The organism is Microbacterium esteraromaticum (assembly GCF_028747645.1).
GTDB classification, from domain to species: Bacteria; Actinomycetota; Actinomycetes; order Actinomycetales; family Microbacteriaceae; genus Microbacterium; species Microbacterium esteraromaticum_C.
Genome location: NZ_CP118100.1, coordinates 2660637 through 2717221, shown reverse-complemented (window position 1 = coordinate 2717221; position 56585 = coordinate 2660637). Strand labels below are relative to the sequence as shown.

Below are 56585 nucleotides of genomic sequence, written 5' to 3'. Positions count from 1 at the left end.
GGTGGAAGCAGTGTCGCCACGACGCTGCACACGATCACCGCGGCGAGCACGGTGCGCGGATAGCGTCGGCGCACGAACATCAGTGCCGCGGGCGCACTCGTCGCCACGACCCAGGCGGGGCTGATCTCGCCCGGGCGGAAGGCGACGACCGCTGCGTTGAACGCCACGATCAGCGCGGATGCAACGACATCGTGCACCCAGGCGGGCACGCGCAGTCCTGGTTCGCGGGTCACACTCACCATTCCAGCATGCCGGTCCTGGCCGCGGCGCTCATGCCCCCAACGCGGCATTCCCGCCTACTGCGATCGCGGTACACCGATGCCCGCGTTCGGGCGATGTGCGCTTCGGCGGCCGCGGCGAGGGTGGAACACGTCGGCGAAACCGCCGACGCGATACCGAGGAGCAGCAATGACGACACCCGTCCTGTCCGTGCGAGACGTGCGAAAGACGTACGGCCGCGGACCCACCCGTTTCGAGGCGCTGAAGGGCGTCTCGCTCGACATCGCCGAGGGGGAGAGCATCGCCCTCGTCGGCAAGAGCGGCTCGGGCAAGTCGACGCTCACGCACATTCTCGCGCTCATGGACGCCCCCACCGAGGGAACCGTGATGCTCGACGGTGCGGATGCCGGACGCATGAGCGCGCGTCAGCTGAACCGGGCCCGCAACCGGCTCTTCGGCTTCGTGTTCCAGCAGTTCTTCCTCACGCCCAAGCAGTCCGTGCTCGACAACGTCACGATGCCGCTGAAGATCGCGGGCGTGCCGGCGCGGGAGCGCGCGCAGCGCGGCATGGAGGTGCTGCGGCAGGTGCAGCTGGCCGACAAGGCGCGCAACCGGGCCGTCGATCTTTCGGGCGGGCAGAAGCAGCGGGTGGCGATCGCCAGGGCGCTGGTCAACCGGCCGCGCATCCTGCTGGCCGACGAGCCCACCGGCAACCTCGACTCGCGTACGGGGCAGGTGGTCGAAGACATCCTGTTCGGACTCAACCGCGAGCACGGCATCACCCTCGTCGTCGTCACGCACGACGACGAACTGGCCGCACGGTGCGGCCGACAGATCCAGATCCACGACGGCGCGATCGTCACCCCGGAGGTCACCCGATGAGAATCAACGACACGATCGGCACGGCGGTCGGCAATACGTTCCGTTCGAAGACCCGCACCCTGCTCACGGTGCTCGCCATCTTCGTCGGAGCCTTCACCCTCACCCTGACGAGCGCGCTCGGCGCGGGCATCAACGGCTACATCACCGAGACGGTCGATGGGTTCGGCGTGCGCGATGTGATGAGCGCGTACAAGGAGCAGAACGCGGCCCCGTCGGACGAGCCGCAGGAGTACGAGCCCGCCGACCGGGCGGGTGCAGACGGACGTGGTGCGCAGGTCGCCGCGAGCTATCTCACGCAGGACGACCTCGACGATATCGCTGACATCGAGGGGGTCGAGTCGGTCGAGCCCACGCTCTCGACCACCGTCGACTCCATCGCGCACGATGGCGGGACGCCGTACTCGATCATGGCCGTGCAGCTCGTGCCCGGCCAGAACCTGCAGCTCGACGAGGGTGAGACCCCCGCGTACGAGTCCGGCCGCGCCGAGGTCGCCATCCCGGCCGCGTTCGTCGACGCCCTCGGCTTCGACGACGCGTCGAGTGCGGTGGGTGAGATGCTCACGCTCGGAGTGTCGGATGCCGATGGTGACCCGCATGCCTTCGACGCCCGCATCACGGGTGTCATCGGCGACGGGTTCGCGATGGGCATGCCGACCAACGTGCTCTCACTCAATCGCTCGGCGGCGGTGACGATCTCGGCGCTGAACCAGCTGGGTATGGCCGATGAACTCACCGACCTGTACACGAACGCGTTCGTGCACTTCGATGCCGCGGCGACGGATGCCGAGATCGAGGCGCTGCAGGATCGCCTGGCAGACGCGGGCTTCGCGTCGTCGACCGTGCAGCAGCAGCTGGGCATGATCACCTCGGTGGTCGACGGCATCGTGTTCGTGCTGAACGCCTTCGCCATCATCGCGCTGCTCGCCGCCGCCTTCGGCATCGTCAACACGCTGTACATGTCGGTGCAGGAGCGCACCCGTGAGATCGGTCTGATGAAGGCGATCGGGTTGGGTTCCGGTCACGTGTTCGGCCTGTTCTCGATCGAGGCGGTGTTCATCGGGCTGCTGGGCAGCACGATCGGCGTGCTGCTCGCCGTGCTCGCAGCGCTCGGCGTGAGTGCGGGAATGGCCGGGTCGTTCCTGGCCGACTTCGATGGGCTGCAGCTGTTCCGCTTCGAGCCGGTCGCCATCGCGGCGACCGTGGCGACGATCCTGCTGCTGGCGTTCCTCGCCGGAACGCTGCCCGCGGTGCGTGCCGCGCGACAGGACCCGGTGACGTCGTTGCGATACGAATGACGAACAAACGGATGCCATTAGGTTAGCCTTGCCTAATTAGAGCGTTCATGGGGTGGTGGGTGCGATGCGCCCACCACCCTTTCACCTGAGGAGACAGCTATGCGCGTCGCAGTGATCGGAGCCGGCCCGGCCGGCATCTATGCCGCCAACATCCTGACCGCCGAGTACGACGGCGCCAGCGTCGACGTCTTCGACCGGTTGCCCGCCCCCTACGGGCTCGTGCGCTACGGAGTCGCCCCCGATCACCCGCGCATCAAGGAGATCATCCGCGCGCTGTCGCTCATTCTGGCCAAACCCGGCATCCGCTTCGTCGGCAACGTCGAGTACGGGCGCGACATCACCCTGGATGAGCTGCGGATGTTCTACGACGCCGTCATCTTCGCCACGGGCGCCGCGGCCGACCGTTCGCTCGACATTCCCGGCATCCACCTGCCCGGCAGCTTCGGCGCCGCCGATTTCGTCTCGTGGTACGACGGGCATCCCGACGTGGCGCGGGACTGGCCTCTGGATGCCCGGCAGGTCGCCGTCATCGGAGCGGGGAACGTCGCGCTCGATGTGGCGCGGATGCTCGCCAAGACCGCGCACGAGCAACTCGTCACCGAGATCCCCGACAACGTCTATGCGGGGCTCGCGGCCAACCGCGGCACGGACATCCATGTCTTCGCGCGCCGTGGTCCCGCGCAGTTGAAGTTCACTCCGCTCGAACTGCGCGAGCTCGCGCACTCGCCGACCGTCGACGTCGTCGTGCACCCGGAGGGCTTCGAGATCGACGAGTCCGGCGAGCGCGCCGCCCAGCAGAACCGTCAGACCAAACAGGTGCTCAACACGCTCATGCAGTGGCTCGGCGAGCCTGCGGGCGACAAGCCGCATCGCATCCACCTGCACTTCTGCGAAGCTCCGGTGGCGGTACTCGGCGACGAGCGGGTCGAGGGGCTGCGCACGGCGCGCACCGAACTGCGCGCCGACGGCACGGCGCACCTGACCGAACAGCACACCGACTGGCCGGTGCAGGCGGTCTACCGCGCCGTCGGGTACCTGTCATCGGCAGTGCCGGAGGTGCCCTTCGACGCCGAGGCCGGGGTGATCCCGAATCGTGCGGGGCGCGTCGTCGGTGACGACGGTGCTGTCGTGCCGGCCACCTATGTCACCGGCTGGATCAAGCGCGGCCCGGTGGGGTTGATCGGTCACACCAAGTCCGACGCGGCCGAGACGATCGCCAACCTGCTCGCCGACCGTGACCGGCTCACCCCCGCGCCCTCGCCCGACCCGGATGCCGTGCTGGCCTTTCTCTCGGGCAAGGGCATCGTGCACACCGACGGCGCCGGGTGGGCCCGACTCGACGCACACGAACGCCTGCTCGGTGAGCAGGCGCAGCGCGCGCGGATCAAGGTCGTCGAACGCGACGAGATGGTGCGTATCGCGCGAGCCGAGCACAGAGCCGCTGTGACGTCCGCGCTGGTGCTGGCCGAGCCACCGGGACTCCGCTAACGTCCGAAGCATGACCGCCGTGCTCACCGTGCTGCTCGCCCTCGGCGTGTGGAGTGCGCTGTCGGGACGCCTGCAGCGTGCGGGCGTCACCGCGGCGCTGTTCCTCGCCGTCGTCGGCGTGCTCGCCGCCGTCGTGCTGCCCGAGGCGTTCGACTTCGACATCGAGCCCTCCGTCGCCGAGCGCATCGCCGAGGTGGCACTCGTGCTGCTGCTGTTCAGTGACGCGATGCGCATCGACCTGCGGGCCCTGCGTCGACAGGTGATGTGGCCCAGCCGGCTGCTGCTCATCGGCCTGCCGCTGACGATTGCGGCGGGCATCGGCGTGGGGCTGCTCGTGTTTCCCGATGTCGCCGTGATCTCGGTGATCCTGATCGCCGTGATGCTGGCGCCGACCGATGCCGCGCTCGGGCAGCGGGTCGTCGAAGACCAGGCCGTACCCCCGCGCGTGCGCCAGGCCCTCGACGTCGAGAGCGGACTGAACGACGGCATCGTGGTGCCGCTGTTCCTCGTTGCGCTGTCGATCGCGAACGCCGAGCTCGAGGCGAGCATCCCGTCTGCCGTGGCGGCGAACGTCGCCGCTCAGATCGGGTGGGGTCTCGTCGCCGGGGTGGTCGCGGGCGTCGCCGGCGGGATGCTGTTCCGCCTGGCCGAAGCGAAGGGATGGTTCGATGAGCGCTGGCGCCTGATCTTTCCACTCATCGCCGCTCTGAGCGCGCTCGCGGTCGCCGAGATTCTCGGCGGCAGCGGCTTCATCGCCGCGTTCGTCGGCGGACTCGCGTTCGGCCGTGCGGCCGGCCCATCGCGCACGCACGCCGGCGTGTTCACCGAGAGCGCCGGCGACCTGCTCGCCGCGGTGACGTGGGTGATCTTCGGCGCCGTCGCCGTCACGCTGGCGTTGCCGTTGATCACATGGCAGGTGCTGCTGTACGCCCTGCTGAGCCTGACCCTGGTGCGGATGCTGCCGGTCGCGCTGGCCTTGAGCGGCCGTCGCGTGGGAGCGCCGACGGTCGCCTTCATCGGCTGGTTCGGCCCCAGAGGGCTGGCATCGCTGGTGTTCCTGCTCATCGCGATCGGTGAGGGGGTGCCCGGCGACGACGTCGTCGTCCCCACGATCGTCACGACCGTGGCGCTCAGCATTCTGCTGCACGCGCTCACGTCGGTCCCGTTGATCGGCCGCTATCACCGGTGGGCGCAGTCGCGCGCATCCGCCGACCCGCTCGCGGCCGAGTCCGTGCCGACGGACGTACCGCGCCGACGGCACGAGTCCCGTGGTTCGATAGCGGGATGACCGTCGACGCACGCACCCTCGTCCAGCGCCTCTGTGGCCCGCACGCGCGCATCGAGCGCACCTTCGAGGGGTTCTACGCGAAGGTGCACGTCGTTGATCTGGGCGACGGTTCGCGACGGGTCGTGAAGTGCTTCCACCGCCGCGGCATCGCCGAAGGCGAGGCACGAGCGCTCGCGCGGCTCGCGGCGGCGACACCCAGCGGGGTCGCTGTGCCGCGGGTGATGCAGGTGGAACTGGGCGGTGAGCCCGAGACGATCGTGCAGACGTACGTCGACGGCACCGCCGTCGCCGACGTCGAGATCGCGGCATCGGATGCCCGTGACGCGCTCGCCGAGCAGATCGTCGACCTCGTCGATGCCTGGTCCGCTCACCGGGGAGAGGCGTTCGACGACAGGCAGGGGCGTGCGCATGAGCGGTTCGCCGACAGCTTCCGCGCCGACGTCGCCGTGCTGTCGTCGTGGCTGGGCACCGCCGAGGGGGAGGAGATCGCCACGGACGTGCGAGAGGGGCTGTACGCCACGGTGACGCTGATCGACGACCTCCTCGCCCCGCTCGAGGGCGATCCGCCCGTGTTCATCCACGACGACTGCCACGCGGGCAACTTCCTCGTCGACGACGACGGAGCGCTGTGTGGTGTCATCGACCCCGGCGCGGCGCGGTTCAGCCACCGCGAGATGGACCTGTTCCACCTCGCCGACGCGGCCCCGCAGCTCGAACTGTGGAACCGCGCGGCGGCGCGGCATCCGCTCCCCGCGGGTGGTGAGGCGCGACGACTGCTGTTCAGCCTGTGGGACGACGTCTCGCACGCACGCCTCGCCGGATGGCGCGACGACGACTGGTTCCGCCGCAAGCTCGACGCCCTCGACGGCGCGCTCAGGACTCCGACTCGTCGCGGCCTGCCCACCAGCCGATGACGTGGCCGATGTGGCGATGCATGACAGCCTCTGCCTGTTCACCGTCACCGGCTTCGAGAAGATCGAGCAGCTCGTGGTGCTCGGCGGCCGAGATCGACAGCTCTTCCGTCGCCAGCATGCCGGCCAGGCCGGGCAGACGCGTCTCTTTGCGCAGCTGCGAGATCAGGCTCGTCAGCCGCGGGTTGTCGCTGTGCGCATTGACCGCTTCGTGGAAGGCGCGATCGGCTTCGAGATAGCTCGTGAGGTCGCCCTGTGCGGCGCCGGCGACGATGGCATCGGCCGTCTCGCGCAGCTCGGCGAACGCCTGGGTGGGGATCTCGCCGGCGAGTTGACGCATCAGCGGCGGCTCGAGCAGGCGGCGCACCGCGACGATGTTGGCGACGTCCTCGTCGCGAACCGTGGTGACACGGAACCCCTTGTTGCGCACGGCCTCGACGAAGCCGAGCTTCTCGAGGTTGAGCATCGCCTCGCGCACCGGGGTCGCCGACACGTTGAACCGTGCGGCCAGCGCCGGGGCCGAGAACAGCTCACCGGCGGGCATCTCTCCCGAGCGGATGGCGGCCTCGAGGGCGACTTCCACGCGCTCTCTGAGATTCTGCACCGGCGGGAGCGGGGTGACGACGGAGAACTGCGACATGTGTTTGGCCGATCAGAGAGACGTAGGCAGTGCCATTTGGTATGGCACTGCCTACGAAACTAGCACCGGTCAGGCGCCGTAGCCCTTTGCGGCGGCCTCTTCGGTGTCGGCGATGATTCGATCGGCGACGTCCTTCGGCAGGGGCAGGCGCGGCGGACGGCTGGGGCCGCCGTACAGGCCCAGAACGTCCATCGACAGCTTGATCGACTCGACGAACTCGGTCTTCGTGTCCCAGCGCAGCAGCTTGTGCAGGTCACGGTAGATCACCTTCGCCCGCTCCAGATCGCGGACATCGCCGGACGTCGAGAGGCGGTACAGCTCGACCGTCGCGCGCGGGATGGCGTTCGGGTACCCCGCGACCCATCCCACGGCGCCGGCGATGCCGACTTCGAGCACGCTGTCGTCGGTGCCGATCAGGATGTCGATGCTGGGTGCGAGCTCCTTGATCTCGTAGATGCGGCGCGGATCACCGGTGAACTCCTTGACACCCACCATGTGGCCCGCCGCGTGAATCTCGGCGATCAGGTCGGGAACGAGGTCGACCTTGGTGTCGATCGGGTTGTTGTACCCGACGATCGGGAGCCCGGCCGCGGCCACCGTCGCGTAGTGGTGCTTGACCTGTTCACGGTTGGCCCGGTACGTGTTCGGGGGCAGCAGCATGACGCAGTCGGCGCCGGCCTCGGCCGCCTGCTCGGCCCAGTGCGCGGACTGCAGAGCGCCGTAGGCTCCGACTCCCGCCATCACCGAGAAGCCCTTCGGTGCGGCGTCGACCGCCGTGCGGATGACCTGCGCGCGCTCCTGCTCGCTCAGGTTCTGGTACTCGCCGAGAGAGCCGTTGGGAGCGATGCCGTCGCAGCCGTTGTCGGCCAGGAACCGCACGTGCTCTGCGAACCGGTCGTAGTCGACGGAGAGATCCTCGGTGAACGGGAGTGCCGACGCGACGATCACGCCGTGCCAGGGAGCCTTCTGAGACATCCTTGTTCCTTTCCGGCAGGGGCGGCACCTGCGCCGCCTATGCCATGTAACATACTACAGGACGGAATCCATCCAGTGCTCCAGCCCCGCCGCATCGATCGGCAAAGCGGCACTGAGCACCTCATGGCCCTCGGGAGTCACGACGACATCGTCCTCGATACGGACCCCGATGCCGCGAAGCTCGGGCGGTACAGTCTCATCCCAGGCGTGGAAGTACAGCCCCGGTTCGACGGTCAGTGCCATCCCCGGCCGCATCCGCGCTTCGAAGTACTGCGCGTACGACGCGGCGCCGCAATCGTGCACGTCGAGCCCGAGATGATGCCCGACCCCGCACACGATGTACCGCCGATGGTGCTGCCCCTCGGCGTGCAACGCCTCATCGACCGAGACCGGGAGCATGCCCCAGTCATGCAGTCCCTGCGCCAGTACCTCCATGCACGCCGTGTGGAAATCACGCCAGTCCCGACCCGGCGCCACGGCGGCGAGCCCAGCCCGGTGAGAGCGTTCCACGAGGTCGTGCACCTCGCGCTGCGCCGTGCTGAAGCGGCCGCTCGCGGGGATCGTGCGCGTCACATCCGCGGTGTACCCGCTGCGGTTCTCCACTCCCATATCCAGCAGCAGCAGGGCGTCCGGATCGACGTGGCCGTCCGCGCGGACCCAGTGCAGGATCGGGGCGTTCGCCCCCGACCCGACGATCGACGCGTACCCCGGCGCCTGACCCACCGTCCGCGCATGCCGGTCGAAGGTGCCCTGCAGCCAGCGCTCGCCGCCGGACTCGACGGCGCGCGGGATCTCCCGTCGCACAGCGGCGAATCCATCGATCGTGTGGGTCACCGCTGAGCGCAGTTCGGCCAGCTCCCAGGCATCCTTCTCGACGCGCAGTTCGGCCAGCGTGCGTGCGAGCAGCGGTGAGCGGTGGCGGCCGCCCAGACGCGCGCCGGTGCCGGCGCCGACGACGGCGTGACCCGCGATCAGTGCGTCGGTGGGGACGCTCAGCTCGTCGAGCGTACGCACCTTCAGATCGAGAGCGGATGCCAGCTCTGCCGCACCCGGAAGTGGGCCGACCCACAATTCGCCATGCGCAGCATCCGCGTGGAACGCCGCAGCACCCGGACGGGCCGGGGGAGTGATGTACAGCGTCGCATCGTGACCGCCCGCGGCGGGCGTCATCACCAGAACGCCATCCTCGACCGCGAATCCGGTCAGCCAGAGGAAGTCGCTGTGTGCCCGGAACTCGAAGAAGTTGTCGTGCACCCGCGCCTGGGCGCGTCCGGCCAGCACGACCAGCGACTGCCCGGGCATCGCGTGCGACAGCCGCTCGCGGTGCCGGCGGGCGGCGTCGGCCGCGCCGGGCTCGACCCGCGCCGTGCGGTCGGCGTCACCCCAGCCGGTGCGCATCCACTCGGCGAAGCCGGGAGCCTTCGCCAGTGACGGCATCCGAGGGTCGGTCGTGGCCGAGCGCGGATTGGGGATGCTCCCCTCCCAGTCCACGACATGGACGGTGTCGTCGTAGCGGGCGCCGTGAGCGTGCGTGCCGGTCAATTCATCACTCCTGATCGTCGGTCGAGCGTGTGCGCGCCGTGCCCCCGAGTCGTCGCTCGAGTGCGGTGAAGAGACGGTCGGCAACGCCGGCGCGCGTGATGCCGTCGTGTTCGTGCTCGTTGGTCACCCAGGCGTGCAGACCGCCCACGTGTGCTGCCGTGTCGAGCGAGAGTCCGGCATCGACGTACATGTCGTCGAAGTAGACGACTGCTTCGACGGGCACCTCGTTCGCACCCAGACGCGCGTGGTCGTACAGTTCGATGGGCCACTCCCGCGTCGCGAGCTCTTCGACGCCCGCGCGGAACCCGCGCAGCGCACGGATCTCGTCGAACATCCACGGAAACACCATCTCACCCGTGAACATCAGCGGGCGGGCCGTATCCGAGAACTCCTCGTGCCTCTCGCGCTCGGCCTGCGCCGCCCACCCGGTGGGGCCCGTGCCGTAGATGCTCTCCTGCAGTGCGATGAACAGCGGGTTCGTAGCGAACGCCGTCGCCGAACCGACCGTGGCGAGGAACGTGTCACTCAACCGCGTCTCGGCGCGATCGGCGAACGCTTCGTCGAAGAGCCAGTGCACCCGGTCGGGCCCCGGGGCCATGCCGAAGTCCAGCCCCAGCGTCTGCAAGCGTCGCACGGTGAGTCGGTCGCCGTCGGGCAACAGCACCTCGTCGTCGGCCAGCAGGTCGGCCACCCGCCCGATGCGCTCGACCAGGTGTGGTGCACGCTCGCGGAACAGCCGGTTCTTGACCGCCACGCGCGGGAACGTGCGACGGTAGACCTCGGCGGCGTCCGGATGCAGCGAGGGCAGCCCGCCCGCCACGGCCGAGGCGACGATCGCCTGCGGTGCCGTCGACAGGTAGTGCAGGGTGAGAAAACCGCCGTAGCTCTGCCCGATCGTCCACCATTGCCGACCCTCGTAGTGGGTAGCGCGCAGCGCCTCGAAGTCGCGCACGATGGCATCCGCCCGATGCAACGAGAGGCGTCGAGCCGCCTCGCCGGCCGGCATGCTCGCGAACTGCGCACCCGACAGTGGCGTCGAGCGCCCCGTGCCGCGCTGATCGGGCATGATGAGCCGGAATCGCGAGAGCGCAGCATCCATCCAGGCATCGCGGCCCAGCGGGCGCGTGCCTTTGCCGCCCGGCCCGCCCTGCAGATGCAGCAGCAACGGCAGGTCGTCGTTCCGACGCTCGGCCGCGACGAACTCGCGGGCGAAGATCTCGATCGTCTCGCCGTCGGGATCGTTCCAGTCGAGCGGGACGGTCGTCCACACGTCGCGGGCGACGATGTCGTCGCCGATGAAGTACCAGGCGTCAGTGTGCACGAGTTCTCACCCGGGAATCGAGCAGCGCGTAGAACAGGTCGACCACGAGGTTCGACACCGCCACGAAGACGCCGCCCAGCAGCACGATGGCGATCACCACCGGACGGTCCTGCATCGAGACGCTCGAGATCGCGAGCGCTCCCACGCCCTGCAGACCGAAGACCTGTTCGATGACGATCACGCCACCGAGCATGAGGCCGATGTCGATCCCCAGCTGCGTCACCAGCGGCGGCATCGCGCTGCGGAACGCGTGCACATAGATCACGCGGCGTTCCGTGAGGCCCTTCGCGCGCGCGGTGCGCACATAGTCCTCGCCGAGCACATCGAGCATCTGCCCGCGGGTCAGCCGCGCGTAGACGGCCGCCGTTACGAGCGCGAGCGTCAGCCACGGGAGCATCAGATGCCAGGCCCACTGCAGCGGATCGGTCGTGAAGGGAACGTAGCCGGACGGGGGGAACAGTGTGATCCCGAAGCGAGTGGGCAGGAAGTACAGCGTGTACAGCGCGAGCATGCCGAGCACGAATGTCGGAAAGCTGATGCCGACGAGCGCGAACGCCTGTCCGAGCCGGTCTCGCACGCTGCCGGGGCGCTTGGCCGAGGCGAGACCGATCGGGATGCCGATCGCGAGCCAGACCACGACCCCGCCGAACACCAGCGACATCGTCACCGGAATGCGGGACATCACCAGCTCGGCCACCGGCAGGCTCGAGCGGTACGAGTACCCGAGATCGCCCTGCAGCAGGCTGCCGAGAAAGATCAGGTACTGCTCCCAGATCGGCTTGTCGAGCCCGCGGTTCACCCGGATCTGCGCCATCAGCTCTTCGGTGGCCTTGTCGCCGGCGATGATGCGGGCCGGGTCGGACGGCGTGACGTAGAAGAGCACGAAGACGAAGATGCTTAGCAGGAACAGCACCAGCAGGCCGAAGCCGATGCGCGAGAGGATGTAGCGGATCATGCCCGGGCTCCCTTCGTCGATGACGGGTCGAGCGCGTCGCGCAGACCGTCGCCCAGCAGGTTGAACGTGAGGGTGAGGGTCAGCAGGGCCAGTCCGGGGACGAGCACCATCCAGGGTGCGACCATGTACATGGACCCGTTCGCGGCATCCGCGAGCATGTTGCCCCAGCTGGGGGTCGGCGGCACGATGCCCAGACCCAGGAATGACAGCGTCGCCTCGAACACGATCGCCGCGGGGATCATCAGGGTCGTGTACACGACGATCGGGACCACCAGGTTCGGCAGCACGTCGCGGAACATCGTCGCCACGCCGGACTGACCCATCGAGCGGGCCGTCTCGATGAACTCCCGCTCACGCAGCGCGAGCACCTGACCCCGGATGACGCGGGCGAGTCCTGCCCAGCTAAAGAACACGATTACGGCGATCGAGAGTTGAAGACTCGGGCCGAGCACCGAGACCGTCGCGATCGCGACCAGCAGGAACGGCACGCTCATCACGAGGTCGATCAGGCGGCTGAGCACGGTGTCGACGACACCGCCGGCGAAGCCTGCCGTCATGCCGACGAGGATGCCGATGGCCGATGCGGCGAGTGAGGCGGCCACGCCGACGAGAAGTGACACCTGCGCGCCGTAGGCGAGCCGCACCAGCACGTCGCGACCGAGCTGGTCGGTGCCCAGGAGGAACTCGCCATTCGGGGCCACCGGCATGCCGGAGGGAGACAACCCGGTCTCGCGGAACTGCTCGGTCGGTCCGTGTCCGGTCCACTGCGCGATCACCGGCGCGAGGAGGGCGAAGAGCACGATCAGCACGATCACAACCGCCGAGGCGATGCTCGCGGGGTCGCGACGCAGGCGCCTCATGGTCAGCTGCCACGAGTTCTTGGCCTCATTGGCGGCCTGCTCGGCTCCGCGGGACGGCACGAGCAGAGTCAGTGTCTCTTTGGAGAAGACGCTCATGCGCTGACCTCCTGCAACGTCGGGCCCTGTCTGTTCGTGCCCACGGCTTCGAGGAACGATGCGGCGAGCAGCTTCTTGGTGAAAGGTTCGCGCGGTGTGCGGTAGATGGTCTCGGCGTCGTCGAGTTCGATGATCCGCCCGTTCTCCATCACGGCGATGCGGTCGCACATGTGTCGGACGACGGCGAGGTCGTGCGAGATGAACAGGTAGGTCAGCCCCAGGTCGCGCTGCAGATCGTCGAGCAGCTGCAGGACCTGAGCTTGAACGGTCACGTCGAGCGCTGAGACGGGCTCGTCGAGGATCACGAGGTCGGGGTTCAGGGCGATGGCCCGCGCGATGCCGATGCGCTGCCGTTGGCCGCCGGAGAACTGTGCGGGAAAACGGTTGTAGTGGGCCGGGTCGAGACCGACCTGCTCGAGCAGTTCGAGCACGCGCTCCCGGCGCTGACGGGCGTTGCCGACTCGGTGGATCCGCAGAGGGTCCTCGACGATCGAACCGATCCGGCGTTTGGGATTCAGAGATGAGAACGGGTCCTGGAACACCACCTGCACGCGCTGGCGCAGCCTGCGCCAGTCGGCTCCGCGTACCTCGGCGAGATCCCTGCCGTCGAAGCGCACCGTCCCCTCCGAGGGGCGCACAAGACCGGCGATCGTGCGGGCGAGCGTGGTCTTGCCGCATCCGCTCTCACCGACCAGCCCGAGGGTCTCGCCACGGCGCACGTCGAGGCTGATGCGGTCCAGGACCGTCCGCTCCGCGCCGCGTCGTTGCGCGAACGACAGGCTCACCTCGGAGACCTGCGCGATCGGTGCCGGGTCATCGGCCGGCGCATCGGTCGCAGCGGCCGTGCGACCGAGCGGTGCCTGTCGCTCGCTCTGCGTGAACGACGACGACTCGATGAGCGAGATCGTGTACTGCTCACGGGGTGTGCGCAGCACCTGCGCGCTGCGGCCGAGCTCGACCTGCTCGCCGTGGTACATGACCATCACGCGGTCGGCGACGCTCGCCATCACACCCAGATCGTGGCTGATCATGAGCACCGTCGCCCCGAAGTCGTCCTTCATCTCGCCCAGCAGCTGCAGGATCTGCGCCTGCACTGTCGAGTCGAGCGCCGTGGTCGGCTCATCGGCGATGATGAGCTTCGGATCCAGCGACAGGCTCATTGCGATCATGACGCGCTGGCGCATACCGCCCGAGAACTGGTGGGGATACGCGTCGAAGCGCGAGGCGGCGTCGGCGATGTGCACTTTCCGGAGCAGCTCGATCGCCCGCGCCTTCGCGGCCTGCCTCGAGACCTTCTCGTGGGCCCGGATCTGCTCGACGATCTGCCAGCCGACCGTGTACTGCGGATGCAGGCTGGAGAGCGGGTCCTGGAAGATCATGCTGATCTCCTTGCCCCGCAGGCGGCGCAACCGCTCGGAGGGCAGCGTCAGCAGATCGTCGCCTTGAAATCGGACGCTCCCCGTGGTCACGGCTTTCGGGATCAGTCCCATCACTGACTGCACCAGCACCGACTTGCCCGACCCGGACTCGCCGACGATGCCGAAGAACTCGCCCTCGGCGACGTCGAACGACACGTCTTTGACGGCGTGCACGGTGCCGTTCTCGGTCGGGATGTCGACGTGCAGCCCGGACACTTCCAGAATCGACATGCGATCCTCCTCAGAATGCGGCCGCTGCGGCGCCGGGAGTGGCGCCGCAGCGGCATCCGTCAGGTGCGACTACTTGTTCAGCCAGACGTTGGTCCAGTCGCCGTTCTGCGACAGGGCGTAGATGGCGAAGTTCTGCACCCGCTCGGAGTGGTAGTTCGCCTTCTTCTTGGCGGCGATGCTCACGATCGGTGAGTCGTTCATAACGGTCTGGTCGACCTCGTGCCACAGCCCTGCGGCCTCTTCCGGTGAGCCCGCGGCCAGCGCCTGGGCGGCCAGGTCGTTGGCCTCGTCGTTGTTGTAGTCGACGTAGTTGTAGGCCTGCGGGGTGCCGTCGAAGCTGAACTGCGGCTGGAAGACGCTGCGCGCGGCGCCGCCGACCCAGTCCGGCGACCAGCCGACCAGCGCGATGTCCCAGGCACCTCCGCTGGCGTTCTCGCGGTTGGTCATGAAGTTCGCGTAGTAGTCGGTGGGTGGCACCGGGAACAGCTCGACGGTGATACCGGCCGCTTCCAGGCTCGCCTGCACGGTCTGCGCGATGTCGGGCTGCGAGCCGAGGTTTCGGTAGGGGAACTTCAGCGTGAGGTTCTCGACGCCCGCCTCGGCCAGCAGCTCCTTCGCCTTCTCGGGGTCGGCCTTTCCATCGCCGTCACCGTAGAGCGAGTACGCCTTGTGGCCGTTGATGCCGGGGCCGAAGATGCCGTTGGTCACGGTGGCGATCTCCTCACCGCCCATCACCTGCACGACCGCCGACTTGTCGATCGCGTACTGCAGGGCCTGGCGCACCTCGACCTTCTGCAGGGCGCTGTCGTTGTTGTCGGTCTTGGTGTTGAACCACAAGAACTGGTCGATGCCGCCGTTCTCGAGCGTCGAGAACTTCTCGTCGCCCATCGCCGTCAGCTGCTGGATGTTCGCCGGGCTCGGCTGCAGGTCGAACAGCATGTCGGCCGATCCGGCCTGCAGCTGCTGCATTGCGGCATCCACCTCGCTGCCCATCGTCATCTCGATCGCGTCGACGTAGGCCTTGCGCAGTGGGTCGCTGTCGGCATTCCACGACGGGTTGCGCTCCAGGGTGAGCTTGACGTCGGGCTTGTGCTCGGCCACGCGGTACGGGCCCGAGGACACGAAGCTGTTGCGGAACTCGGGGGAGTCGGGCAGGTGGTCGAGCGCCTCGATCGGGGCTGGGTTCGCGGTGGCGAGGCTGAGCATCGAGGTGAAGTCGGATGCCGGCTCGACGAGGCGGAAGATGACGGTCTTGTCGTCGGGCGTCTCGATGCCGCTGATGTCGTTCGACTCGATGTACTCCTTCATCGGCTCGACCTCGGGGGCGACGGCCGAGAAGCCGTCGCAGTACTCGGCCATGCCCTTGATCAGTGAGGTGAAGTAGCCGCCGAGTGCGGCGCCGATGTACGGGTTGCAGATGCGTTCGATTCCGCGCGCGACATCGCCCGAGACCATCTCGCGGGCGCCGTCGGGTGCATCCCAGCTGGCGCCGTCGCGCAGGGTGATCGTGTAGGTGAGGCCGTCGTCCTCGGGCTCGGGCACGGCGGTTGCGAGGTCGCCCACGAGCTGCGAGCGCTCGGTCTCGTCATTGGATGCCTCGTACCCGAGGATCGAGCGCGAGATCGATCGGATCAGACTGTTCGTGGGGACGTACGCGATCAGCTGCGGGTCGAGGTGGTCGATGTCTCCGTTGGAGAGCACCTTGAGCGTGCCGCCGGTCTGGGGCTCGCCCGAGCCGGTTGACGGCGAGCCGTCTGCGGCGGAGCATCCGCTGAGAACGAGCGCGGCCGCCGAAGCCATGAGCAGAGGCGTCAGCAGGGTCTTCTTACGAGTCATAGATCGTCCTTGAATCCTTGAATCGGGTGGCGCCCGCGGCATCGACGGGCATGAGCCCTTCGGCCCGTCTGTAACATAGCACATGTCAGATACGGCACGGCACTGCGAGGTTGCGTCAGAACGCACGAAGGCGGCCCCGTCATCGGGACCGCCTTCGTGTGAGAACCGGGATCAGGCCGGGTCGTTCCACGACCAGATGTCATCGCCGCGCAGCGAGGCATCGGCTCCGCCATCGTCGTAGATGATCTGCCCCGCCATGTGGGAGTTCTCGACGCTGGTCAGCCAGATGAGCAGGTGCGCGATCGACTCGGGCGGCTGGTGGTGGTTCAGCGGCATCGGCACGGCGGCGTCGACCATCGCCCGCCCCTCGGGCGTCGACAGCAGCTTCTCGGTCATCGGGGTCAGCACGGTGCCGGGGGCGACACCGTTGACCGGGATGCCGTGGCCTGCCCACTCGGGTGTGATCGAGCTGCGGCGCACCCAGCGAGCGAGGGCGCGCTTGGACGACGGGTACACGAGGTACCCGACCTCGGGCCCTTGCGCGGCCAGGTCTGCTGCGATCTGCATCGCCTTCGCCTCGTCACCGGCCAGTGCAGCCTCGACCATCTCGCGCGAGTTGGGCTGCAGCGAGGCCATCGACGACACCACGGCGACGCGCGGGGCATCCGAAGCGACCAAGCCCGGTCGCAGGTGCTCGAGCAACTCGGTCACGCCGAAGTAGTTGATCGAGATCGTGGCCGGGATCGGCGCCGAGATCCCCGCGCACGCGATGACGGCATCGATCGTGCCGCCCGCCAGCTCGAGGGCTTTCGCGGCCGCTTCCACCCGCCCTGTGGCGCCCGACAGATCGGCTTCGACCTCGGCGTCGCGCAGGTCGATCCCGATCACGCGCTCGCCGCGCTCTCGCAGGATTCTCGTGGTCGTGGCCCCGATGCCCGAGGCGGACCCGGTGACGACGTAGGTGCGTGGCATGACTTCTCCTCCATCCGGGCGGCCATGCGCCGCCCCTTCCATCCTTTCCCGGCCGGTCATCGTTCGGCAGTCGCGATCCGCACAAGACCGCCGACACGACCGCGTGCCCGCCGCGGTGGCGGGAGTCGCACTGACCAGCTACACCGTTTCGACGACGCACGTGCACGCGGCGACGCAGGAATGCGCTACGGTATCTGCATGACCAACCGTTGGTATGCGTATTTTGAGTCGGCTCTGGAGGGGCCGGCGCCGAAGTAGCGCGCACCGACAACCTTCAGAGCCGACAAGCCAGAGCATTTTGCTCTGGCTTTCGCCGTTTCGGCGGGCTCTGCGCGGGTCCGTCGTGAACCATCACGAACAGGACAGGACCCATGCACAGCATCCGCACCGCCCCCGACCAGACCGCAGATCTGCACGTCACCGGCTTCACCGCACTTCCCTCACCGGAGTCCGTCGCCGCGACGTTGCCGCTCGGCGCGGAACGCGGCGCCCTCGTCGCGCGCACCCGCGACGAGGTGCGCGCGATCATGGACGGTCGCGATGATCGGATGCTGGTGGTCGTCGGCCCCTGCTCGATCCATGACCCCGAGGCGGGGCTCGAGTACGCCGGCCGGCTGGTGCGCGAGGCGGACCGCCACCGCGACGAACTGCTCATCGTGATGCGCGCGTACTTCGAGAAGCCCCGCACGACGGTCGGGTGGAAGGGCCTCATAAACGACCCGCACCTCGACGGCAGCCACGACATCGAGACCGGACTGCGCCTGGCGCGCGGCTTCCTGCGCGACGTCACGGCGCTGGGGATGCCGTGCGGTACGGAGTTCCTCGAGCCGATCAGCCCGCAGTACACGGCCGACCTCGTCACCTGGGGGGCGATCGGGGCGCGCACCACCGAGAGCCAGATCCACCGGCAGCTCGCGTCGGGGCTGTCGATGCCGATCGGGTTCAAGAACGGCACCGACGGCGGACTGCAGGTCGCACTGGACGCGGCATCCGCGGCATCCGCTCCGCAGGCCTTCCTCGGCATCGGAGCCGATGGGCGCGCGAGCCTCGTCTCGACCACGGGCAACCCCGACACCTCGGTGATCCTGCGCGGCGGCGCCGATGGTCCCAACTACGGGGCCGACCACGTGCGCCGCGCTTCCGAGCGGCTCTCGGCGGCGGGGCTGACCTCGCGCGTCATCGTGGATGCCAGTCACGCCAACAGCGGCAAGGATCACGTGCGTCAGGCAGAGGTGGTCGCCGAGATCGCCGAGCAGATCGCGGCGGGAGGCGACGCCATCGCCGGTGTGATGCTGGAGAGCAACCTCATTGCCGGGGCGCAGAAGCTCGATGTGGCGCAGGGACCCGCAGGGCTCGTGCGTGGGCAGAGCGTCACCGATGCCTGCATGGGGTGGGGTGCCACGGCTGAGGCGCTCGATCTGCTGGCGGGGGCTGTGCGTCGGCGCGGCTGAGTGACTCTCAGTGGTCGGTGGTGGTGGTGCGTGTGACGTCGGCGGCATCCGCAGGGTTTCGGCGGATGCCGATCCACGACACCACCCCGCCGAGGGCGAACAGCGCCGCGGTGACGAGCGCCGCACTGTGGAAGCCGTCGAGATCGAGCGCGCCGCCCACGATCGTCGACAGCATGGCCACGACGATCAGACCCGCGACGCGCGAGATCGCGTTGTTGATCGCCGAGGCGATCCCCGAGTGCTCGGCGTCGATCGCCCCGAGGATCGACGACGTCAGCGGAGCGACCGTCAGCGACAACCCGACGCCGAGCAGCAGCATCGCCGGCAGCACCTGCCACCAGTAGCTGAACTGCTCTGTGACCGAGAGCAGCAGCAGGGCGCCCGCGGCCATCGTCAGCGGCCCCACCGTCATGAACACGCGAGGACCCAGCCGGCCCGCCCACGTGCCGACGCGCGAGCTGAGCACGATCATCAGCAGCGTGATCGGCAGGCTCGCGAGCCCGGCCGCGGTGGCCGTCAGGCCCGCGCCCTGCTGCAGGTAGACGCTGACGACGAAGCCGTTGAGCGCGAGGGCGGCGTAGACGAACAACGTCGCGAGGTTGCCCCAGCCGAAGTTGCGCACGCGGAACAGCGACAGCGGCATCATCGGGGCATCCGACCGCTGCTGCCGTAACAGGAACCAGCCGAACAGCGCCGCACCACCGACAGCCGGCATCCAGATCGCGGGTGAGTCCCAGCCCAGCGACGGCTGCTCGATCAGCGCGAAGACGACGGCGCCGAGACCGACGGCGCACAATGCTCCGCTGAGCCAGTCCACGCGTGCGCCGCGCGGATGCTCGGGCAGGTGCAGCCGGCCCAGCAGCACCAGGGTCACCGCGATCGGCACGACGTTGATGAGAAAGACGAGCCGCCACGACAGCAGATCGACGAACAATCCGCCCATCAGCGGACCCACGACCATCGCCCCCGTGGTGAACGCCGTCCACACGCCGATTGCGCGTGCCTGCAGTTCGCCGCGCATCGTCGCCGTGATCAGTGCCAGCGAACTGGGCACCAGCAGTGCGCCCGCTGCACCCTGCGCGGCACGAGAGACGACGAGCATGAGCGGGTCGACCGACGCGGCGACAGCGACCGACGAGACCCCGAAGGCGATCAGCCCGATACGCATGATCAGCACGCGGCCGTAGGCGTCCGAGAGCGAGCCCGCGAGCAGGATCAACGCGCTCAGGGTGATGAGATACGCGTCGACGGTCCACTGCTGCGTGGTGATGCCTCCGCCCAACTCGGAGCTGATCGCCGGAAGCGCGACGGTGACCACCGTGCCGTCGAGGAACGTGACGAACGAGGCGATGATCGCGACGGTGAGGACCAGCCGTTGCAGCGGGGCGAACGATGACACGCTCTGAGGTTATCGAGCCGGGGGAGTCACCGGGCGGTCATCTGCGGCTACCGCGCGCACGTGGTCGGCGGCACGTGCGGCGAGCTCGGCGTGCAGACGCTGGAACGTCTCGACGCTGCGCGCACCCGGCCAGTCCGCCGGAAGCAGCGCGGTCGGCAACCCTGGATCGATGTACGGCAGCACGCGCCAGCTGTCGATCAGACCCAAGTGCGCGGCGAAGGGGCGCGTCAGGTCGAGCGCGTCGACGGATGCCAGGAATCGGTCGTGCTCGGCGCGCAGCGCCACGAGGTCCCACCAGTCGGCGACGGCCTCGGGCAGAGGGCGCGACGGTTGCGGATCTGTCGCGAGGAACAGCGTGGCGTACTCGCGCGCTCCGATCTCGTGCAGCAGCTCGTGCGCTTCGTCGAACAGATGCCCGGGCAGGATCCACAGACTCGGCGCGACCGACCCTGCACCGAGGTACAGCAGGCGGCGGCGCAGCTGGTGGCGCAGGTCACGGCGCGACTCGGGGACGGTCGCCGACACCAGCATCCACCCATCGTCCTCGCTCATGGTGCGCACGTCGAAGATGCGGCGGTCGCCGCGCCGCAGCATCGGCAGGGCGGCAGGGTTGATCGCGTAGCCCCCCGATGTGCTGAGCAGAAGACCGCGCTGCTTGAGCCGCGTGATCGCCGTGCGTGCGCGCGCCGGCGGTATGCCGAGGTCACCCGCCAGGCGCACCAGCGCGGCGGATGAGATCACGCCGCCCAGCGGACGCAGATGCACGCCGATCAGCGTCCGCAGCAGCGACGTCGTGCTGCCGGGCCGCGCATCGATGTCGTCGAGCACGGCTACCCCCACCGCAGAAGTGGTCATGCCAGGGCGTCGCGCACGGCGAGCACGCCGCGCAGCGTCTCCTCATGAGAGGTGCTCAGCGGCGACAGCCCCAGGCGGATGCCATCGGGGAAGCGGAAGTCGGGGATCACTCCGTCGGCCCAGAGCTTCTGGGTGACCTCGCGGAAGCTCTCATGTCCGATCGTGATGTGACCACCGCGGTGCGCGGCCTCGCGTGGCGACTGCAGCGTCACGCCCAGCGGGGCGAGCAGCGCGTCGTATGCCCGCACGGCGAAGTCGGTCAACGTGATCGACTTCGCTCGCACCGAGGCCATGCCCTCGGCCTCGATGAGGTCGAGCATGCCCTGCATGGCCAGCATCGACAGCACCGGCGGAGTGCCGCTGAGCAGCTGACGGATGCCGCCCTCGGGACGGTACTCGGGTCCCATGGCGAAGATGTCGGCTGCGCCCCACCAGCCGTGGATCGGCTGGAGCACCGTGCCCTGCAGCTCGGCGCGCAGGTAACCGAAGGCCGGCGACCCCGGTCCGCCATTGAGGTACTTGTAGGTGCAGCCGACCGCCATGTCGACACCCCACTCATCGAGCTTCATCGGCACCGCGCCCACCGAGTGGCACAGGTCCCAGAGCATCAGCGCTCCGGCATCCTTGACGACGCGGGTGATGGACGGCATGTCGGCCAGGGCCCCCGACCGGTAGTCGACGTGGCTGAGCACGACGAGCGCGGTGCGCTCACCGACGACGGATGCCACATCATCGGCCGTCACACCGCGGACGGGGTCGGGCTCCACCCAGCGCAGCGTCGACCCGGTCTCCTGGGCGATGCCGGCGGCGATGAAGCGGTCGGTCGGGAAGTTGCCGGCCTCGATGACGATCTCATCGCGACCGGGCCGTGCGGCGACAGCGGCGCGCATGAGCTTGTACAGCATGACACTCGTCGAGTCGGCGACGACGGTCTGACCCGCGGCGGCGCCGAGGGTAACACGGGCGATGCGGTCGCCGAGCTGCATCGGCAGCTCCATCCACTGCTCGTCCCACGAGCGGATGAGTCGCGTGCCCCAGTCGTCACGGATGAACGCCGCCGCCTTGTCGGCGGTGTCGCGCAGTGGGCGGCCGAGCGAGTTGCCGTCCAGGTAGGCCTGCACACCCGGTGCGTCGGCGAACGCCTCCAGGTGGTGGGCCAGCGGGTCGGCGGCGTCGAGGCGACGGGCTTCCGCGAGCAGGGCGTCGGCGGGGTCGACGGGGACGACGGCGTTGTCGGTCGTGTCGGTACTGGTCATGTCAGTGCTCCAGATCAGTGGTGGTGAGGTGGTGCGCCCGGTTCGGGTCGTCATCGGGAAGAAGCAGCAGGGGAGCGCCCACGATCAGCGGATCGGCGGGCGCCAGCGCCGTGAGCAGGGCGATGCCGTCGACCCCGGCGTCGCGCAGCGCGTTGATCTCGGCCTCGCGCAGGTCGACCGGCATCGGGCCGTTGCCCATGTCGCTGCCGTAGACGACCACGCCGCCGGCGGCGGCGAAGCGGCTCATGTTGTCGGTGACGATCGCGCGCGCCTCGTCATCATGGATCGCCATGGTCGAGATCCACGTGGTGGATGCCGCCTGCGCGGCGATCTCGTCGTCGGTCAGACGCTCCGAGAACGGTGCGTGGGCCAGCACGGTGACGCCGAGGCGCACGACGCGCTGGGCCTGCCCGCGGCCTTCGGCGTGCGCGACGACGGGAAGTCGGTGCTCCGCCGCCCGGTGCACGATCGCCCGGATCGCGTCATCGTCGAGCACGGCGCCCGCCTCGCTGTGTGCGACGACCTTGATGATCGAGGCGCCGGCCGCTGCGGCCTCATCGACCGCGCGCGCGGCGTCGTCAGCATCCGCGATCTCGCGCACAGACCCGGCCGGGGCCCACGCGCGGTCGGACGGGTATCCGCCGACGGCGGTGAGGAAGGGGCCGGCGTAGCGGATGCGCGGACGCAACTCCGGAGAAACTGCCCGGTTCGGGGCTGCCGGGGCCCTATCGGGCCGTGCAGAGCCAGAATCTCCGGAGTTGTGTGCAGGGCGGTTGTCTGCCAGGGCCCGGATCCAGCCGGGCTCGGCCCCCAGATCGACGACCGTGCCGAGCCGTGAGCCCGCCAGGAGCGTGTGATCCACCAGCTGCAGGTGCACGTGATGATCGGTGAACCGTCCCGTGACCAGGCCATCGAGTCGCGGCGTGCCGGCCGGCGCTGCGCCGGCGATGAGCGTCATCCCGCCGGCGGTCGACGTCAGCATCCCCTCGCGCACGGACACGCCGTCGAAGAAGCGCGCGGCGTGCACCACCGCGTCCGACGTGGTCATCTGCCGATCTCGGTGCGCACGCTGTACAGCTCGGGGAAGAAGGTCAGATCGAGCGCGCGCTGCAGGAAGCCGACACCGCTGGACCCACCGGTGCCGACCTTGTGGCCGATCGTGCGCGAGACCGTGCGCAGGTGGCGGAAGCGCCAGAACTGGAAGTTGTCCTCGACGTCGACGAGCTCCTCGCACGCCTCGTACAGGTCCCAATGCTCGTTCGGGTGCTCGTAGATCTCACGGATCGCGGCGACCAGCTCGGTGTTCTCGCGGTACGGCTGGCGCACATCGCGGTCGAGGATCTCGTGTGGCACGGCGAGCCCGCGACGTGCGACGTAGCGCAGGAACTCGTCGTACAGCGTGGGGCGCTCCCACTCGGTGGTCAGCAGCGCGAGGTTGGCAGGGTGGTCGGCGAACACGCTCAGCATCCGCTCGTTCTTGTTGCCGAGCGCGAACTCGACGCACCGGTACTGCACCGACTGGAACCCGGACGAGTTGCCGAGGTCGCCGCGGAACTGCGCGTACTCGGTGGGGGTCAGGGTCGCCAGCACCGACCACTGCTGTGTCAGGACCTCTTGGATGTGCTTGACGCGGGCGATGTGCTTGAGGGCCGCGCGCAGGTCGTCTTCGGCGAGGCGGTCGCGCGCGGTGCCGAGCTCGTGCAGCACCAGCTTGAGCCAGAGCTCGGTCGTCTGGTGCTGGATGATGAACAGCATCTCGTCGTGGTGCTCGGGTTGCGACACCGGATGCTGCGCGCCGAGCAGTCGGTCGAGGTCGAGGTACGACCCGTAGGTCATCCGATCTTTCAGATCGGTGACGATTCCGTCTTCGAGGGTGCGCTCATTCTCGGCCATGCCCCGAATGTATCACTTTCGTGGCGGCCGTCACAGGTGTGAGATGTGCGGCGTCAGCCCTGCGGCGGGTAGTTCCCCGCTGAGGGCGGGTACGTTCCCGGCGCGGGTGGCGTCTGCGATCCGGGCGCCTGCGCGCTCATCGGCGGCGCGCTGGTGGCCGCGTAGCCGCGACGCGCACGCTCTTCATCGGCCTTCAAAATGCCGTTCTTCACCGCCGTGCGCATGATCAGGTAGCCCACCCAGATCGTCAGCGCCAGGACTCCGAGGTACACCACGGCACCCAGGATGAACATGCCGATCCCGAGCCCCGCGGCCCAGCCGTAGTCGTCGTATCCCATCGCTCTGCGTCCCTTCGTCGGGGCCCGCACCCGCCGTCGCGAGAAGAGGTCGCCGCCCCGGTTGCTGGTCAGTGTAGTGCGGCCGGACCGTGCGCGGGGAAGGAGATCCGGCGGCGGATCAGGCCTGTTCCTGGCGGCGGATGCGTCCCGCCCGGGCGAACCAGGTGATCGCGAACGACAGCACGAGGGCGACGAATACGCCCAGGTTCGCGTACGCCCATTCGCCATCGCGGCCGCCGATGAGGAACAGCAGGTACCCCTGCCAGTTGTTCCAGGCGGCCTCGGCGGCGAAGAGGTTGATGACCAGCCCCCACCCGATCGCGCTCGCGCCGACCAGAGTCCCCACTGAGGTCCAGTCCCACGCGCCGTACCGACCGCGGGCGTCGAACAGCGCGTCCTCGTCGTAGTCCTTGCGGCGGCGCAGGATGTCGGCGATGAGGATGCCGGCCCACGACGCCAGGGGCACGCCGAGCGTGATGAGGAACGACTGGAAGGGGCCCAGGAAGTCGGTCGCGAAGAACACCACCCAGATCGTGCCGAGGGTGAGGATGATGCCGTCGACCGCTGCCGCCGTGGGGCGCGGGATGCGGATGCCGAGGCTGATCAGCGTCAGGCCCGACGAGTAGATGCCGAGCACCGCACCCGAGACCAGGGCGAGCACCGCGGTGAGCAGGAACGGCACGAGCACCCAGATCGGCAGGATGGTCGCGAGCGCGCCGATCGGGTCGGTGGCCACGGCGTCCATGAGCGCCGGGTCGGAGCCGGCCAGCAGCAGACCGAAGACCACCAGGACCACGGGGGCGATGGCGCCGCCGACGGTGTTCCACAGCACGATGGCACCGTCGGATGCCGTGCGCTTCTGATACCGCGACCAGTCGGCCGCGATGTTGATCCATCCCAGACCGAAGCCGGTCATGACCATCACGAGTGCGCCGATCACGGCGCCGGTGCTGCCGTCGGGGATCGACATCACGGCGGCCAGATCGATGCTGCTGCTGGCGAGGATGATGTAGAGGATCGTGACGATGCCGGTCAGCCAGGTGAGTACCGACTGCAGCTTCATGATCGTGTGGTAGCCGAGCACCGAAGCAGCGACGATGAGCGCGGCGACCACGATCGTCGCGGCGATCTTGAGGGCGACACTGTCGCCGTCACCGCCGAGCTGGGTGATCACCGTCGCCGTGGCGAGGACGGCCATGATCGCCAGGAACGTCTCCCAGCCGATCGAGGTCAGCCACGAGACGATGCCGGGCACCTTCTGCCCGTGCACGCCGAACGCGGCGCGCGAGAGCACCATGGTCGGTGCCGAACCGCGCTTGCCGGCGATCGCGATCAGTCCGCACAGGAAGAACGACACGACGACGCCGATGACCGACACCAGCGTCGCCTGCCAGAACGAGATGCCGAACTGAAGAACAAAGGCTCCGTAGCTCAGGCCGAACACCGACACGTTCGCGGCGAACCACGGCCAGAACAGGTCGCGCGGCTTCGCCGTCCGCTCGGATTCGGGGATGATCTCGATGCCGGCGCGCTCGATGAGCGCCGGGCGTGCGGGCGGCGTCGCGGATGCCGGAGATGTGGCGGTCATGGTCTCATCCTGGCACTGCCGCTGGTCCGGTGCGAGTACTCGCCCCTCGGGGCGAGATCAGATGGCGAAGAACGCCCGCGCCACGCGGGAGAGGTCGTACAGGTCGCTGACGCCGGCCAGCTCGCGCGCCGAGTGCATCGACAGGATCGGGATGCCGACGTCGACCGTGCGGATGCCCAGGCGGGTCGCGGTGATCGGGCCGATCGTCGAACCGCACGGCACGGCGTTGTTCGACACGAACTCCTGCGAGCCCACGCCGGCCGACTCGCACCACGATGCCCAGGCGGCCGCTCCGACGGCGTCGGTGGCGTAGCGCTGGTTGGCGTTGATCTTGAGGATGGGTCCCGAGCCGAGCACCGGCTGCACGACCGGGTCGTGGCGCTGCACGAAGTTCGGGTGCACCGAGTGGCCGACATCGCTCGACAGGCACCACGACGACGTGTACGCGCGGCGCAGGTCTTCGGCATCCGATCCGAGAGAGGCGTAGATGCGCTCGAGGACGTCTTCGAGGATCGGGCCTGCTGCGCCCGAGCGCGATGCCGAGCCGAGTTCTTCGTGGTCGAACGCGGCGAGCATGGGGATGACGGTGCCGGATGCCCCGGAGTCGACGGCCTCGATGAGTGCGACGACACCGGCGTGCACCGAGGCGAGGTCGTCCAGGCGCCCCGAGGCGAAGAACGCGTCGTCCTTGCCGAAGATCGTGCCGTGGGCGGCATCCGCCACGACCGCGTCGAAGCCGCGGATCTCGGCGGGGTCGACATTCGCGGCCGCCGCGAGTTCGGCGAGGATGTCGGCCGACTCGGGCTCGCCGAGGCCCCACACCGGCTGGGTGCCGGTCTGCTTGTCGAGCGCGAGGCCGTCGTTCACACCGCGGTCGAGGTGGATGGCCAGCTGCGGAAGGCGCAGCAGGGGACCCGTGGCGGCGAGCACGACGCGGCCGTCGGCGAGTGCCAGGCGGCCGGCGAGGCGCAGCTCGCGGTCGAGCCAGGAGTTCAGCAGGGGGCCGCCGTACACCTCGACGGCGGCCTGCAGCCAGCCCTTGGCGCCCGTGGTGGGCTTGGGCTTGAGCTTGAACCCGGGGGAGTCGGTGTGGGCACCCAGCACGTGGACGGGGGTGGTCGCGGTGGCGTCCGTGGGAACGGCCCAGGCGATGGCAGCGCCGTCGCGCACGATCACGTAGCGGCCGCCGGCCTGGGTGGGCCAGGCGTCGGCCTCGTCGAGGCGGGTGAAACCGGCGTCTTCGAGCCTGCGGGCGACCTCTTCGGCGGCATGGTAGCTCGACGGCGAAGCGGCGACGAAATCGGCGAGGTCGGCGGCGTGCGAGTGGGCGGCAGAGGCAGCAGGCATGACACCGAGCCTAGCCGCCGTGGGACGCGGCGCCGGAAGAGCCCGCTCGACGCGGCGGGATAGTGTGAGGCGACGGTGTCTTCAGTCCGTCGCGCCCTCGGGCAGAAGGGATCGGATGCCGGTCGTCGCCATCGCGCTCGCGCTCAGCGCCGCCGTCGCTCATGCCGCCTGGAACGTCATCGCCCACAACGTCAGTCGCGCCGGGGTGCCGTTCCTGTGGTGGGGAGCCGTGGCGAGTTCGATCATCTGGGTGGGCGTCATCCCGTTCACCGGCGGTCTCGGAACCGACGACGTGCACGGCTTCCTGCTGGGCATCGGAGTCTCGGCGGTGCTGCACGTGCTCTACATGGCGGTGCTGCAACGCGGCTACCAGCTCGGCGATCTCTCGACCGTGTACGCGACCGCGCGGGGGAGCGGTCCGTTCCTGGCCGTGATCATCGCCGTAGTGCTGCTCGGCGAGCGCCCCTCGGTGATCGCCCTGGGCGGTGTCGCCCTGGTGCTCGTCGGCGTCATCGCCGTCGGCCTCATCGACCGCAGCGCGTCGGCTCCCCGCCGCGGTCTCGACCCCGCGGTGCTGTTCGGCGTCCTTACCGGGGTGATGATCGCGACGTACACGATCTGGGATGCCCACGCCGTGCGCGAATGGAGCCTGTCGCCGGTGGCCTTCATGGTCGGTGCCACGCTGTTGCAGGTGCCGGTCTACAGTGCCGCGGTGGGACGCCGTTGGAGGGCGGTGTGGCAGCTGGGGCGGCTCCAGTGGCGCAGGATCATCGCCTTCGGCATCCTCTCGCCGCTGTCGTACATCCTCGTGCTGCAGGCGATCACGATCGCGCCCGTGGCGCTGATCGCGCCGCTGCGCGAGGTCAGCGTCGTGCTGATCAGCCTGTTCGGCGCGTTCGTGCTGAAGGAGTCCCGACCGGGGCTCAGGATCGCGGCGTCGCTCGTGGTCGTCGCCGGGGTCGTGCTGCTCGCGTTCTGAGCGGTGCCGGCGCGGAGTCGGATGCCAGTGGCTCAGCCGCCCACGGCGCGTAGGTACTGTCCGTGATCCGAGATGCCGGACGCGGCGACGGTGAACCGCACCACTTCGCTGAGGTAGCGATCCTCCGAGGCCTCGAAGACACGGCCGTCGGCGTCTCGCGAGATGCGGCTCAGGCGGAGGATCGGGGAGCCCGGGGCGACGCGCAGCAGAGCAGCATCCTGCGCATCGGCAGCCACCGCGTCGATCTCGTGCTGCAGCCCGACGATTCCGTGGCCCCGCGACGCGAGGTACTCGGTGATCGAGATGGCATCGGTGTCGACGTCCAGAAGCAGCCTGCCCACGTCTTCGCGGTAGCGCAGCCGCTCGAGCATGGTGGGGCGGCCATCGAGCAGCCTTAGGCGCACGACACTCATGATCGTCTCGCCCGGGGCGACCTGCAGTGCGGCGGCCGTCTCGGCATCGGCGCGGCGAAGGCTCAGCTCTTGCGTGACGGCGCCGGGAGTCACTCCGAGATCGCGCGCCCAGCGGGTGAATGGCACAGACGTGTCGACCGGTTGATTCGCCTTGCGTGAGACCACGCGTGCGGGGCGTCCGCGGTGCGTCTCGATCAGTCCTTCGGCGCGCAGCACGCCGAGGGCATTGCGGATCGGGCCGCGCGAGGTGTTCCAGCGCTCGGCGAGTTCGGCCTCGGTGGGCACGTCGTCGCCGGGGCGCAGGTCGCCGTCGGCGATCCGAGCCCGGAGGTCGTCGGCAATACGCGTGTAGACAAGTTCGGCCACATCGGCATACTACTTGGCGCAGTCCGCTCGGGTTGTGCTGTTTCCCAAGTCGTCATCTGCCGGAATCGCGGGTGAACGACCGCTGAACTTTCCCGAGTTAGGTACCTTTCTCGCGCTGTGGCCTGCAAGAGTCTCTGACGGACGCCTTCCCCCTCGATCTCCGAAAGGTCCTCATGAAGCTTCGCGCTCTTCCCGTCCTGGCCGGTGCAGCAGCTCTCGCCCTCGGCCTCTCCGCCTGCTCCGGCACCGCCGACGCGGCGCCCGCCGATGGCGCCGCATCCTCGGCGGGCTTCGCTGTCGATGAGAACACGCTCGTCTTCGGCGTGGTCCCGGACTCGGTCGACACCGAGACCAACTACAGCCCCCTCATGGAGTACATCGCCCAGGAGACCGGCAAGAAGGTCGAGTACCACGAGTCGACCGACTACGCCGCGCTGATCGAGGCCGCCATCGCCGGCAAGGTCGACGTCGCCTCGTTCTCGGGATTCACCTACATCACGGCCACCAACAACGGCGCCAAGCTCACCCCGATCTCGTCGATCGTCACCAAGGAGGGGCAGGAGCCCGGCTACTACTCGATGGCGATCGCGCCCGTCGACAGTGACGTCGAGACCATCGACGACTTCGCCGGCAAGAAGGTCTGCTTCGTCGACCCGTCGTCGACCTCGGGCTACCTGTTCCCGAGCTACAACCTGCTCGACGCCGGCATCGACCCGCAGAACGACGTGACCCCCGTCTTCGCCGGGAAGCACGACGTCAGCGTCACCAAGACCGGTGAGGGCAAGGAGTGCGAGGTCGGCTTCGCCGAGGACTCCGAGGTCGCGGGGTCCGACAAGGTCAAGGTCATCGCCGAGACGATGGTTCCGGGCGCGCCCCTGGTCTACTCCGACAACCTGCCCGAGGAGCTCAAGAGCGAACTGGTCGACCTGCTCGCCGAGGTCAGCATCGACGAGATCGTCGGCGCCGGAATCACCAGCGCCGACTCCGAGGGCTTCCGCTCGGTGTTCTTCGAGACCAAGCCCGTCGATGACGCCTACTACGACCTGATCCGCGACATCTGCAAGAAGACCAACGCCAGCCAGTGCCAGGCGTGATCCGCCGGTGAACTGACGATCCCGAGAGAGACGAGCATGAACACGAACACAGAGCCGGTCATCCGCATCGAGGCGCTCACGAAGCACTTCGGCGCGACCCGGGCGCTCACCGATGTCGACCTCACTGTCGCGCGCGGCGAGATCGTCGTCCTGCTCGGCCTCTCGGGATCGGGCAAGTCCACCCTGCTGCGGCACATCGATGCGCTGGAACTGCCCACCGCCGGCGCGGTCGGCGTGCTCGGCGAGAACGTACCCGCGCTGCGCGGCCGCCGGCTGCGCCAACTGCGCAGCCGGGTCGGGTTCATCTTTCAGCAGTTCGAGCTGGTTGGATCGCTCACCGTGCTCGAGAACGTGCTGACCGGGGCGCTCTCGGCGCTGCGCGGTCCCCGGCTGGGGCTGTGGTCGTACTCGCGCGCCGACCGGCTGCGTGCGCTCGGGCACCTCGACCGCGTCGGACTGCTCGACCGCGCCTATCAGCGTGCCGACACCCTGTCGGGCGGTCAGCAGCAACGCGTCGCCATCGCCCGCGCCCTCATGCAGAACCCCGAGGTGCTGCTCGCCGACGAACCGGTCGCCTCGCTCGACCCCGAGTCGAGCTCGCAGGTGATGTCGCTGATCCGCCAGATCGCCGCCGACGAGGGGCTCACCGTGGTCTGCAGCCTGCATCAGGTGGATCTCGCCATCGACTGGGCCGATCGTATTGTCGGGCTCAGGCACGGCGAGGTGGTGCTCGATACCGCGACCTCGGGCCTCGACAAGGCCCAGGTGATGGAGATCTACGGCCGCGTGGCCACCACCACCGCTGAGATGCGGATGCTGGAGGACGAGCTGCGCGTCGCGGAGCCGGTGGCATGACCCTGCTCGCACCGTCGCCCGCCGCCCCCGGTTCTGCGGCGGATGAGCTGATCGCTCGCGCCCCGCGCCGACGGCTCAGCCCGGAACGGATCAGCGCGGGGCTGACCCTCGTGGTCATCGCGGGACTCGCGGTGGGTGCGCTGATCGACCTGAACATCACCTTCGCGGGCGTCGCCGACAGCATGACGAACGCGCAGAACTTCTTCGCCCGCGTCGGGGGGCTGCGCTTTCCCGAGCCGGCCGAGCTGCTGCACCTGACAGTGCTGACGGTGGGTCTCGTGCTCACCGGCACTCTGCTCGCCGCAGCGTTGTCCGTGCCGATCGCCTACTTGGCTGCGGCGAACACGAGCCCCAGTGCCGGCGCACGCGCCATCGCCCGGTTCATCGGTGTGTTCACCCGGGCGCTGCCCGACGTCGTGCTCGCGATGGTGTTCGTGCTGATGTTCTCGCTCGGCACGCTCCCGGGCATCCTCGCCATCGGCATCCACTCGATCGGCATGATCTCGAAGATGTTCGCCGACGCGATCGAGCAGATCGACGAAGGGCCCCGCCTGGCGATCCGCGCCGGCGGCGGCACCCGCCTGCAGGAGTTCACCGCGGGCATCCTGCCTCAGGTGCTGCCGAGCTGGGTCGCCACCGTGCTGCATCGAAACGACATCAACCTCCGAGGCTCGGTGGTGCTCGGCTATGTCGGTGTGGCCGGACTCGGGCTGGAGATGTCGTACGCCTTCAAATCGCTGAACTACGGCCTGGGTCTTGGCATCGCCCTCGTGATCTTCCTGCTGTGCGTCGTGATGGAGATCATCTCCAGCGCGGTGCGCGTCGCCATGCTCGGCGAGAAGGACGCCGGCCGAGGCGTGTTCATCCGTCTGTTCCGACGCAGGGCAGCTGCGCGCCCTGCCGCGGCTCACAGCCGGGGATTCGCGAGCATTGATGATGCCGCGCGCCGCCCGTGGACGGCCATCCGCGTGCGCAACACCATCGCCGCATGGATCGCCGTGGCGGTCGTGGTGGGATCGATCATCGTCAGCGACATCGTCTGGAGCGACTTCGCGACCTTCTGGAGCAAGGTGCCGGCGGTGCTCGCGTCGTTCTGGCCCCCGAACTTCGGCAGCTACGGGTTCGAGACCATCGCCGCGGCCATGCTCGACACGATCCGCATCGCGTTGGCGGCGACTCTCATCACCTTCGTGCTCTCGCTGATCGTCGGCTCGCTGGCCGCACGCAACGTCGCCCCCGGGCCCGCCACGCGGGGCGGATTCCGACTGCTGCTGGTGATCATCCGCGGGGTTCCCGAACTGATCCTCGCGATCGTGCTGATCATCATCACCGGACTCGGACCGCAGGCGGGAACCATCGCGCTCGCGATCGGGGGCATCGGGTTGCTCGGCAAGCTCATCGCGGACTCCTTCGAAGAGGTCGATCGCGGTCCGGAACGCGCGCTCATGGCCGCCGGTGCCACCCGATTGCAGGTGTATGCCGGGGCGACCGTGCCGCAGGGGGCGCGGGCGCTGATCGGCCACACGTTCTACATGCTCGACACGAACGTGCGCGCGGCCACCCTGCTCGGCATCGTCGGCGGCGGCGGTGTGGGCTACTACCTGCTCAATGCCGGGCAGGGGTCGAACTACCAGCTCGTCGGCAGCATCGTGATCATGATCCTGGTCACCGTGCTCGCCGTGGAGGGGCTGGCGATGTGGATGAGGAAGGTGTTCCGATGAACGCGACACAGGCCGACGTGGTGATCGTCGGATCGGGAGTCCTCGGTCTCGGTGCCGCGTACGCCGCCGTGCGACGCGGCCACCGTGTGATCGTGATCGACCGCACAGAAGGGCCGGTCGGTGCCACCGTGCGCAACTTCGGGCACATCTGCATCGGAGCGCAGATCGGCCAGGCGCGGCAGTACGGCGAAGTCAGCCGCGACATCTGGCTGCGTCTCGGGCATGACGCCGGGTTCCGGGTGCGCGAGTCGGGCACCCTCATCGCCGCCCGACACGACGACGAGCAGGCGCTGCTGGCATCGGCGGCACGTGAGGGCGGCATGCGCCTGCTGACGGCGGACGAGCTCCGTGAGCAGGCACCTGTGCGACCCGAGGGTGTGATCGGCGGCGCGATCGTCGACGGTGACCTGCAGGTGAACCCGCGCGAAGCGCCCGCCGCGATCATCCGTCATCTCGCAGCCGCCGGTGTCGAGTTCCTCTTCCGCACCGCGGTGACGTCCATCGCTGCCGGTCGGGTGCAGACCTCGCGGGGGGCGATCGACGCCGATCGCATCGTGGTGGCGGTCAACCACGACCTCGATCAGCTGCTGCCCGAGCTCGCCGAGCGTGCGGGCGTGCAGCGGTGCGCCCTCGACATGATGCGCGTGGCGGTCGACCTGCCCACGCCACTGGCGGCGCCGCTGCTGACCGGCTGGTCGCTCGTACGTTACGGACGCTTCGCAGCACTGCCCGAGGCCGACGTGCTGCGCGCGCGGCTGCACACCGAGCGGCCCGACCTGGCGGCGCTCGATCTGAACCAGATGTACACCCAGCTCCCGGACGGTTCGCTCATCGTCGGAGACACCCATGCCAAGGCGGTGCAACCCGCGCCGTTCCAGCCCGAGGCGGCCTTCTCAGCACTGCTCGAGGAGGCACGGGGGGTCTTGGCCGTCGACGACATCCGCGTGTTGGAGCGCTGGCAGGGCGTGTACGCCTCGGGGCCGGACGAGTTCCTCATCGAGACCCCCGCCGATGGTGTGCTCGTGCTCGCCGCGACCACCGGCATCGGTATGACCTGCGGGCTCGGCCTCGCCGAGACCGCCCTCTTCCCCCATCTTCAGGAGGCCCACCAATGACCGCTATCGAACTCGTCGTGCTCGACATGGCCGGAACCACGGTGCGCGATGACGGCGTGGTGGAGCGCGCCTTCCAGCGCGCCGCCGAACGCACCGGCGTCGCCGACCGCATGCCGTGGGAACAGGCACTGCAGTACGTGCGCGACACGATGGGGCAGTCCAAGATCGAGGTGTTCACGCACCTGGCCGGGGGCGACCGCGTGGCGGCCGAGCGTGCGACGGCGGCGTTCGAGGCCGCATACGACGAGATCATCGCCGAACACGGCGCGGAGGAGATCCCGGGAGCGCGCGCAGCGATCGAACGGTTGCGGAACGACGGCGTGCAGGTCGCGCTGACCACCGGGTTCGCGCCGGTCACGCGCGATGCACTGCTCGAGGCGCTGGGGTGGCGCGACCTGGTCGATGTCGCCCTGTCGCCGGTGGATGCCGGTCGCGGGCGTCCGCATCCGGATCTGGTGCTGGCCGCGCTGCTGCGCACCGGGGCATCATCGGTGCAGGCGGTCGCGGTCGTCGGTGACACGGCCAGCGACGTCCTGACCGGACGTCGGGCGGGGGCCGGTTTCGTCGCCGGTGTGCTCACCGGTGCCCACGATGAGGCAGCGCTCCTCGGGGCGCAGCCCGATGCGGTGTTGCGCAGCGTGGCGGACCTGCGCCCGGTGCTCGCCGAGCGGGGCTTGCTGGCGGCAGCGCCGCTGGCGTCGGAATCCGCCTCTGCTGCGCGCTGACGTGCGCGCAGGACTGCGGGCGGCGTCGAGGTCGCCGCGCACGAGAGACGCCGACGCCGACGGCAGATCCGGCGATGTCGTACTGCGTCCGGCGGCCGCGACGATGGCGTTCGTCGGAGTCGACCACCCCCACGAACCGGTCGCCGTTCCCGGCGTGACCCTCGCCCCCGAAGACGTCCTTGTCTCGATCGAGCTGTCGACCGTGTGCGGTTCGGATGTGCACACCGTGCAGGGACGGCGCCCCGCTCCGACTCCGCTCGTGCTCGGGCACGAGAGCGTCGGGCGCGTGATCGCCATCGGCGCCGCCGGTGCCCAGGCCGTGGGCGGCACCCCGCTGCGGGTCGGTGACCGTGTGGTCTGGTCGGTGACGGTGTCGTGCGGTGCGTGCGATCGCTGTGAGGCCGGCATGACGCAGAAGTGCCGCGACCTCGGCAAGTACGGCCACGAGCGCATCGCACCGAGACGCGAACTCACCGGTGGTTTCGCCAGTCACGCGCAGCTGCGTCGCGGGACGGCCCTCGTGCGCGTTCCCGAAGCGCTGCCGGCGGGCGTGCTGGCGCCGGCCTCGTGTGCGACGGCGACCGCGATGGCGGCGATCGACCGCGCGGCCCAGGGGCGCGCGCTACACGGCGTGCGGGTGCGCATCCACGGCGCCGGCCTGGTCGGCCTCTCGGCCGCGGCGATCGCCGCCTCGCGCGGTGCGCAGGTCGAGGTGCGCGATCCGAACCCGAAGCGCGCTGCGCTCGCCGAGAGGTTCGGAGCGCGGGCATCCGATCCGACCGCAGAACCCGACATCGTGGTCGAGGCCTCTGGCCATGCCGTCTCGACCGCCCTCACCGATGTGGCGGTCGGGGGAACCGTCGTTCTGGTCGGCAGCGTCTTCCCCGCCGATCCGGTGCCGATGGACGCCGAGTCGATCGTGCGGCGGATGCTGACGGTGACCGGCGTGCACAACTACGCTGCGGGTCACCTCGCCGACGCGGTGACGTTCCTCGAACGCCACGGTGCGGCCTACCCGTTCGACGAGGTGGTCGGTGCGGTGCATCCGCTCAGCCATCTCGACGCCGCACTGGCTGCCGCCGCGGCCCCCGATGCGCCGTTGCGCATCGGCATCGCACCCCGCTGATGCCGGTGCGCCGGCCGCCGGCTACTGCGGCGGCAACGGGTAGCGGCGGCGCAGCACCGCGCGCTGTGCCAGGGTCCACGAGACCGTGACGACCAGGTACAGCGCTGCGGCGAGCGGCACGAACACCGCGAACACCGCCGTCAGATAGTGCAGGGCGTTGAGCACACCCAGCATCCCGGGAGCCGCCAGCGGACCCTCATCGGGAACCTGCGGTCGGAACACCCTCCGCGTGACCTCGGCCACGATCAGGATCACGACCAGCACGACCGCCCAGACGATGCCGGTCGCCACGGTCAGTCCGCCGCCGACCGCTGTCAGCAGCGAGTCACCGAGCGGAGCGCCGAACAGATCCTGGGCGAGGAGTTCGTTCGGATGCCCCGCGATCTCGGGCCGCAAGAACAAGGTGTACAGCACGCCCACGACCGCGGCCTGCACGATCAACGGCAGGCAACCGGCCAGCGGTGAGGCGTTCTCGTCCTTGTACAGCGCGAGCGTCTCGCGCTGCAGCCGCTCGCGGTCTTTGGCGTGGCGCTTCTGCAGGTCACGCAGTCTCGGGGCCAGCCGTGCGCGCATCTGCTCGGCCTTGGCCTGAGAGATACCGACCGGGATCAGCAGGATGCGCACGACAACGGTCACGGCGACGACGGCGAGCGCGGCCGCATTCGTGCTCGCCACCGGTTCGAACAGATACGAGAGGGCGAGCAGCGCGCGATACGCGCCATCGAGTAGAAGAGTCAGAGGGGGCAGGGCGAAGATGTCCAAGATGCGTCCGATCGCGAGTGCGGGAAGGGTCGGCGAAAGCCGCGTATCCCACGTTCTGCGTCGGCGCCGAACGGCGCTTCCTCAGCCGGGGGTCACGCGGCGAACGTCGCCCCCGGCGCTCGCGGACGCGGATGCCCGTCGGCATCGGGGTGACTCTGCGCGAGCCGCGTGGACAGATCGATCCAGCGGAGTGCACGTGTCGTGGTGCGGATGCCCGTCTGCGGCGCCAAGACGGCGAGCGTCACCGCGACGACGGCCAGGGCGACGAGCACAGCGGCCATGCCCAGCATTCCGGGGCCGGGAACGGGCACGGCGCCGAGCGCCGACAGCAACAGCTGCAGCAGGGTGCTCATCGCCTCGATCATGCGCGCCTCCGGTCAGGAGGTCTGAGCGTAGCATCCGCCGTTTCGGTCGCGGCGCACGCTCAACCGTCCCGCACCTCGTGCCCTCGCGGACGCTCGTCGTCCCCGCGATAGTCGGGGCGCGCCGGCTGCGAGTCCTGATCCGACAGTTCACCGCCCTCGCGTCCGCCGAAGGGGCGGCCGTGGTCCGCGAACTCCTCCCGGGCGAAGACGAGCAACCACTCGCCGATGGTGAAGTGGGCGCCCGTGCGCAGGATCTCGGAGTGCGGTTCGGCATCCTCCTCGCGGTTGGCGTTCATCGCGCCCGCACCGTGCATGGTCAACACGTACTCATCACGATCGTCGTGGACGATGGTGGCGTGCAACGCGTCGGCGCCCGGCAGCAGCAGCGTGCTTCCGGCACCCGAACCGATCGTCACCTGGTCGACGGTGATGTCGAAGGTGCTGCGCTCATCGTCCGCTCCGGTGATGCGCAGATGCGGCCGTCCTGCTCCCCAGGCCGCGTGCGTCGTCGTCGGATGGTATCCGGGCTGTCGCTCGTCCATGTCGTCTCCTCCTCTTCTCAGCGCGAGATCGCTTCCACGGTGCGGCCGGTGGTGACTGCCGCCAGGTGGCGGGCGATATCGGCCTGACTGATGATGCCGACCAGACGGTGGTTGGAGATCACCGGAAGCCGGCGCACCCGGTTCTCCTGCATCAGCGTCAGGGCGTGTTCGACCTCGCTGTCGGCGTCGACCACGACGGGGCGGCCGCCGGCCAACCGGCCGGCGTTCGTCGTCTCGGGGTCCAGCCCGATCGCGACCGCCTTCACGACGATGTCCCGATCGGTCAGCATGCCCTTGAGACGGCCGTCCTCACCGCAGATCGGCAGGGCCCCGATGTCATGTGCGCTCATCCGTTCGGCGGCGATCGACAGCGCGTCGTTCTCGCCGATGCACTGGGCGTTCGGTGTCATGATCTCTCGCGTCAGGGTCATGGCCCTGTCCTCCCTGTCCGTGCGATGTCCCCGTGGGCGGTGCTCGTGTGCCACGACCGTAACGACCACCCGGTCGTGAGCAGAAAGGGGTTGACAGACAGGGCGCATCACGTCAGGGCGTGACGCGCCACAGGTCAGTTGCCGTCGAGGTGCTCGGGCAGCAGAGTGATGCCGCCGTTCGCATTGGCCGAGTTGGCCAGCGCGTTCATCCACTCGGGGCTCAGCGGCGGGGTCTCCGGGTCGCTGAACACGAACCGCAGCGGGATCGACGGGTGCAACCAGATAGTCGACCGACCCGTCGGGCCGTCGGCCGGATGCTGCCACGACAGGGTGAAGCTCTCATTGCGACGCAGCTTCGTCGAGATGACCACCTTGAGGTGCGCCAGCGCCCGATCTTCGATCTCGATCGGCTCAGTGTTGCCGCCGTAGAAGAGCAATCCCATGGGGCTAAGCTTGCCCCACTGACGCGGAGGGTTCCAGGTGGCACACCGCTCTCGATCAGGACACACCGCCCAGCAGAAAGGCGCACGAAGATGGGCAAGTTCGTCTACGAGAGCAGCGTCAAGACCGAGATCGAGGACCGGGCTCTCACCCACGTGCAGATGGTCATGACGGCCAAACTGCGGCGCGGGGAGCCGTTCCCGTTCAGCTGGCGTGAAGACGCCAGCGTCGGCGGAGGACGCACGACCGTGTGGGTTCAGCCGAGCAGCTCGCTGGTGTTCAAGTACTACGGCAGCAGGCAGCCCGAGATCAACCGCGCGTGGATCGAGGCACTGGCGTTCACCGCTAACTCGCCCACCGGCCTGCGCGTCGTGCCCGAACCGCCCGAGGAGCCGACCGTACACGTCGAGGGGTGAGCGCGACGAGTGCCCGGGCGGGCGTAGCCTCGGAGGGTGACTGATCTGCGCGACCTGCTCGGCATCCGGCATCCGATCGTCCTGGCACCGTTCGGCGGGCTCTCATCGGTGCCGCTCACGGCCGCCGTCAGCGCGGCCGGTGGTCTCGGCTCGTACGGTCTCTACGGTTATGACGGCAAGCGCATCCGTGAGACGGCCGCGGCGCTGCGCGCGGCCACCGACGCACCCTTCGCGCTGAACATCTGGTTGCCGACCGGCGACGAGGTCGCGCCCACCACGGCGCACGATGCGTACGCGATGGCCCTGCGGCCGTACTTCGACGCGGTAGGGCTCGAGCTGCCGCCGCGCCCCGAGCGGTATCTGCCCTCGCTCGATGAGCAGCTCGACGCCATCTGGGATGCCGCGCCGGCCGCCCTGAGCGTCGTCTTCGGTGTGCCCCCGCGCGCGCTCGTCGATGAGGCGCAGCGTCGGGGCATCCGCGTGATCGGAACGGCGACGACGGTCGCCGAGGCCCGCGCGCTCGAAGCGGGCGGGGCGGATGCCATCGTCGCGACCGGCGCCGAGGCCGCAGGACACCGGGTGTCGTTCCTGCGCCCGGCGGAGGAATCGTTGGTGGGGCTGTTCGCGCTGCTGCCGCAGGTGGCGGATGCTGTCAGCGTGCCGGTCATCGCGGCCGGCGGCGTCGCCGACCGGCGCGGCGTGGCCGCGGCGTTCGCGCTCGGCGCGGCGGGCGTGCAGGTGGGGACGTCGTTCCTCGCGACCGCCGAGTCGGCGGCGAACGACGCGCACCGCGCGGCGATCCGCACGACGAGCGCGGATGCCAGTGTGCTCACCCGTGCCATGAGCGGGCGGCTCGCCCGCGGGGCGCGAAACCGCGTGGTCGCCGAGATCGAGGCATCCGATGCCATCGCGCCCTTCCCGGCGCAGAACTGGCTCACGGGGCGCTTCCGCGCCGTCGCCGGCGAGCGAGGCATCGGAGAGCTGCAGTCGCTGTGGCTGGGGCAATCGGCGCCGCTCGCGCGCGGCGAGACCGCCCGTGAGGTGTTCGCCGAACTGGCGGCCGGGCTGCCCGCCTGACCCGCCGCTCCGCATCCCTCCCGCTCCCGCCGCTCCGTCTATTTGTCACAGACCGGTGCTATTCGGGCCCGATATCCGGGGTTTGTGACAAATAGACGGGGGTCGAGCGGGGTCAGAGGATGACTGTGGAGCGGCCGTGCACGATCACGCGATCCTCGGCGTGCCACTTCACGGCGCGGGCGAGCACGTACCGTTCGACATCGGCGCCGCGGCGCTGCAACTCGGCCGACGACTCGGCGTGCGTGACGCGAGTGACGTCCTGCTCGATGATCGGCCCCTCGTCGAGGTCGGCCGTGGCGTAGTGCGCCGTCGCGCCGATCAGCTTCACGCCCCGCTCCTTGGCCCGCGCATAGGGGTTCGCCCCGATGAACGCCGGCAGGAACGAATGGTGGATGTTGATCACCGGCGCACCGACGCGCTCAATGAAGTCGTCGCTGAGGATCTGCATGTACCGCGCCAAAACCACCAGGTCGACGTTGCCCTGCAGCAGCTCCAGCTGGCGAGCCTCCATTGAGGCCTTCGCCTCAGCATCCGACCCGGAGGGAATGTGCACGAACGGCACCCCGAACGAGCGCACCGACGCTGCCAGGTCGGGGTGGTTCGAGACCACCATCGTCACGTCGATGTCGAGCTCGCCGCGCTGCGTGCGCCACAGCAGCTCCAGCAAGCAGTGGTCGTACTTCGACACGAAGATCGCCACGCGCTTGCGCTTTGCCGTGTCGTGCAACGACCAGTCCATGCCGAAGCGCTCGGCGACACCGGCGAGTGAGGCCTCCAGAGCAGGGCGCTTCGCCGCCAGGCCATCGAGGTGGATCACCGTGCGCTGGAAGAAGCGCCCGCCCTCATCATCGGTCGAATGCTGATCGAGCGAGATGATGTTCGCACCGTGCTCGGCCAGCGTTCCCGCGACGGCGGCGACGATACCCGGCTGGTCGTCGCAGGCGATAAGAAGGCGTGCGGTGTCGGTGTGCGGCATGGGTGCTCCTGAACTGGGGTATCTGTCGATTCTGCCCGCATGCGCACGCGGGTGCGAACCAGGTGACGACAGGGCCGCCGCATCGGCGCGGGGATAGCACCGGCATCCGATGTCGTCAACCCCCGCGACCGGCCGCGCCGAACCGGGCAAAGTCTGACGTGATGTGCGGAGCATCCGCGCATCACGTCAACGCAGAGGAGCTCATCATGAACAGCCTGCTCGTGATCATCATCATCATCGCGATCATCGTCGCGATCTTCTCGGGGCTCAACGCCGCTCTGAACTGGTTGCTGTGGGTGGCGCTGATCGTCGGCGTCATCGCGTTGATCGCATTCCTGATCAGGGTGATCGGCGGACGCAAGACCGGCGTCTGAGGCGCTATACGCTGAGCGGGTGGAAGAGAGCGCACTCAGTCTGGTCCTGATCCCGCTGCTCGCGGTGCTGGCACCACTTCTCGGGCGGGCGATCGGGCCGATCATGCGCGTGCCCGTCGTCGTCTTCGAGCTGCTGCTCGGGATTCTAGTTGGGCCGGCGGTGTTCGGATGGGTGCATCCGAACGAGTTCATCGGGATGTTCTCGGAGTTCGGGCTCGCGATGCTCTTCTTCCTCGCCGGATCCGAGATCGACTTCGCCACGATCGGCCGCCGACCGCTCGCCCGTGCGTCACTCGGGTGGGCACTGAGCATCGTGCTCGGACTCGGTGTCGGATTCCTGCTCGTCCCGGGCGAGGGCATGATCGTCATCGCGATCGCCCTCAGTTCGACGGCGCTGGGAACCCTGATGCCGATCCTGCGCGACGCCGGCGAGCTGACGACGCCCTTCGGGCGGGCCGTCACAGTGATCGGTACCGTGGGCGAGTTCCTGCCGCTGATCGCGATCTCGATCTTTCTCGGCGTGCGTTCGGCGTCGGTCGCCACGGTCGTGCTGCTGCTGTTCGTCGTGCTGGCGCTGCTGGCCGTCTTCGCCGCGCGCCGCATTCCGCACGGCAGGCTGCACGCCTTCGTGAGTGCGACCCTACACACGTCGGCGCAGTTCGGTGTGCGCTTCCTGCTGCTGTTGATCGCCGCGCTGGTCGCGCTCAGCCTGTGGCTCGACCTCGACATCCTGCTCGGGGCGTTCGTCGCCGGAACCGTATGGCGCATCGTCATCTCCAGCGCCGATGAAGAGGATGCCGCCCAGGTCGACAGCAAGATCGAGGGGATCGCGTTCGGGTTCCTGGTGCCGATCTTCTTCATCTACACCGGAGTGACGTTCGACCTGGAAGCACTTCTGGAGTCTCCGCTGGCGACCGCGCTCGTGCCGGTGCTGCTGCTCGCGATGCTGATCATCCGCGGCACGGCAGCCCAGTTCTCAGCATCCGACGGCATGGGGATGCGCGACCGGAGCGCTCTCGCGTTCCTCGCGGCGACGGGGTTGCCCATCATCGTCGCGGTCGCGGCGATCGGCGTCGATCGCGACCTGATCGGGTCGCACATCGCCGCGGCGTTGATCGGTGCGGGGATGCTGTCTGTGCTGCTGTACCCGCTGATCGGCATGACGCTGCGCGGCGACCGCGCCGCCGTCCAGGCCCGCGCCGGATCCGAATCGCAGGGGGAACTGTGACGAGCACGAGCGCCCTGTTGCACGACGCGCGTGAACGCCTGGCATCCGTCCCTCGCGAGAGTCTCGGCCGTGAGCGCTCGTCGCGGTGGCGAGGGACCCGTATCGTCCGCGCGGGGCAGGCGTGGCACCTCGGGGTGTTGCTGCTGACCGATGACGGCGTGCTGGCGACGAACGAGGTGCTGCGCGCTGCCGCGCCGGTGCGCCGTGGGTACGCCGCCGAGTCGGCGCGTGCCCGCGCAGACCGGCGGGCGCAGGCCTATCGGGGCGGGTTCGCGGAAGGTGAGGTCGTGCACGTCGGATGGGTGACCATCGACCTCGCGACGGTGGATGCCGGTGGCGTCTCCGGTCCGCTCGCGCTGGTCGACGGTGAGCCGCACGTGCGCTGGGCGCCGCGAGCGCCGTTCGTGCCCTTGGCGGGATATCTCGAGGAGCAGATCTCGCTCGCTGTCGGCTGAAGATGCCGCACGTCAGTCGGCGCCGACCGGGAAGGCGTCAGACGCCGACCAGTCGGGAGAACCTGTTGAGCAGCTCGTCGCCCTCGACGGTCGCGGCGAGGATCGCGCGCTCTGTCGCGTCGTACTGCGCCGGGTCGAAGTAACCGGATGCCCGATACACGGCCATGCGGTCGGCGAAGTCCTGCGGCGACGCCTCGGGGTGGAACTGCGTGGCGTACAGATGGTCGCCGACGCGGTAGGCCTGCACCGTGCAGGCATCGTTGGTAGCGAGCAGCACGGCCGTCGGCGGTGTCTCGCGGGCCGACTCCTTGTGCGCGGTGAATACCGAGAGGCTGTCTCCGCTCGGGCCGAACAGCGGGTCGTCGGTGCCGGCGGCGGTGAGGGTGACGCGTGTCGCGCTGGCGCGCTCGGGCTGAGTGGTGTGTACCTCTCCGCCGAGCATTTGCGTGACCACGCCGATGCCGTAGCAGGTGAACATCGCCAGGGCTGAGGCGTCGAGCGCGCGCTGCGCGATACGACGCAGATCGTCTTCGACGCTGAGCTGCTCGGCGCTCTTGTCGGCGTCGGTGACGTTGAATGGCGATCCGCCGATGACGAAGCCGTCGTAGCTCTGCCAGTCGATCGTGCGCAGAGGGGTGTGCATCAGGTCGATGCGATCGAGGGGGCCGATGCCGAGTCCGCGGCTGAACGAGCGGTGCTCGGCGTCGGCCGCGCTGCGCTCGGGGCGGACGCACACGTAGAGCACCGAAGACATGGAGCGATTCTATTCGGCGCGCCGCGTGCCCTCCCCACGAGCCCACCCCCACGAGGGGTCAATATCTGTCGGGTCGAGGCCCGCGCACCCAGCGTTTCTTGACCCCTTGTGGGGAGAACCCCCCTCGAGGTGCGGGGTGCGGGGTGTGGGGTGCGGGATGCGTAGCGGGATGGGGGGCAGAACGGGTGGCGGGATGCTGACGTCAGGCCGCGGCCAGCGGCAGCAGCAGGTCGGTCCGCACGGCCGTCGGTGCGCTCTGGGTCGGGCTCAGATAATGCTCGACCACCGGATCGTCGGTCAGGGTCCGTCCGGAGGCGGGGAGCCAGCAGCCGAACAGCCATGCGTAGCTTGACGGCATGTCGGCGTAGGCACCCTCGTGCGTGAGCGCCGCGTAGCGCCCCGCCCGCAGGAAGTACCACTGCGGAGTCGGGGCATCCGGCGAGAGCGGACGTAGCTCGGGTGAGAAGTCATCCGGCACGCTGACGCAGGCCAGTGACTCGAGGTCCGCCGTGTCCGTACGAGACGGGTCCGAGAGGTACACGCCGTACATCTCGCAGGTATCGAGAGCCAGACCGTGCGCCAGAAGCCAGACCCGCAGATCGTGGAACGTCCGGTCGATGGTGAAGAACGAGCCACGATGGCGGATCGCGATGCAACGCGTGGTCTCGCGCTCGACGTCGCGGACGAGATACCGCCGGGGGTCGTCGGTGATGCGTGCGACGTTCAGATCGACGTGCGCGCCACCGGTTCGGTACTCGGCAGGCGTGACGCCGACCATGTGCCGGAACGCTCGGGTGAACGAGGAGACGTTCGGGTATCCGCATCGCCCGGCGATTTCGCGGATCGGGATGCTCCCAGTCAGCAGGGCGACCGCCTGTTGCATCCTGACCCGTTTCACGAGCGCCGGCAGTGTCTCCCCGAAGGCGGCGGTGAAGATACGGTGCCAGTGCCTCGCAGACATGCCGGCTACCTCTGCCATCCTCACGAGATCCAGCGGCTGATCCAGGTTCTCGTAGACGTGCGAGAGTACGAGATCAAAGCGCTCCTCGTACGACAACACCTCTCGTGGCCCCAAGACATCTCCTCGCCGTGCTGTGCGCTGGTGCGCAACCTTATCGGGTCGCGCACCAGCGCAGGGTCGATCCAGCATGCCACGGCGTCGTGTCAGCCCTGTTCGTTCACCCCGAGTGCGACGAAGACGCCGTTGGCGCCGTACTCCTCGTACTCGCACAGGAAGGTCTTGCGCCCGTCGTCGAACCCCCACGCCTCGCTCCACGCCTCGATCACGCGCGTCGGGTCCGCGCCGGGCACGATGAATGTTGCCCGGGCGGATTGCGGCACGGTGACCAAAGTCATCCCGTTGGGCACAGGGGTGGCGGGATCGACCTCTGCGCCGATGAGGAAGGTGAACCACCCATCGCGGTTGACGCCGGCGTTCTCGAGGTGGGTGTACACGGCGTAGACGCTGTCGGTGCGGCGACCAGGGATCGATTCGAGGAGACCTTCGCTGTGGACGCGTTCCCAGAGTGCGGGGATCGACGTCTGAGACCCGGCGCCGTCAGTGCGGATGGCGAATCCGAGAACAGTGAACGGGGGATTGGTGAAGTACGTGGGAGTGTCCATGCCTCGACGCTAGAGACGCGCCGCTGTGCAATACGTGCCACCGGCGCTGCTCGCCGCCCCGATCCCATCCCCACCCCCGCACGAGCCCACCTCCGCACGAGCCCACCCCCACCCACGAGCCCACCATCCACGAGCCCACCCCCACCCACGAGCCCACCATCCACGAGCCCACCCCCACGAGGGGTCAATATCTGTCGGGTCGAGGCCCGCGCACCCAGCGTTTCTTGACCCCTCGTGAGGGGGGGGGAGGGGAGGCGAGGGAAGAGCGGATGCCGTCAGCGCGACGAGTTCGCGGTGCGGCCCCGCACAATACCGACGAACACCTCGACATCGGGGGTGGTTGCCTCGCGCCGCCAGGCCAACCCGACGGTCGAGGTCGGCCCGCCCGCGAGCAGCCGATAGTCGGCGTCCTTGCGATGGTGAAGGCGCGCCAGCGACATCGGCACCACGACGATGCCGGTGCCCGTTGCCGCGGTGGCGATCGCGTCTTCGGTGGTCGCCAGTTGAGCGAAGCGCGGTGCGACCGTGGGCAGCCCGAGATCGCCGAGCACGTCGTCGGCGGGCGTGATCAGCACCTCGCCCGCGAGATCATCGGCCTGCAGTTCATCGCCGGCCATGAGATGTGATTCGGCGGATGCCACCACCACCGGCAGCTCGTCGTACAACGGAATGACGTGCAGCGCATCGGGGTGCTCGACGGGCATCCGCACGATCCCGGCGTCGAGCTCGTCGAGATGCCTCCGCTGAGCGGAGACCGAGATGGGCACCAGCTCGATCTCGACGTGCGGCATCCGCTGCTTCCACAGGTCGACCCACTTGCCCGGCGTCGCTCCGGGAATCACACCCAGTCGGAAGACGCGAGGCTCTTCGGGGAGCGGCGCCGGTTCGTCGAAGCGCACCGACGGAGCCTTCTTCGCGGGGCTCTTCTTCTGCGCGGGCTTACCCTTCTGCGGGGTCTGCTTGCCCGCGCCCGGCCGGGCAGGGCGACCCCCGCGGGCGGGGCGGCTCCGGTCGTTCTTCATGAGTTCAGCGTATCGACCACGGCGGTCGAGGCGTACGGGTCCTCGGCGCGACGACTGCTGCAGCTCTCCGAACGCCGGTCGCTGTGAGTGCGGCTGCCGTGCGCGGGCGATTGCGTTCACAACTCCGGAGATTCGCCCTGCCGAAGCCGCATCTGGCGGCTTCGGCCGGTGCGCGGGCACGTTTCTCCGGAGTTGTGAACGGCGGGTGGCAAAGCAACAGCCCGCACGCTTGGAGAGCGGCGGGCTGTTCACTCTGAGCTCAGGCGGCCAGCCACAGCCCCTTCTGATCGGGGATGACGGTCAGGCCGGGGGCGACGCTCTCATCGTGGCCGATGCGGGTGCCCCGGGCGACGCGTACACCCGCACCGATCTCGGTGCGCACGCCGATCCAGGCGCTGTCGCCGACGGCGGCGCCGGGGCCGATGTGGGCGTGCGCGTCGATCCGCGCGTTCTCGCCGATGACGGCATCCGGTTCGATCCAGGCACCGCGCGCGATCCGCGCTCCTGCACCCACGCGCGCGCCGGGTTCGATATAGGCGCCGACCTCGACGAAGGCTTTCGGATTCACCTTCGCGCCGTGCGCGACGAGACCGCGTCCGTTGACGTGCTTGCGGTAGCGCAGCGTCTCGCCGTGGTCGTCTTCGATATCGATGTAGTTCTTACCCACGATTCCTCCCGTTCCCGGGGTAGTCCCGATACAGCTACAACCAGCACCGGTTCGGTTTCATTCCCGCATCGGGATGATCCACAGCTCGATGGACTGCCGCTTGTTCACGACGAGCCGATTTGGCAGTTCGGGCACCAGAACGTGACCCGCTCGCGGGTGGGATCGGCGCCGAGACGGCCGGTGCGGATGGGAGTGCCGCATCGACGGCACGGCCTGCCGGCGCGACCGTAAACCCAGTTCGTGCGGCCCCGGCCGGTCTGACCGGTGAAGGTGCGGTCTGCGCGGTCGCGGTTGGCGCGGATGGTGCGCACACCGAGATCGATGAGGGCGGTCACATCCACGTCGCCGGCGGGCGTCTCGGGCAGGATTCCGCGAAGGAAGAGCAGTTCGGCGGCGTACTCGTTGCCGAAGCCCGCGACGTTGCGCTGATCGAGCAGGGCGACGTGGATGCTACGCGCATCGCCGCTGATGCAGCGCACCGCCTCGGCGGCATCCCAGTCGTTCGAGAGCGGATCGGGGCCGAGGTGACCGACGAGTTCGTGCTCGTCGCGGGTAAGGACGACGCGCACCTCGGCGATGTCGACTCCGACGGCCTCGTGGTCGTCGGTGGTGATGATCGCCCGAACCCGGTGGACGGGATGTCGCCAGCGCTCGCCGGGGCGGTACAGCAGCCAGGCGCCGTCCATGCGCAGATGGGAATGTAGCGTCAGCTCGCCGATGCGCATCAGCAGATGCTTGCCGCGCGGCACGACATTGCGCACGCTCTGACCGGTGAGATCGACGGTCGCCGCGCCGGGGACACGCAGATCGAAACGCGTGACCGTGTGCCCGGCCAGAGCGGCATCGAGGCGCCGCGTGGCGCGGAAGACCGTGTCGCCCTCAGGCATGCGGCGGGCTTGTCGGACGAACAGCAGGGGTGTCAAGCACCTGTCGGGCCAGCAGAGTCGCACCCACGACGGCGGTGGGCATGATGAAGACGGCCCCCAGCGGCACCATGAAACACAGCTGTGTCGCGGCGCCGAAGCCGAGCAGGCGCCCCCGGTTGGCGGCGAAGAGCTGGGAACGGTCGAAGCTGGCCATATCGCGGGCGTTGAGCGCGCGGCCGGTGAGTTCGCGGGCGAGGATGCGCCCGGTGAGCAGAACACTGGTCACCGCCGCGGCAGGCGCGCCGATCAGCGGGATGAACCCGATCGCAAGTGCGAGCAGGGCGACGAGCACACCGAGCACGACCAGTCGGATGCTCTCGCCGAGAGCGACGAGGAAACCGCCGTCGCCTTCGGGAACATCACCACCGAGGTCGTTCTCGACGGCGCGCCAGATGCGCTGGTAGAACGGATCGCCGATCAGCAGGGTGAGGGCGGTGAACGTCATGCCCGCCAGGACGAGCGCGGCGATGGTGATCACGATGCCGAACGCCACGCGCAGCGCGTTGCGCCAGAACGGGTTCCATCCGTCGGCGAAGGGTGTCGCCCAGTCGGTGATGACTCCCAGCGACGCCAGCAACGGCACGAGCGCCGCGGCGAGCACGATGAGCGAGATCAGCCCGGGAATGAGACCCAACGCCATCAGCCCCGGGCGCGTGCGCCAGTAGGCGAAGCCGCGTCCGAGGAATCGGATGCCGGTGATGAACTCACTGTTCACGGGTGGGCCAATCTGAAGCGGTGCGGATGGCCCATGCTATTCGCCTTCGATGTTGATCGTGCTGTGCCCGGCGGTCTCACAGGAGGCCGCGCTCTCGCAGACGGGTCAGATGGCCTTGCGCAATGTGAACCCGCGCGGGGTCGTGACGAACCCGGCCTCTTGCAGTGCGTTCGCGAACGGCGTGCCGTAGATGCCCGCGCCGTTGATCTTCTCGACGGTGAGGGTGTCGAGCCGGCGTGCGCGGGCCGTGGTGACGAGGTCGGCGGCCGCGGCGCGCAGCACCTCGGGGTCGTCGTCGAAGGCGAGCACCGTGCGCCCGCCGCGTTCGAAGTAGAGCACGAGTCGACCGTCGACCAGCACGACCAAGCCGCCCGCTTTGCGGCCGGGCCGGTGCGAGACCGCGTCGAGCCGCGGCCACGGCAGGGCCGCGCCGTAGGGATTGGCGGGGTCGGTGGCGGCGAGAGTGAACGCACGGCGGGGTGGCGGGTCGGATAGCCCGGCGAACGTGCGCAGCCTGTCGACCGTGGTCGACGCGGCGAACTGGGCAGCGCCCAACTTCTCGATCACGTACCCGCGGCGGCAGTGCCCGGCCTGCTCGAACCCGGCCAGCACTCGGTACGTCTGTGCGAAGCCGCCCGGAACACCCTCGGCCTGTGCCGCGCCGCGAGTGACGACCCCGTACCGGTCGAGTAGCAGACCCGCTGTCACGGTGGCCCGGCGGGCGGCATCCGCAGGCTCCGCGGGCTCCGCCTGCCCAGAGACGGAAGTGATCTCGGGAAGCACCGCCCACCGACCACCCAACCCCGCCGACGACGGACGCGGCGTCGGACGCGCCAATGAGACGCCGCGGTACGTGCGGGTGCGCGGAGCGCGGCGAACGGTCTTGTGCGCCTGCGCACCACCGGTCAGCAGGGCGCGCACCGGCGCGAAGGTGTCGTTGGTGATGCGCCCCTGCCAGGCGAGCGACCACAATGCGTCCAGCACCGACTGGTCGTTCTCGGCATCGGTCAACACCCGCAGAGCGCCCGAGAACGACGCCCCTTGTGCGCGCAGCGCAGCGAGAACCCGGTCTTCGAGCGTTCCCGGCGCTGGCGCATCCTCGGGCACCGGCATGGTGAACGGTGCAAGGTCGATCGGGTGCAGAGACACCCACCCGTCGCGCCCCGGCAGCGCGCCGTGACCCGTCCAGATGACCTCGCCGGCCGTGGTCAGCTCATCGAGCATGGCGGGCACGTAGTCGCGCACCCGGCCCGGTAGGACCAGTGATTCCCAGGCGCTGGCAGGAATCGGCACACCGGCGAGCTGCTCGATGACGTTCAGCACGCCGTCGACCCCTTCGAGGGGGCGCGTCAGATGCTGCCAATCGGGCAGGAACCGGGCGTACGTCTCTGGGCTCACCGGTTCGACGCTGCCGCGGATGGCGGCCAGCGACCGCATCCGAAGACGCCGCAGCACCTCGGCGTCGCACCACTCCTTCTCGCCGGTCGCCTCGGCGTCGGACGCCGGCAGGAAGTAGCCGCTCGTGAGCCGTCCCGTCGATTCCAACCGCTGCAGCATCTGACGGGCGACCGCGGTGCCGATACCGAATCGCTCGGCGACCGCGACGGTCGCGAAGGGGCCATGCGTGCGGGCATGACGCGACACGAGGTCGCCGAGGGGATCGGCCACCGGCTCGAGAAACGCGACGGGGATGCCCGTGGGCAGCGCCGCGCCCAGCGCGTCGCGCAACCGACCGGCGTCCTCGATGACGGCGAACCGGGCGCGGCCGGCGATGGTGACCGGGATCGCCCGTCGCGCCGCCACGAGCTCGGACAGGAATGCGGATGCCCGTGCGGTCGGCGCCGATGCCTCAGCCGGCGCTCCCTCTCGCTGCGCTCGCTCATCGATCGAGGGCGGCTCAAGGCGCGCACCGACCTCGTCGGCATCGAGCGGTCCGAGCTGTCGCAGCAGGTCGGCGACGCCCTCGATGCCGCGCGCACGGCGCTGAGGATCGAGGCGCTGCAGCTCGCGCTCGTGCTGGGCGATCACGTCGGGGTCGAGCAGCTCACGCATCTCGATGGTGCCGAGCAACTCGGCCAGCAGTGCGGGATCGACGGCGAGTGCGGCGGCCCTGCGCTCGGCGAGCGGCGAATCGCCCTCGTACATGAACGCGCCCACGTACCCGAACAGCAGGTCGCGCGCGAACGGCGACGGCATCGCGGGCTCGGTCTCGACCAGACGGATCCGCCGCTCGGCGATGTCACTGATCAGCCCGCGCAACGCTGGCAGGTCGTAGACGTCCTGCAGCACTTCGCGGAGCGTCTCGAGGATGATCGGGAACGTCGGGTGGCGGCGCGCCACTTCGAGCAGCTGCGCCGAGCGCTGACGCTGCTGCCACAGCGGCGTGCGCTTGTTCGGGTTCATGCGCGGCATGAGCAGCGCGCGTGCAGCGCACTCCCGGAACCGCGAGGCGAACAGCGCGGAACCCCCGACCTCGGCGGTGACGAGCTGCTCCAGTTCATCGGGGTCGAAGACGAACAGGTCGGCACCGGGCGGCTCGGACTCGGCATCCGGGATGCGCACGATGATCCCGTCGTCGCTCGCCACGGCCGATCCCTCGACTCCGAGACGTTCCCGTACGCGCGCGTTCACCGCCAGCGCCCAGGGCGCATGCACCTTCATGCCGTACGGGGAATGCAGGATCAGCCGCCAGTCGCCGACCTCGTCGTGACCGCGCTCGACGGTGAGGGCGCGGTCGGTGGGCAACGTCCCGGTGGCCTCGCGCTGCTCGGCGAGATGACCCAGCAGATTGGCGCGTGCGTTCGCGTCGAGTCCGGCGGCGACAAGCCGCCGTTCGGCGTCGTCGGGTGATGCCGTCGAGACCTCGCGCGAGAAGCGCCCGAGTGCCTGGCCGAGCTCGAACGGGCGACCGATGCCGTCGCCGTGCCAGAACGGCACCCGGCCCGGTTGACCGTACGCAGGCAGCACGTTGACCCGGTCGTGGGTGATCTCGGCGATCCGCCAACTGGTCGTACCCAGGGTGAAGACGTCACCGACGCGTGACTCGTAGACCATCTCCTCGTCGAGTTCGCCGACCCGGGCGCCGGTCGACTCGCCCGAGACGAACACTCCGAACAGCCCGCGGTCGGGGATCGTGCCGCCGCTGGTCACCGCGATGCGCTGCGCCCCCGGGCGCCCGGTGAGCGTGCCCGCATCGCGGTCCCAGACCAGCCGCGGACGCAGCTCGGCGAACTCGTCGGAGGGGAAGCGTCCTGCGAGCAGGTCCAGCGTGGCTTCGTACGCCGAGCGCGGCAGCGTCTGGAAGGGGGCGCTGCGGCGCACGGTCTCGAACCAGTCCTCGACGGAGATCGGGTCGAGTGCGCACGCGGCGATGGTCTGCTGGGCGAGGATGTCGAGGGGATTGCGGGGGACGGTGATCGCCTCGATCCTGCCCGCCAGCATCCGCTCGGTGACGATGGCTGTGTGCAGCACGTCGCCGCGGTGCTTCGGGAACAGCGCCGCACGGCTGATCTCGCCGACCTGGTGCCCTGCGCGTCCGACCCGTTGCAGACCCGAGGCGGCCGACGGAGGAGCCTCGACCTGGATCACCAGGTCGACGGCGCCCATGTCGATGCCGAGCTCGAGGCTGCTCGTCGCGACCGCGCAGCGCAGCACACCCGACTTGAGTTCGTCTTCGACCTGGGCGCGCTGCTCTTTGGACACGGAACCGTGGTGCGCCTTGGCGAGCACCGGTGGCGCCCCGGCGGTCTGCCCGCCCTGCGCGATCATCGCGGCGGGCGGCGCCCCAGGTGCAGCCAGCGCGATCTCGTGCCGCTCGGCGTAGATCTCGTTCAGCCGCCCCGTCAGGCGCTCGGCCAGTCGACGGGAGTTCGCGAACACGATCGTCGAGCGGTTCTGGAGCACACGATCGACGATCGCTTCTTCGACGTGCGGCCAGACCGATCCGGTGACCTCGGTCAGCACGGCGTCGTCGCCAGCGGCGTCGGCCGACACAGCGCCGCCACCGGTGGCGGCCCCCGGCGGCGGGGGAGGGTTTCGCATGTCGTCCAGCGGCACCACGACGTCGAGCTCGAAGGTCTTCGATGCGGGCGGCGCGACGATCTCTACGGGTGCCGAACCGCCGAGAAAGCGGGCGACCTCGTCGATCGGCCGCACGGTGGCCGACAACCCGATGCGCTGTGCAGGGCGGTCGGCGCCGTGCGCCGCGCGCAGGGCGTCCAAGCGCTCGAGGCTCACCGCCAGGTGCGCGCCCCGTTTGGTCGAGGCGACCGCGTGCACCTCATCGATGATCACCGTGTGCACGCCGCGCAGCGTCTCGCCGGCGCGGCTGGTGAGCATCAGGTACAGCGACTCGGGGGTGGTGATGAGGATGTCGGGCGGTGCGCTCACGAGACGGCGACGATCCGCCGCCGTCGTGTCTCCGGAGCGCACACCGACCGAGATCTCGGGCACATCGAGACCCAGCCGGCGGGCCGACTGGCCGATGCCGACGAGCGGCGAACGCAGATTGCGCTCGACGTCGACGCCGAGGGCCTTCAGCGGTGAGATGTAGAGGATGCGCGTGCGTGCGGCCGCATCGATGGCATCCGACTCCGCCATCCGCTCACGGAAGACGCTGTCGATCGCCCACAGGAAGGCGGACAGTGTCTTGCCGGAACCGGTCGGCGCCACCACCAGTGCGCTGCGGTCAGCGGACACGGCCTCCCACGCGCCTTGTTGGGCGGGCGTCGGCGCGTCGAACGCCCCGCGGAACCACTCCTGGGTCGCGGGCGTGAAGCGATCGAGTACGCTGCTCATGCCTCCATCATCGCGCGGGCCGCCGACATCGCCGCCGACATCGTCGCCGATGTCCTCCGTCGGCGGCGTGTGCTTAGCTGGGGGCGATGCGCAGACGAGGCGGTACGACCCCGCAGTACGGGCCGTCTCCGCTGCGCCGATCGCTGAACCGCGCGCTGCTCGCCGTGTTCTGGGGCGCGCTGCTGACCATCGGGATGCTGGTGGTCGCGATCGCACCGAACGGTGACAGCGTCTACGGGCTGCTGCTGTTCCCCGTGGCCGTGCTGCTGCACGTGGCAGTCGGCCTGCTGGCGTGGTCAGCGCGTCCGACCAGCCTGATGGGGCCGCTGATCCTGTGCGCCGCGGCGGCCATGACATTGTCGGGGTTGGTCAACGCCCAGAACACGACACTCGCCGCCCTCGGCGCCCTGTGCGCGACGATGCCCCTGGCCACCCTGATCCACCTGCTGCTGTCGTTCCCGACCGGTCGCCTCAGAGCCTGGCCCGAGCGGGCGACGGTCGCCTCGGGCTATCTGATCTCCACCGTCCTGCAACTGCCTGCGGCGCTCGCCGCCTACCCTGCTGTCTTCGGCCTCGTCCCACCCCCAGCGTTCGTGACGGCCACCGGCCAGGTGCAGGCGATCGCCGGGGTCATGACCTTCACGATGACGGCCGTGCTGCTGGTTCTGCGCATCGTGCGGGCGACAGCTGCCGAACGGCGGGTGCTGGCACCGCTGTACGCGTTCGGTTTCGTCGCGCTGATCACTTTGCTGACGGCGTCGCAGGTGCTGCCGGCCCTGGCCGGCTGGACGCCCGAGCAGACCGGTTCGTTGCAGATCACCGTCCTGACGCTCGTGCCCATTGCCGTGGTGATCGCGGCGCTGCGTGGCGGGGTCGCCCGCGCCACCCGGGTCGAAGAGGCAGGGGTGCTGCTCGCGCATCTCACCGCCGAGCGCACGAGTATCTCGGCGGTGCTCGGCGGCGTCCTGGGCGATCCGTCGCTGGACGTCTGGTTCTGGGATGCGGACGCCGAACGGTACCTGGACGCCGAGGGACGCGCCGTCGGGACCGAACACGTCGACCCGCGGCGCGCGCTCGAACCGATCGCACTCGACGGGCGACGCATCGGCGCGCTCGTCTACGACCGGGCTCTGATCGCCGAACCCGAGTCGGTGCAGAGCGTGGGGCGCGCGATCGCCATCGCGCTCGATCGCGACCGGTTGATCGCTCTGCTGCGCGCGAGCCGGGCCGATCTGCAGCGCTCGCGGGAGCGTTTGGTCGATGTCGCCGATACGGAACGACGACGAATCGCCCAGGATCTGCATGACGGTCTGCAGGTCGAGCTCGTGCTGCTCGGCTTGCAAGCGCAGGAGCTCGCCCAGGCAGCCGGCGCCGGCACCGTCGCCGCGGAGCACGCCGTCGCGCTGCGGCGAGGCATCGACGGGTCTGCGGCGGGGTTGCGGCAGATCGTGCAGGATGTGATGCCGGCCGCGCTGATGCAGCGCGGACTCGCAGAAGCGGTCGAGGATCTCGTCGATCGGATGCCGGTGCCGGTCGAGCTGCGCATGACCCTCGGTGACCGCCGACCGCGCCCCGCGACCGAGAGCACCGTCTACTTCGTCATCGCCGAGGCTCTCGCCAACGTGGTCAAGCACTCCGGCGCGACGGCGGTCGACGTCACCGTCGCCCGCGACGGCGACCGCCTGCGCATCGAGATCCGCGATGACGGCTGCGGCGGTGCGGTCGCCGGCGCGGGAGCAGGGCTGACCGGTATGCGCGAGCGCGTCGATGTGCTCGGGGGGATGCTGCGTGTGGACAGCCCGCGTGACGGTGGCACGCTGGTGCGTGTGGAGGTGGACGATGGGTGACGAACCCCTGCGTGTGGTGGTCGCCGAGGACGAGGCTCTGCTGCGACGAGGGCTCGAGCTGATGCTGAGGGACGCCGGCATGCGGATCGTCGGCTCGGTCTCGGACGTGGACGAACTGATCGACGCGGTCAGTGCGGCCCGGCCTGAGCTGGTCATCACCGACATCCGGATGCCTCCGACCTACACCGACGAGGGGCTCCGTGCGGCCGCCCGCATCCGCGAGCTCGCGCCGGACACCGCCATCATGGTGCTCTCGCAGCATGTTCAGCGGCGCTACGCGATGGAGCTGCTGGGCATGGACGATGATGCGCGGGTCGATCGTGATGCGTGGCCCGGCACGGGCATCCGCGGGGGGACGGGGTACCTGCTCAAGCAGCGCATCACCGATGTCGACCTGTTCGTCGACGACGTGCGCGCCGTCGCGGCCGGGGGAACGGCGATCGACCCCGACGTCGTCGCGATCATGGTGGCGCGCGCGACGCGCGCCGACGCGGCTGTCGCCGAGCTCACCGTCCGACAGCGCGAGGTGCTCGCACTGGTCGCCCAGGGGCGCAGCAATGCGGCCATCGCGGCGCGTCTCTCGATCACCGACAAAGCCGTCGTGCAGCACATCTCACGCATCTACGACGCGCTGGGGCTACCGCTCGCCGCCGACGCGCATCGTCGCGTGCTCGCGGTGCTGCACTACCTGAGCCAGGACCCGCAGCGATTGGCGACCTAGGTCTATAGCGCTGCGCCGGCCGGTGGGAAATGCTGGGAGGCATGGTGCGAAGAAAAAGCGTGCGGGCCGGGGCAGCGGGAGCAGTGGCACTGGGGATGCTCGTGCTCTCCGCGTGCTCGGGTGAGACTTCGTCACCGGTCGACGGTGTCGTCCTCGGGACACAGCCCAACGCCGACGTTCTCGCCCTGCCGCAGGGCGAGACGAGCGAGCAACGGATAGCCGAGGCACTGGAGGAACTGCCCGACATCGCGGAGCGGGTTCTGGCCGAGACCGACGTGCCCGGCATGTCGATCGCGGTGGTGCACGGGGACGACACCGTCTATTCGCAGGGGTTCGGTGTGCGTGAGATCGGAGCCGACGAGTCGGTCACCCCCGACACGGTCTTTCAGATCGCCTCATTGTCGAAGCCGCTGTCGGCGACCGGCGTCGCCGCCGCGATCGCCGAATCCGAGAGCTATCTCGATTGGCGGACACCGATCCGTGACCTCATGCCGGGCGTCTTCTTCTCGGACCCGGTCGCCGCGCAGAGCGCGACGGTCGGCGATGCCTTCAGTCATCGCACCGGCATGTTCACGGGCACCGGCGACGACCTCGAAGACATCGGCTACGACCGGGACGAGATCCTGCAGCGCCTGCAGCTGAACCCGCTCGATGTGTTTCGGGACAGCTACCACTACTCGAACTTCGGACTCACGGTGGGGGCCGAGGCCGTGGCCGTCTCGCGCGGACAGACGTGGGAAGAGCTCATGGACGAGCTGGTGTTCGAGCCCCTGGGAATGGACTCGTCGTCGGCCCGGCATGACGACTACCTGAGCCGGACCGACCGTGCCGTGCTGCACGCCAAGATCGATGGCGAGTTCACGCCCCGGTACGACCGCGACCCCGACGCCCAGGCGCCGGCCGGCGGAGTCTCGTCGACCGCGAACGACCTCGCGCTGTGGATGCGGGTGCTGCTGGCCGAGGGCGAGAGCGACCAGATGAGCATCGACGCGGACG

Annotated in this window: 54 protein-coding genes (2 of these 54 cut by a window edge); 21 read left to right on the top strand and 33 right to left on the bottom strand. The window is 69.2% G+C overall.

Translation table 11 applies throughout. From position 1 onward, the window contains the following. Positions 1 to 233, bottom strand: the beginning of a protein-coding gene (locus PTQ19_RS13110) for a sensor histidine kinase (protein ID WP_274367642.1). It extends 898 nt beyond the left edge of the window; the window shows 233 of its 1131 coding nt (coding positions 1-233); it begins with the start codon at positions 231 to 233; the stop codon falls past the left edge of the window. A 175-nt stretch (positions 234 to 408) separates the two neighbouring features. Between PTQ19_RS13110 and PTQ19_RS13105 the strand changes: the two genes are divergently transcribed. From PTQ19_RS13105 to PTQ19_RS13085, 5 genes are all read left to right on the top strand, one after another. Beyond that, positions 409 to 1101 (top strand): ABC transporter ATP-binding protein, encoded by a 693-nt coding sequence (locus tag PTQ19_RS13105; RefSeq protein WP_274367641.1) that lies wholly within the window; start codon positions 409 to 411, stop codon positions 1099 to 1101. Continuing rightward, positions 1098 to 2396 carry an ABC transporter permease gene (locus tag PTQ19_RS13100; RefSeq protein WP_274367640.1) on the top strand — a complete coding sequence of 433 codons (1299 nt, stop codon included), beginning with the start codon at positions 1098 to 1100 and terminating at the stop codon, positions 2394 to 2396. The genes PTQ19_RS13105 and PTQ19_RS13100 overlap by 4 nt, the downstream gene beginning before the upstream one ends. Positions 2397 to 2495: 99 nt before the next feature. Further along, entirely contained in the window at positions 2496 to 3884 is a 1389-nt protein-coding gene (locus PTQ19_RS13095) for an FAD-dependent oxidoreductase (RefSeq protein ID WP_274367639.1), read from the top strand. A gap of 10 nt (positions 3885 to 3894) precedes the next feature. Next, positions 3895 to 5172: a cation:proton antiporter gene (locus PTQ19_RS13090; RefSeq protein WP_274367638.1), complete on the top strand. Its 1278-nt coding sequence runs from the start codon at positions 3895 to 3897 to the stop codon at positions 5170 to 5172. Continuing rightward, positions 5169 to 6086, top strand: a complete 918-nt coding sequence (locus tag PTQ19_RS13085) for a phosphotransferase (protein WP_274367637.1) — start codon at positions 5169 to 5171, stop codon at positions 6084 to 6086. The genes PTQ19_RS13090 and PTQ19_RS13085 overlap by 4 nt, the downstream gene beginning before the upstream one ends. Here PTQ19_RS13085 and PTQ19_RS13080 read toward each other — a convergent pair. From PTQ19_RS13080 to PTQ19_RS13040, 9 genes are all read right to left on the bottom strand, one after another. Then, complete coding sequence (locus PTQ19_RS13080) at positions 6046 to 6723, bottom strand: GntR family transcriptional regulator (RefSeq protein WP_274367636.1); 678 nt, start codon at positions 6721 to 6723, stop codon at positions 6046 to 6048. The two genes, PTQ19_RS13085 and PTQ19_RS13080, sit on opposite strands and share 41 nt — an antisense overlap. A gap of 69 nt (positions 6724 to 6792) precedes the next feature. Next, entirely contained in the window at positions 6793 to 7698 is a 906-nt protein-coding gene (locus PTQ19_RS13075) for a dihydrodipicolinate synthase family protein (RefSeq protein WP_274367635.1), read from the bottom strand. 54 nt (positions 7699 to 7752) lie between these two features. Further along, the gene (locus PTQ19_RS13070) at positions 7753 to 9240 is read right to left on the bottom strand and encodes an aminopeptidase P family protein (RefSeq protein ID WP_274367634.1); all 1488 of its coding nucleotides are present in this window, start codon (positions 9238 to 9240) and stop codon (positions 7753 to 7755) included. Between the two features lie 4 nt (positions 9241 to 9244). Further along, positions 9245 to 10561 carry an alpha/beta fold hydrolase gene (locus PTQ19_RS13065; RefSeq protein ID WP_274367633.1) on the bottom strand — a complete coding sequence of 439 codons (1317 nt, stop codon included), beginning with the start codon at positions 10559 to 10561 and terminating at the stop codon, positions 9245 to 9247. Continuing rightward, positions 10551 to 11516, bottom strand: a complete 966-nt coding sequence (locus PTQ19_RS13060; RefSeq protein ID WP_274367632.1) for an ABC transporter permease — start codon at positions 11514 to 11516, stop codon at positions 10551 to 10553. Before PTQ19_RS13060 ends, PTQ19_RS13065 begins: the two co-directional genes overlap by 11 nt. Continuing rightward, positions 11513 to 12472, bottom strand: coding sequence for an ABC transporter permease (locus PTQ19_RS13055; RefSeq protein ID WP_179409979.1), 960 nt, complete (start codon positions 12470 to 12472; stop codon positions 11513 to 11515). The genes PTQ19_RS13060 and PTQ19_RS13055 overlap by 4 nt, the downstream gene beginning before the upstream one ends. Next, on the bottom strand, positions 12469 to 14121 hold the full coding sequence (locus PTQ19_RS13050) for an ABC transporter ATP-binding protein (protein ID WP_274367631.1): 1653 nt from the start codon (positions 14119 to 14121) through the stop codon (positions 12469 to 12471). Before PTQ19_RS13050 ends, PTQ19_RS13055 begins: the two co-directional genes overlap by 4 nt. Before the next feature lie 69 nt (positions 14122 to 14190). Next, the gene (locus PTQ19_RS13045; protein WP_179409981.1) at positions 14191 to 15957 is read right to left on the bottom strand and encodes an ABC transporter substrate-binding protein; all 1767 of its coding nucleotides are present in this window, start codon (positions 15955 to 15957) and stop codon (positions 14191 to 14193) included. A gap of 171 nt (positions 15958 to 16128) precedes the next feature. Continuing rightward, on the bottom strand, positions 16129 to 16929 hold the full coding sequence (locus PTQ19_RS13040; protein WP_179409982.1) for an SDR family oxidoreductase: 801 nt from the start codon (positions 16927 to 16929) through the stop codon (positions 16129 to 16131). A gap of 371 nt (positions 16930 to 17300) precedes the next feature. Between PTQ19_RS13040 and PTQ19_RS13035 the strand changes: the two genes are divergently transcribed. Beyond that, complete coding sequence (locus PTQ19_RS13035; RefSeq protein ID WP_274367630.1) at positions 17301 to 18380, top strand: 3-deoxy-7-phosphoheptulonate synthase; 1080 nt, start codon at positions 17301 to 17303, stop codon at positions 18378 to 18380. A gap of 7 nt (positions 18381 to 18387) precedes the next feature. Here PTQ19_RS13035 and PTQ19_RS13030 read toward each other — a convergent pair whose 3' ends face one another. The 8 genes from PTQ19_RS13030 to PTQ19_RS12995 all read right to left on the bottom strand — a co-directional run bounded on the left by PTQ19_RS13030 (position 18388) and on the right by PTQ19_RS12995 (position 27056). After that, positions 18388 to 19779 (bottom strand): MFS transporter, encoded by a 1392-nt coding sequence (locus tag PTQ19_RS13030; protein ID WP_274367629.1) that lies wholly within the window; start codon positions 19777 to 19779, stop codon positions 18388 to 18390. Between the two features lie 9 nt (positions 19780 to 19788). Then, positions 19789 to 20634: a PaaX family transcriptional regulator gene (locus tag PTQ19_RS13025; protein WP_274367628.1), complete on the bottom strand. Its 846-nt coding sequence runs from the start codon at positions 20632 to 20634 to the stop codon at positions 19789 to 19791. Further along, entirely contained in the window at positions 20631 to 21890 is a 1260-nt protein-coding gene (locus PTQ19_RS13020) for a kynureninase (protein WP_274367627.1), read from the bottom strand. The genes PTQ19_RS13025 and PTQ19_RS13020 overlap by 4 nt, the downstream gene beginning before the upstream one ends. Position 21891: 1 nt before the next feature. Next, complete coding sequence (locus tag PTQ19_RS13015; protein ID WP_274367626.1) at positions 21892 to 22938, bottom strand: hydrolase; 1047 nt, start codon at positions 22936 to 22938, stop codon at positions 21892 to 21894. Further along, on the bottom strand, positions 22935 to 23783 hold the full coding sequence (gene kynA / locus PTQ19_RS13010) for a tryptophan 2,3-dioxygenase (RefSeq protein WP_274367625.1): 849 nt from the start codon (positions 23781 to 23783) through the stop codon (positions 22935 to 22937). The genes PTQ19_RS13015 and kynA overlap by 4 nt, the downstream gene beginning before the upstream one ends. Positions 23784 to 23836: 53 nt before the next feature. After that, entirely contained in the window at positions 23837 to 24121 is a 285-nt protein-coding gene (locus tag PTQ19_RS13005) for a hypothetical protein (protein ID WP_274367624.1), read from the bottom strand. 118 nt (positions 24122 to 24239) lie between these two features. Then, entirely contained in the window at positions 24240 to 25709 is a 1470-nt protein-coding gene (locus tag PTQ19_RS13000) for a purine-cytosine permease family protein (RefSeq protein ID WP_274367623.1), read from the bottom strand. A gap of 57 nt (positions 25710 to 25766) precedes the next feature. Continuing rightward, positions 25767 to 27056 carry a M18 family aminopeptidase gene (locus PTQ19_RS12995; protein ID WP_274367622.1) on the bottom strand — a complete coding sequence of 430 codons (1290 nt, stop codon included), beginning with the start codon at positions 27054 to 27056 and terminating at the stop codon, positions 25767 to 25769. Positions 27057 to 27171: 115 nt separating this feature from the next. Here PTQ19_RS12995 and PTQ19_RS12990 point away from each other — a divergent pair, with 115 nt between their 5' ends. Next, entirely contained in the window at positions 27172 to 28035 is an 864-nt protein-coding gene (locus tag PTQ19_RS12990; protein WP_274367621.1) for an EamA family transporter, read from the top strand. A gap of 32 nt (positions 28036 to 28067) precedes the next feature. Here the strand turns inward: PTQ19_RS12990 and PTQ19_RS12985 are convergent, their stop codons facing one another. Beyond that, on the bottom strand, positions 28068 to 28814 hold the full coding sequence (locus tag PTQ19_RS12985; RefSeq protein ID WP_206821827.1) for a GntR family transcriptional regulator: 747 nt from the start codon (positions 28812 to 28814) through the stop codon (positions 28068 to 28070). A gap of 173 nt (positions 28815 to 28987) precedes the next feature. On the opposite strand from PTQ19_RS12985, the gene PTQ19_RS12980 reads away from it, so the two are divergent. From PTQ19_RS12980 to PTQ19_RS12955, 6 genes are read left to right on the top strand one after another with little or no spacing between them, the layout of a single operon-like run. After that, complete coding sequence (locus PTQ19_RS12980; protein ID WP_274367620.1) at positions 28988 to 29908, top strand: phosphate/phosphite/phosphonate ABC transporter substrate-binding protein; 921 nt, start codon at positions 28988 to 28990, stop codon at positions 29906 to 29908. 36 nt (positions 29909 to 29944) lie between these two features. Next, entirely contained in the window at positions 29945 to 30763 is an 819-nt protein-coding gene (gene phnC, locus PTQ19_RS12975; protein WP_274367619.1) for a phosphonate ABC transporter ATP-binding protein, read from the top strand. Further along, complete coding sequence (locus PTQ19_RS12970; protein WP_274367618.1) at positions 30760 to 32484, top strand: PhnE/PtxC family ABC transporter permease; 1725 nt, start codon at positions 30760 to 30762, stop codon at positions 32482 to 32484. The genes phnC and PTQ19_RS12970 overlap by 4 nt, the downstream gene beginning before the upstream one ends. Next, a complete protein-coding gene (locus PTQ19_RS12965; protein WP_274367617.1) occupies positions 32481 to 33599 on the top strand; it encodes a TIGR03364 family FAD-dependent oxidoreductase in 1119 nt (372 codons plus the stop codon). Before PTQ19_RS12970 ends, PTQ19_RS12965 begins: the two co-directional genes overlap by 4 nt. Beyond that, entirely contained in the window at positions 33596 to 34324 is a 729-nt protein-coding gene (locus PTQ19_RS12960; RefSeq protein ID WP_274367616.1) for a phosphonatase-like hydrolase, read from the top strand. Before PTQ19_RS12965 ends, PTQ19_RS12960 begins: the two co-directional genes overlap by 4 nt. Position 34325: 1 nt before the next feature. After that, a complete protein-coding gene (locus tag PTQ19_RS12955; RefSeq protein ID WP_274367615.1) occupies positions 34326 to 35450 on the top strand; it encodes an alcohol dehydrogenase catalytic domain-containing protein in 1125 nt (374 codons plus the stop codon). Between the two features lie 21 nt (positions 35451 to 35471). Here the strand turns inward: PTQ19_RS12955 and PTQ19_RS12950 are convergent, their stop codons facing one another. The 5 genes from PTQ19_RS12950 to PTQ19_RS12930 form a co-directional block, all read right to left on the bottom strand. Beyond that, positions 35472 to 36212 carry a YidC/Oxa1 family membrane protein insertase gene (locus PTQ19_RS12950; RefSeq protein WP_274367614.1) on the bottom strand — a complete coding sequence of 247 codons (741 nt, stop codon included), beginning with the start codon at positions 36210 to 36212 and terminating at the stop codon, positions 35472 to 35474. 92 nt (positions 36213 to 36304) lie between these two features. Beyond that, positions 36305 to 36565, bottom strand: a complete 261-nt coding sequence (locus PTQ19_RS12945; protein WP_179409999.1) for a DUF6412 domain-containing protein — start codon at positions 36563 to 36565, stop codon at positions 36305 to 36307. A gap of 71 nt (positions 36566 to 36636) precedes the next feature. Beyond that, positions 36637 to 37119, bottom strand: coding sequence for an FHA domain-containing protein (locus tag PTQ19_RS12940; RefSeq protein WP_274367613.1), 483 nt, complete (start codon positions 37117 to 37119; stop codon positions 36637 to 36639). 17 nt (positions 37120 to 37136) lie between these two features. After that, positions 37137 to 37550 carry a CBS domain-containing protein gene (locus tag PTQ19_RS12935; RefSeq protein ID WP_274367612.1) on the bottom strand — a complete coding sequence of 138 codons (414 nt, stop codon included), beginning with the start codon at positions 37548 to 37550 and terminating at the stop codon, positions 37137 to 37139. A 134-nt stretch (positions 37551 to 37684) separates the two neighbouring features. Continuing rightward, a complete protein-coding gene (locus tag PTQ19_RS12930; RefSeq protein WP_274367611.1) occupies positions 37685 to 37993 on the bottom strand; it encodes a hypothetical protein in 309 nt (102 codons plus the stop codon). A 90-nt stretch (positions 37994 to 38083) separates the two neighbouring features. Between PTQ19_RS12930 and PTQ19_RS12925 the strand changes: the two genes are divergently transcribed. Both PTQ19_RS12925 and PTQ19_RS12920 read left to right on the top strand, forming a co-directional pair. Then, positions 38084 to 38407 carry an ATP-dependent DNA ligase gene (locus PTQ19_RS12925; protein WP_274367610.1) on the top strand — a complete coding sequence of 108 codons (324 nt, stop codon included), beginning with the start codon at positions 38084 to 38086 and terminating at the stop codon, positions 38405 to 38407. Positions 38408 to 38443: 36 nt separating this feature from the next. Continuing rightward, a complete protein-coding gene (locus PTQ19_RS12920; protein WP_274367609.1) occupies positions 38444 to 39484 on the top strand; it encodes an NAD(P)H-dependent flavin oxidoreductase in 1041 nt (346 codons plus the stop codon). A gap of 112 nt (positions 39485 to 39596) precedes the next feature. On the opposite strand, the gene purU is transcribed toward PTQ19_RS12920, so the two are convergent. Next, positions 39597 to 40460, bottom strand: a complete 864-nt coding sequence (purU, locus tag PTQ19_RS12915; RefSeq protein ID WP_274367608.1) for a formyltetrahydrofolate deformylase — start codon at positions 40458 to 40460, stop codon at positions 39597 to 39599. Positions 40461 to 40666: 206 nt separating this feature from the next. Between purU and PTQ19_RS12910 the strand changes: the two genes are divergently transcribed. Genes PTQ19_RS12910 through PTQ19_RS12900 form a run of 3 tightly spaced genes read left to right on the top strand, consistent with a single transcriptional unit; the run spans position 40667 to position 42517 of the window. Then, positions 40667 to 40834 carry a hypothetical protein gene (locus PTQ19_RS12910; protein ID WP_206551426.1) on the top strand — a complete coding sequence of 56 codons (168 nt, stop codon included), beginning with the start codon at positions 40667 to 40669 and terminating at the stop codon, positions 40832 to 40834. Between the two features lie 19 nt (positions 40835 to 40853). Beyond that, positions 40854 to 42062, top strand: a complete 1209-nt coding sequence (locus PTQ19_RS12905) for a cation:proton antiporter (protein ID WP_274367607.1) — start codon at positions 40854 to 40856, stop codon at positions 42060 to 42062. After that, positions 42059 to 42517, top strand: a complete 459-nt coding sequence (locus PTQ19_RS12900) for a glutaminase (protein WP_274367606.1) — start codon at positions 42059 to 42061, stop codon at positions 42515 to 42517. The genes PTQ19_RS12905 and PTQ19_RS12900 overlap by 4 nt, the downstream gene beginning before the upstream one ends. Before the next feature lie 37 nt (positions 42518 to 42554). Here PTQ19_RS12900 and PTQ19_RS12895 read toward each other — a convergent pair whose 3' ends face one another. The 8 genes from PTQ19_RS12895 to PTQ19_RS12860 form a co-directional block, all read right to left on the bottom strand. Then, complete coding sequence (locus PTQ19_RS12895) at positions 42555 to 43271, bottom strand: glutamine amidotransferase-related protein (protein WP_274367605.1); 717 nt, start codon at positions 43269 to 43271, stop codon at positions 42555 to 42557. 202 nt (positions 43272 to 43473) lie between these two features. Continuing rightward, positions 43474 to 44250, bottom strand: a complete 777-nt coding sequence (locus PTQ19_RS12890; protein WP_274369075.1) for an AraC family transcriptional regulator — start codon at positions 44248 to 44250, stop codon at positions 43474 to 43476. Between the two features lie 185 nt (positions 44251 to 44435). Next, positions 44436 to 44894, bottom strand: a complete 459-nt coding sequence (locus PTQ19_RS12885; RefSeq protein ID WP_274367604.1) for a GyrI-like domain-containing protein — start codon at positions 44892 to 44894, stop codon at positions 44436 to 44438. Between the two features lie 275 nt (positions 44895 to 45169). Further along, positions 45170 to 45916 (bottom strand): LysR substrate-binding domain-containing protein, encoded by a 747-nt coding sequence (locus PTQ19_RS12880; protein ID WP_274367603.1) that lies wholly within the window; start codon positions 45914 to 45916, stop codon positions 45170 to 45172. 259 nt (positions 45917 to 46175) lie between these two features. Continuing rightward, positions 46176 to 46583: a transferase gene (locus tag PTQ19_RS12875; protein WP_179410013.1), complete on the bottom strand. Its 408-nt coding sequence runs from the start codon at positions 46581 to 46583 to the stop codon at positions 46176 to 46178. 104 nt (positions 46584 to 46687) lie between these two features. Then, a complete protein-coding gene (locus PTQ19_RS12870) occupies positions 46688 to 47470 on the bottom strand; it encodes a DNA-formamidopyrimidine glycosylase family protein (protein ID WP_274367602.1) in 783 nt (260 codons plus the stop codon). Further along, entirely contained in the window at positions 47463 to 48224 is a 762-nt protein-coding gene (locus tag PTQ19_RS12865) for an EI24 domain-containing protein (RefSeq protein ID WP_274367601.1), read from the bottom strand. Before PTQ19_RS12865 ends, PTQ19_RS12870 begins: the two co-directional genes overlap by 8 nt. A gap of 105 nt (positions 48225 to 48329) precedes the next feature. After that, entirely contained in the window at positions 48330 to 53021 is a 4692-nt protein-coding gene (locus PTQ19_RS12860; protein WP_274367600.1) for an ATP-dependent helicase, read from the bottom strand. Positions 53022 to 53107: 86 nt separating this feature from the next. On the opposite strand from PTQ19_RS12860, the gene PTQ19_RS12855 reads away from it, so the two are divergent. The 3 genes in view from PTQ19_RS12855 to PTQ19_RS12845 are tightly spaced (at most 41 nt apart) and all read left to right on the top strand, a layout consistent with a single transcriptional unit that may run on beyond the window. Further along, complete coding sequence (locus tag PTQ19_RS12855) at positions 53108 to 54868, top strand: sensor histidine kinase (protein WP_274367599.1); 1761 nt, start codon at positions 53108 to 53110, stop codon at positions 54866 to 54868. After that, positions 54861 to 55589, top strand: coding sequence for a response regulator transcription factor (locus PTQ19_RS12850; protein ID WP_274367598.1), 729 nt, complete (start codon positions 54861 to 54863; stop codon positions 55587 to 55589). The genes PTQ19_RS12855 and PTQ19_RS12850 overlap by 8 nt, the downstream gene beginning before the upstream one ends. A 41-nt stretch (positions 55590 to 55630) precedes the next feature. Continuing rightward, positions 55631 to 56585 carry the 5' portion of a serine hydrolase domain-containing protein gene (locus PTQ19_RS12845; protein WP_274367597.1) on the top strand. 665 nt of this gene lie beyond the right edge of the window, so 955 of the gene's 1620 nt are visible here — the first part of the coding sequence; it begins with the start codon at positions 55631 to 55633; its stop codon lies off the right edge, out of view.

Excerpts from the sequence above, each read along its gene's own strand:
- purU (WP_274367608.1), bottom strand. The coding sequence starts at position 40,460 with ATGCCGCACACCGACACCGCACGCCTTCTTATCGCCTGCGACGACCAG.
- PTQ19_RS13080 (WP_274367636.1), bottom strand. The coding sequence starts at position 6,723 with ATGTCGCAGTTCTCCGTCGTCACCCCGCTCCCGCCGGTGCAGAATCTC.
- PTQ19_RS12965 (WP_274367617.1), top strand. The coding sequence starts at position 32,481 with ATGAACGCGACACAGGCCGACGTGGTGATCGTCGGATCGGGAGTCCTC.
- PTQ19_RS12940 (WP_274367613.1), bottom strand. The coding sequence starts at position 37,119 with ATGGACGAGCGACAGCCCGGATACCATCCGACGACGACGCACGCGGCC.
- PTQ19_RS12930 (WP_274367611.1), bottom strand. The coding sequence starts at position 37,993 with ATGGGATTGCTCTTCTACGGCGGCAACACTGAGCCGATCGAGATCGAA.
- PTQ19_RS12935 (WP_274367612.1), bottom strand. The coding sequence starts at position 37,550 with ATGACCCTGACGCGAGAGATCATGACACCGAACGCCCAGTGCATCGGC.
- PTQ19_RS13015 (WP_274367626.1), bottom strand. The coding sequence starts at position 22,938 with ATGACCACGTCGGACGCGGTGGTGCACGCCGCGCGCTTCTTCGACGGC.
- PTQ19_RS12855 (WP_274367599.1), top strand. The coding sequence starts at position 53,108 with ATGCGCAGACGAGGCGGTACGACCCCGCAGTACGGGCCGTCTCCGCTG.
- PTQ19_RS12895 (WP_274367605.1), bottom strand. The coding sequence starts at position 43,271 with ATGTCTTCGGTGCTCTACGTGTGCGTCCGCCCCGAGCGCAGCGCGGCC.
- PTQ19_RS13105 (WP_274367641.1), top strand. The coding sequence starts at position 409 with ATGACGACACCCGTCCTGTCCGTGCGAGACGTGCGAAAGACGTACGGC.
- PTQ19_RS12925 (WP_274367610.1), top strand. The coding sequence starts at position 38,084 with ATGGGCAAGTTCGTCTACGAGAGCAGCGTCAAGACCGAGATCGAGGAC.
- PTQ19_RS12870 (WP_274367602.1), bottom strand. The coding sequence starts at position 47,470 with ATGCCTGAGGGCGACACGGTCTTCCGCGCCACGCGGCGCCTCGATGCC.
- PTQ19_RS13075 (WP_274367635.1), bottom strand. The coding sequence starts at position 7,698 with ATGTCTCAGAAGGCTCCCTGGCACGGCGTGATCGTCGCGTCGGCACTC.
- kynA (WP_274367625.1), bottom strand. The coding sequence starts at position 23,783 with ATGGCCGAGAATGAGCGCACCCTCGAAGACGGAATCGTCACCGATCTG.
- PTQ19_RS12945 (WP_179409999.1), bottom strand. The coding sequence starts at position 36,565 with ATGAGCACCCTGCTGCAGCTGTTGCTGTCGGCGCTCGGCGCCGTGCCC.
- PTQ19_RS12980 (WP_274367620.1), top strand. The coding sequence starts at position 28,988 with ATGAAGCTTCGCGCTCTTCCCGTCCTGGCCGGTGCAGCAGCTCTCGCC.
- PTQ19_RS13025 (WP_274367628.1), bottom strand. The coding sequence starts at position 20,634 with ATGACCACTTCTGCGGTGGGGGTAGCCGTGCTCGACGACATCGATGCG.
- phnC (WP_274367619.1), top strand. The coding sequence starts at position 29,945 with ATGAACACGAACACAGAGCCGGTCATCCGCATCGAGGCGCTCACGAAG.
- PTQ19_RS13095 (WP_274367639.1), top strand. The coding sequence starts at position 2,496 with ATGCGCGTCGCAGTGATCGGAGCCGGCCCGGCCGGCATCTATGCCGCC.
- PTQ19_RS13020 (WP_274367627.1), bottom strand. The coding sequence starts at position 21,890 with ATGACCAGTACCGACACGACCGACAACGCCGTCGTCCCCGTCGACCCC.
- PTQ19_RS12910 (WP_206551426.1), top strand. The coding sequence starts at position 40,667 with ATGAACAGCCTGCTCGTGATCATCATCATCATCGCGATCATCGTCGCG.
- PTQ19_RS13100 (WP_274367640.1), top strand. The coding sequence starts at position 1,098 with ATGAGAATCAACGACACGATCGGCACGGCGGTCGGCAATACGTTCCGT.
- PTQ19_RS12885 (WP_274367604.1), bottom strand. The coding sequence starts at position 44,894 with ATGGACACTCCCACGTACTTCACCAATCCCCCGTTCACTGTTCTCGGA.
- PTQ19_RS12850 (WP_274367598.1), top strand. The coding sequence starts at position 54,861 with ATGGGTGACGAACCCCTGCGTGTGGTGGTCGCCGAGGACGAGGCTCTG.
- PTQ19_RS13040 (WP_179409982.1), bottom strand. The coding sequence starts at position 16,929 with ATGCCACGCACCTACGTCGTCACCGGGTCCGCCTCGGGCATCGGGGCC.
- PTQ19_RS13045 (WP_179409981.1), bottom strand. The coding sequence starts at position 15,957 with ATGACTCGTAAGAAGACCCTGCTGACGCCTCTGCTCATGGCTTCGGCG.
- PTQ19_RS12890 (WP_274369075.1), bottom strand. The coding sequence starts at position 44,250 with ATGGCAGAGGTAGCCGGCATGTCTGCGAGGCACTGGCACCGTATCTTC.
- PTQ19_RS12990 (WP_274367621.1), top strand. The coding sequence starts at position 27,172 with ATGCCGGTCGTCGCCATCGCGCTCGCGCTCAGCGCCGCCGTCGCTCAT.
- PTQ19_RS12880 (WP_274367603.1), bottom strand. The coding sequence starts at position 45,916 with ATGAAGAACGACCGGAGCCGCCCCGCCCGCGGGGGTCGCCCTGCCCGG.
- PTQ19_RS13055 (WP_179409979.1), bottom strand. The coding sequence starts at position 12,472 with ATGAGCGTCTTCTCCAAAGAGACACTGACTCTGCTCGTGCCGTCCCGC.
- PTQ19_RS12995 (WP_274367622.1), bottom strand. The coding sequence starts at position 27,056 with ATGCCTGCTGCCTCTGCCGCCCACTCGCACGCCGCCGACCTCGCCGAT.
- PTQ19_RS13090 (WP_274367638.1), top strand. The coding sequence starts at position 3,895 with ATGACCGCCGTGCTCACCGTGCTGCTCGCCCTCGGCGTGTGGAGTGCG.
- PTQ19_RS13035 (WP_274367630.1), top strand. The coding sequence starts at position 17,301 with ATGCACAGCATCCGCACCGCCCCCGACCAGACCGCAGATCTGCACGTC.
- PTQ19_RS12960 (WP_274367616.1), top strand. The coding sequence starts at position 33,596 with ATGACCGCTATCGAACTCGTCGTGCTCGACATGGCCGGAACCACGGTG.
- PTQ19_RS13005 (WP_274367624.1), bottom strand. The coding sequence starts at position 24,121 with ATGGGATACGACGACTACGGCTGGGCCGCGGGGCTCGGGATCGGCATG.
- PTQ19_RS12860 (WP_274367600.1), bottom strand. The coding sequence starts at position 53,021 with ATGAGCAGCGTACTCGATCGCTTCACGCCCGCGACCCAGGAGTGGTTC.
- PTQ19_RS13050 (WP_274367631.1), bottom strand. The coding sequence starts at position 14,121 with ATGTCGATTCTGGAAGTGTCCGGGCTGCACGTCGACATCCCGACCGAG.
- PTQ19_RS13085 (WP_274367637.1), top strand. The coding sequence starts at position 5,169 with ATGACCGTCGACGCACGCACCCTCGTCCAGCGCCTCTGTGGCCCGCAC.
- PTQ19_RS13000 (WP_274367623.1), bottom strand. The coding sequence starts at position 25,709 with ATGACCGCCACATCTCCGGCATCCGCGACGCCGCCCGCACGCCCGGCG.
- PTQ19_RS12970 (WP_274367618.1), top strand. The coding sequence starts at position 30,760 with ATGACCCTGCTCGCACCGTCGCCCGCCGCCCCCGGTTCTGCGGCGGAT.
- PTQ19_RS13060 (WP_274367632.1), bottom strand. The coding sequence starts at position 11,516 with ATGATCCGCTACATCCTCTCGCGCATCGGCTTCGGCCTGCTGGTGCTG.